The organism is Streptomyces africanus (genome assembly GCF_002150735.1).
GTDB classification, from domain to species: domain Bacteria; phylum Actinomycetota; class Actinomycetes; order Streptomycetales; family Streptomycetaceae; genus Streptomyces; species Streptomyces africanus.
Genome location: NZ_MUKA01000029.1, coordinates 1 through 47,866 on the forward strand (window position 1 = coordinate 1; position 47,866 = coordinate 47,866).

The 47,866-nt window shown below is 68.7% G+C and carries 51 protein-coding genes and 1 pseudogene; 29 read left to right on the plus strand and 23 right to left on the minus strand.

Annotation, left to right across the window (positions count from 1 at the left end):
- Window positions 1-60: 60 nt before the first annotated feature.
- The 3 genes from CCL05_RS04780 to CCL05_RS45890 form a co-directional block, all read right to left on the minus strand.
- Window positions 61-1,152: a C40 family peptidase gene (locus CCL05_RS04780; protein WP_086559229.1), complete on the minus strand. Its 1,092-nt coding sequence runs from the start codon at window positions 1,150-1,152 to the stop codon at window positions 61-63.
- Between the two features lie 218 nt (window positions 1,153-1,370).
- Window positions 1,371-2,192 (minus strand): SAM-dependent methyltransferase, encoded by an 822-nt coding sequence (locus CCL05_RS04785; protein ID WP_086559230.1) that lies wholly within the window; start codon window positions 2,190-2,192, stop codon window positions 1,371-1,373.
- Window positions 2,193-2,552: 360 nt separating this feature from the next.
- A complete protein-coding gene (locus CCL05_RS45890; RefSeq protein WP_244204154.1) occupies window positions 2,553-3,053 on the minus strand; it encodes a calcium-binding protein in 501 nt (166 codons plus the stop codon).
- Window positions 3,054-3,720: 667 nt separating this feature from the next.
- Here CCL05_RS45890 and mshA point away from each other — a divergent pair.
- Complete coding sequence (mshA, locus tag CCL05_RS04795; protein WP_167409510.1) at window positions 3,721-5,058, plus strand: D-inositol-3-phosphate glycosyltransferase; 1,338 nt, start codon at window positions 3,721-3,723, stop codon at window positions 5,056-5,058.
- Window positions 5,051-5,560 (plus strand): type III secretion system chaperone family protein, encoded by a 510-nt coding sequence (locus tag CCL05_RS04800; RefSeq protein ID WP_086559232.1) that lies wholly within the window; start codon window positions 5,051-5,053, stop codon window positions 5,558-5,560. Before mshA ends, CCL05_RS04800 begins: the two co-directional genes overlap by 8 nt.
- On the opposite strand, the gene CCL05_RS04805 is transcribed toward CCL05_RS04800, so the two are convergent.
- Window positions 5,538-6,356, minus strand: coding sequence for a helix-turn-helix domain-containing protein (locus CCL05_RS04805; RefSeq protein ID WP_086559233.1), 819 nt, complete (start codon window positions 6,354-6,356; stop codon window positions 5,538-5,540). The genes CCL05_RS04800 and CCL05_RS04805 overlap by 23 nt on opposite strands.
- A 49-nt stretch (window positions 6,357-6,405) precedes the next feature.
- On the opposite strand from CCL05_RS04805, the gene CCL05_RS04810 reads away from it, so the two are divergent.
- Window positions 6,406-6,849, plus strand: a complete 444-nt coding sequence (locus CCL05_RS04810; RefSeq protein WP_086559267.1) for a DUF2000 domain-containing protein — start codon at window positions 6,406-6,408, stop codon at window positions 6,847-6,849.
- Between the two features lie 69 nt (window positions 6,850-6,918).
- Entirely contained in the window at window positions 6,919-7,650 is a 732-nt protein-coding gene (locus tag CCL05_RS04815; protein ID WP_244204155.1) for a YqeB family protein, read from the plus strand.
- Window positions 7,651-7,652: 2 nt separating this feature from the next.
- Here CCL05_RS04815 and CCL05_RS04820 read toward each other — a convergent pair whose 3' ends face one another.
- The gene (locus tag CCL05_RS04820; RefSeq protein ID WP_086559235.1) at window positions 7,653-8,093 is read right to left on the minus strand and encodes a DUF5707 domain-containing protein; all 441 of its coding nucleotides are present in this window, start codon (window positions 8,091-8,093) and stop codon (window positions 7,653-7,655) included.
- Window positions 8,094-8,293: 200 nt separating this feature from the next.
- Between CCL05_RS04820 and CCL05_RS04825 the strand changes: the two genes are divergently transcribed.
- Genes CCL05_RS04825 through CCL05_RS04835 form a run of 4 tightly spaced genes read left to right on the plus strand, consistent with a single transcriptional unit; the run spans window position 8,294 to window position 11,628 of the window.
- A complete protein-coding gene (locus CCL05_RS04825) occupies window positions 8,294-10,102 on the plus strand; it encodes a sensor histidine kinase (protein WP_244204156.1) in 1,809 nt (602 codons plus the stop codon).
- A complete protein-coding gene (locus CCL05_RS45895) occupies window positions 10,099-10,590 on the plus strand; it encodes a hypothetical protein (protein ID WP_244204157.1) in 492 nt (163 codons plus the stop codon). Before CCL05_RS04825 ends, CCL05_RS45895 begins: the two co-directional genes overlap by 4 nt.
- Window positions 10,587-11,264 carry a response regulator gene (locus CCL05_RS04830; protein ID WP_086559236.1) on the plus strand — a complete coding sequence of 226 codons (678 nt, stop codon included), beginning with the start codon at window positions 10,587-10,589 and terminating at the stop codon, window positions 11,262-11,264. Before CCL05_RS45895 ends, CCL05_RS04830 begins: the two co-directional genes overlap by 4 nt.
- Before the next feature lie 46 nt (window positions 11,265-11,310).
- The gene (locus CCL05_RS04835; protein WP_244204158.1) at window positions 11,311-11,628 is read left to right on the plus strand and encodes an SCO4225 family membrane protein; all 318 of its coding nucleotides are present in this window, start codon (window positions 11,311-11,313) and stop codon (window positions 11,626-11,628) included.
- 134 nt (window positions 11,629-11,762) lie between these two features.
- Here CCL05_RS04835 and CCL05_RS45905 read toward each other — a convergent pair whose 3' ends face one another.
- Together CCL05_RS45905 and CCL05_RS04845 are read right to left on the minus strand one after the other, a co-directional pair.
- Window positions 11,763-12,341, minus strand: coding sequence for a hypothetical protein (locus CCL05_RS45905; RefSeq protein ID WP_244204159.1), 579 nt, complete (start codon window positions 12,339-12,341; stop codon window positions 11,763-11,765).
- 123 nt (window positions 12,342-12,464) lie between these two features.
- Window positions 12,465-12,833 (minus strand): hypothetical protein, encoded by a 369-nt coding sequence (locus tag CCL05_RS04845; protein WP_086559238.1) that lies wholly within the window; start codon window positions 12,831-12,833, stop codon window positions 12,465-12,467.
- Between the two features lie 205 nt (window positions 12,834-13,038).
- On the opposite strand from CCL05_RS04845, the gene CCL05_RS04850 reads away from it, so the two are divergent.
- Window positions 13,039-13,901, plus strand: a protein-coding gene (locus tag CCL05_RS04850; RefSeq protein ID WP_425275889.1) for an IS5 family transposase whose coding sequence is annotated in 2 segments (ribosomal slippage) — window positions 13,039-13,386 and window positions 13,389-13,901 — 861 coding nt in all. Because the reading frame shifts where the segments join, the coding sequence is not laid out codon by codon here.
- Between the two features lie 16 nt (window positions 13,902-13,917).
- Here the strand turns inward: CCL05_RS04850 and CCL05_RS04855 are convergent.
- Together CCL05_RS04855 and CCL05_RS04860 are read right to left on the minus strand one after the other, a co-directional pair.
- Window positions 13,918-14,346, minus strand: coding sequence for a nuclear transport factor 2 family protein (locus CCL05_RS04855; RefSeq protein WP_086559239.1), 429 nt, complete (start codon window positions 14,344-14,346; stop codon window positions 13,918-13,920).
- 80 nt (window positions 14,347-14,426) lie between these two features.
- Window positions 14,427-15,038: a DinB family protein gene (locus tag CCL05_RS04860; protein ID WP_086559240.1), complete on the minus strand. Its 612-nt coding sequence runs from the start codon at window positions 15,036-15,038 to the stop codon at window positions 14,427-14,429.
- A gap of 326 nt (window positions 15,039-15,364) precedes the next feature.
- On the opposite strand from CCL05_RS04860, the gene CCL05_RS44425 reads away from it, so the two are divergent.
- Window positions 15,365-15,955 carry a hypothetical protein gene (locus CCL05_RS44425; RefSeq protein ID WP_143589806.1) on the plus strand — a complete coding sequence of 197 codons (591 nt, stop codon included), beginning with the start codon at window positions 15,365-15,367 and terminating at the stop codon, window positions 15,953-15,955.
- 43 nt (window positions 15,956-15,998) lie between these two features.
- On the opposite strand, the gene cyaB is transcribed toward CCL05_RS44425, so the two are convergent.
- The gene (gene cyaB / locus CCL05_RS04865; RefSeq protein ID WP_086559241.1) at window positions 15,999-16,553 is read right to left on the minus strand and encodes a class IV adenylate cyclase; all 555 of its coding nucleotides are present in this window, start codon (window positions 16,551-16,553) and stop codon (window positions 15,999-16,001) included.
- 18 nt (window positions 16,554-16,571) lie between these two features.
- Window positions 16,572-17,423: a helix-turn-helix domain-containing protein gene (locus CCL05_RS04870; RefSeq protein WP_086559242.1), complete on the minus strand. Its 852-nt coding sequence runs from the start codon at window positions 17,421-17,423 to the stop codon at window positions 16,572-16,574.
- Window positions 17,424-17,820: 397 nt separating this feature from the next.
- Here CCL05_RS04870 and CCL05_RS04875 point away from each other — a divergent pair, with 397 nt between their 5' ends.
- On the plus strand, window positions 17,821-18,123 hold the full coding sequence (locus tag CCL05_RS04875; protein ID WP_244204160.1) for a hypothetical protein: 303 nt from the start codon (window positions 17,821-17,823) through the stop codon (window positions 18,121-18,123).
- Between the two features lie 41 nt (window positions 18,124-18,164).
- The gene (locus tag CCL05_RS45910; RefSeq protein WP_244204163.1) at window positions 18,165-18,515 is read left to right on the plus strand and encodes a DUF6415 family natural product biosynthesis protein; all 351 of its coding nucleotides are present in this window, start codon (window positions 18,165-18,167) and stop codon (window positions 18,513-18,515) included.
- Window positions 18,516-18,979: 464 nt separating this feature from the next.
- On the opposite strand, the gene CCL05_RS47390 is transcribed toward CCL05_RS45910, so the two are convergent.
- Window positions 18,980-19,351 carry a GIY-YIG nuclease family protein gene (locus CCL05_RS47390; RefSeq protein ID WP_244204161.1) on the minus strand — a complete coding sequence of 124 codons (372 nt, stop codon included), beginning with the start codon at window positions 19,349-19,351 and terminating at the stop codon, window positions 18,980-18,982.
- 438 nt (window positions 19,352-19,789) lie between these two features.
- Here CCL05_RS47390 and CCL05_RS04890 point away from each other — a divergent pair, with 438 nt between their 5' ends.
- Together CCL05_RS04890 and CCL05_RS04895 are read left to right on the plus strand one after the other, a co-directional pair.
- Complete coding sequence (locus CCL05_RS04890) at window positions 19,790-20,266, plus strand: hypothetical protein (protein WP_143589807.1); 477 nt, start codon at window positions 19,790-19,792, stop codon at window positions 20,264-20,266.
- A gap of 311 nt (window positions 20,267-20,577) precedes the next feature.
- Window positions 20,578-20,904, plus strand: coding sequence for a hypothetical protein (locus tag CCL05_RS04895; RefSeq protein WP_086559245.1), 327 nt, complete (start codon window positions 20,578-20,580; stop codon window positions 20,902-20,904).
- A 448-nt stretch (window positions 20,905-21,352) separates the two neighbouring features.
- On the opposite strand, the gene CCL05_RS04900 is transcribed toward CCL05_RS04895, so the two are convergent.
- Window positions 21,353-22,450, minus strand: a complete 1,098-nt coding sequence (locus tag CCL05_RS04900; protein ID WP_086559246.1) for a TIR domain-containing protein — start codon at window positions 22,448-22,450, stop codon at window positions 21,353-21,355.
- A gap of 478 nt (window positions 22,451-22,928) precedes the next feature.
- On the opposite strand from CCL05_RS04900, the gene CCL05_RS04905 reads away from it, so the two are divergent.
- Genes CCL05_RS04905 through CCL05_RS04915 form a run of 3 tightly spaced genes read left to right on the plus strand, consistent with a single transcriptional unit; the run spans window position 22,929 to window position 25,859 of the window.
- Window positions 22,929-23,873, plus strand: a complete 945-nt coding sequence (locus CCL05_RS04905; protein ID WP_208641360.1) for an ABC-three component system protein — start codon at window positions 22,929-22,931, stop codon at window positions 23,871-23,873.
- Window positions 23,870-24,139, plus strand: coding sequence for an ABC-three component system middle component 6 (locus CCL05_RS47395; protein ID WP_086559247.1), 270 nt, complete (start codon window positions 23,870-23,872; stop codon window positions 24,137-24,139). Before CCL05_RS04905 ends, CCL05_RS47395 begins: the two co-directional genes overlap by 4 nt.
- A complete protein-coding gene (locus CCL05_RS04915; RefSeq protein ID WP_086559248.1) occupies window positions 24,117-25,859 on the plus strand; it encodes an ABC-three component system protein in 1,743 nt (580 codons plus the stop codon). The genes CCL05_RS47395 and CCL05_RS04915 overlap by 23 nt, the downstream gene beginning before the upstream one ends.
- Window positions 25,860-26,107: 248 nt before the next feature.
- On the opposite strand, the gene CCL05_RS04920 is transcribed toward CCL05_RS04915, so the two are convergent.
- Entirely contained in the window at window positions 26,108-27,310 is a 1,203-nt protein-coding gene (locus tag CCL05_RS04920) for an IS110 family RNA-guided transposase (protein ID WP_086559249.1), read from the minus strand.
- Window positions 27,311-27,760: 450 nt separating this feature from the next.
- On the opposite strand from CCL05_RS04920, the gene CCL05_RS04925 reads away from it, so the two are divergent.
- Both CCL05_RS04925 and CCL05_RS04930 read left to right on the plus strand, forming a co-directional pair.
- Entirely contained in the window at window positions 27,761-27,997 is a 237-nt protein-coding gene (locus CCL05_RS04925) for a helix-turn-helix transcriptional regulator (RefSeq protein ID WP_086559250.1), read from the plus strand.
- Window positions 27,997-29,220 (plus strand): annotated as a pseudogene (locus CCL05_RS04930) (tyrosine-type recombinase/integrase). Before CCL05_RS04925 ends, CCL05_RS04930 begins: the two are co-directional and overlap by 1 nt.
- Window positions 29,221-29,886: 666 nt before the next feature.
- On the opposite strand, the gene CCL05_RS04935 reads toward CCL05_RS04930, so the two are convergent.
- Complete coding sequence (locus tag CCL05_RS04935) at window positions 29,887-30,648, minus strand: phosphoglyceromutase (RefSeq protein ID WP_086559251.1); 762 nt, start codon at window positions 30,646-30,648, stop codon at window positions 29,887-29,889.
- 166 nt (window positions 30,649-30,814) lie between these two features.
- Here CCL05_RS04935 and CCL05_RS04940 point away from each other — a divergent pair, with 166 nt between their 5' ends.
- A complete protein-coding gene (locus CCL05_RS04940; RefSeq protein ID WP_425275890.1) occupies window positions 30,815-32,143 on the plus strand; it encodes an MDR family MFS transporter in 1,329 nt (442 codons plus the stop codon).
- A gap of 42 nt (window positions 32,144-32,185) precedes the next feature.
- Here CCL05_RS04940 and CCL05_RS04945 read toward each other — a convergent pair whose 3' ends face one another.
- The 3 genes from CCL05_RS04945 to phoU all read right to left on the minus strand — a co-directional run bounded on the left by CCL05_RS04945 (window position 32,186) and on the right by phoU (window position 33,580).
- Entirely contained in the window at window positions 32,186-32,437 is a 252-nt protein-coding gene (locus tag CCL05_RS04945) for an SCO4226 family nickel-binding protein (protein WP_086559253.1), read from the minus strand.
- A 169-nt stretch (window positions 32,438-32,606) separates the two neighbouring features.
- Entirely contained in the window at window positions 32,607-32,762 is a 156-nt protein-coding gene (locus CCL05_RS45105) for a hypothetical protein (RefSeq protein ID WP_167409511.1), read from the minus strand.
- 116 nt (window positions 32,763-32,878) lie between these two features.
- Window positions 32,879-33,580 carry a phosphate signaling complex protein PhoU gene (gene phoU / locus CCL05_RS04955; RefSeq protein ID WP_086559255.1) on the minus strand — a complete coding sequence of 234 codons (702 nt, stop codon included), beginning with the start codon at window positions 33,578-33,580 and terminating at the stop codon, window positions 32,879-32,881.
- A 245-nt stretch (window positions 33,581-33,825) separates the two neighbouring features.
- On the opposite strand from phoU, the gene phoR reads away from it, so the two are divergent.
- On the plus strand, window positions 33,826-35,118 hold the full coding sequence (phoR, locus tag CCL05_RS04960; protein WP_086559256.1) for a two-component system sensor histidine kinase PhoR: 1,293 nt from the start codon (window positions 33,826-33,828) through the stop codon (window positions 35,116-35,118).
- Window positions 35,115-35,795, plus strand: a complete 681-nt coding sequence (gene phoP, locus CCL05_RS04965; RefSeq protein ID WP_030243122.1) for a two-component system response regulator PhoP — start codon at window positions 35,115-35,117, stop codon at window positions 35,793-35,795. Before phoR ends, phoP begins: the two co-directional genes overlap by 4 nt.
- 79 nt (window positions 35,796-35,874) lie before the next feature.
- Here the strand turns inward: phoP and CCL05_RS04970 are convergent, their stop codons facing one another.
- Window positions 35,875-36,549: a copper chaperone PCu(A)C domain-containing protein gene (locus CCL05_RS04970; protein ID WP_086559257.1), complete on the minus strand. Its 675-nt coding sequence runs from the start codon at window positions 36,547-36,549 to the stop codon at window positions 35,875-35,877.
- 582 nt (window positions 36,550-37,131) lie between these two features.
- Between CCL05_RS04970 and CCL05_RS04980 the strand changes: the two genes are divergently transcribed.
- From CCL05_RS04980 to CCL05_RS05005, 6 genes are all read left to right on the plus strand, one after another.
- Window positions 37,132-37,614, plus strand: a complete 483-nt coding sequence (locus CCL05_RS04980) for a CarD family transcriptional regulator (protein WP_003953493.1) — start codon at window positions 37,132-37,134, stop codon at window positions 37,612-37,614.
- 286 nt (window positions 37,615-37,900) lie between these two features.
- Window positions 37,901-38,665 (plus strand): 2-C-methyl-D-erythritol 4-phosphate cytidylyltransferase, encoded by a 765-nt coding sequence (ispD, locus tag CCL05_RS04985; protein WP_086559259.1) that lies wholly within the window; start codon window positions 37,901-37,903, stop codon window positions 38,663-38,665.
- Window positions 38,655-39,176, plus strand: coding sequence for a 2-C-methyl-D-erythritol 2,4-cyclodiphosphate synthase (gene ispF, locus CCL05_RS04990; RefSeq protein ID WP_244204162.1), 522 nt, complete (start codon window positions 38,655-38,657; stop codon window positions 39,174-39,176). The genes ispD and ispF overlap by 11 nt, the downstream gene beginning before the upstream one ends.
- 45 nt (window positions 39,177-39,221) lie before the next feature.
- The gene (cysS, locus tag CCL05_RS04995) at window positions 39,222-40,619 is read left to right on the plus strand and encodes a cysteine--tRNA ligase (RefSeq protein WP_086559272.1); all 1,398 of its coding nucleotides are present in this window, start codon (window positions 39,222-39,224) and stop codon (window positions 40,617-40,619) included.
- A gap of 96 nt (window positions 40,620-40,715) precedes the next feature.
- A complete protein-coding gene (gene rlmB, locus CCL05_RS05000) occupies window positions 40,716-41,657 on the plus strand; it encodes a 23S rRNA (guanosine(2251)-2'-O)-methyltransferase RlmB (protein ID WP_086559260.1) in 942 nt (313 codons plus the stop codon).
- A gap of 128 nt (window positions 41,658-41,785) precedes the next feature.
- The gene (locus tag CCL05_RS05005) at window positions 41,786-43,531 is read left to right on the plus strand and encodes a DoxX family protein (protein ID WP_167409512.1); all 1,746 of its coding nucleotides are present in this window, start codon (window positions 41,786-41,788) and stop codon (window positions 43,529-43,531) included.
- A 73-nt stretch (window positions 43,532-43,604) separates the two neighbouring features.
- Here CCL05_RS05005 and CCL05_RS05010 read toward each other — a convergent pair whose 3' ends face one another.
- The 4 genes from CCL05_RS05010 to CCL05_RS05025 form a co-directional block, all read right to left on the minus strand.
- The gene (locus CCL05_RS05010) at window positions 43,605-44,336 is read right to left on the minus strand and encodes a nucleotidyltransferase family protein (protein WP_086559262.1); all 732 of its coding nucleotides are present in this window, start codon (window positions 44,334-44,336) and stop codon (window positions 43,605-43,607) included.
- 106 nt (window positions 44,337-44,442) lie between these two features.
- A complete protein-coding gene (locus CCL05_RS05015) occupies window positions 44,443-44,898 on the minus strand; it encodes a hypothetical protein (protein WP_086559263.1) in 456 nt (151 codons plus the stop codon).
- A 214-nt stretch (window positions 44,899-45,112) separates the two neighbouring features.
- Window positions 45,113-46,201: an ABC transporter ATP-binding protein gene (locus tag CCL05_RS05020; protein WP_086559264.1), complete on the minus strand. Its 1,089-nt coding sequence runs from the start codon at window positions 46,199-46,201 to the stop codon at window positions 45,113-45,115.
- Window positions 46,202-46,409: 208 nt separating this feature from the next.
- Window positions 46,410-47,378: a helix-turn-helix transcriptional regulator gene (locus CCL05_RS05025; RefSeq protein ID WP_208641361.1), complete on the minus strand. Its 969-nt coding sequence runs from the start codon at window positions 47,376-47,378 to the stop codon at window positions 46,410-46,412.
- A gap of 118 nt (window positions 47,379-47,496) precedes the next feature.
- Here CCL05_RS05025 and CCL05_RS05030 point away from each other — a divergent pair.
- On the plus strand, window positions 47,497-47,866 hold a 370-nt coding region (locus tag CCL05_RS05030), incomplete at its 3' end, for a DUF3224 domain-containing protein (protein ID WP_086559266.1).

Sequence of the window (47,866 nt, forward strand, 5' to 3'; positions counted from 1 at the left end):
GGGGTGGGCTGGGTCACGTGGCCCGGGCCGCGTGACCCCTGGGGCGGTGCCTTCCCCCGCTCAGTCGGCGTCGGCGGCGTCCGGTCGTACCACCCCGAGGATGGGCATCGACCCGGCCCCCGCGAGGGTCACCGTCCGCCCGGGCCGCGGGGCGTGCACGATCGCCCCGTCGCCGACGTACATCGCGACATGGCTGGCGTCGTCGAAGTAGATGATGAGGTCGCCGGGCCGCATGTCCTGGATGTCGATGTGCCGCAACTGCTTCCACTGTTCCTGCGAGGTGCGCGGAATGCCGCGGCCGGCGGAGATCCAGGCCTGCGAGGTCAGCCCGGAGCAGTCGTAGGTCTTCGGGCCCTCGGCGCCCCACTGGTACGGCTTGCCGATCTGGGCCGTGGCGTACGCGACGGCCTTCTTGCCCTGCTCGGAGGCCTTTCCGCTGATCTCGTCGAGGATGCCGGAGCCGAGCCAGGCGGTCTGCGCCTTGCCGGCGGCCTCCTTCTCCAGCTCGGCGAGGCGCTCCTGCTCCTCCTTCTGGAGCTCGGACTCGAGCTTCTCCGCTGCCGCGATCTGCTTCTCGACCTTCTTGCGCGCGGCGGCCTTGGCCTTGCGGCCCGCCTCCAGTTTCTTCCACTGCGCGGAGGCGTCCTGCGCGTACCGCTCCAAGTCCTCCTGGGTGCGGGTCAGTTCGCCGATCAGGCCCTTGGCCGCGTGCTGGCCCTGGCGCACCCGGCCCGCCCCGTCGAGGAACTCCTGCGGATCGTCGCTCAGCATCAGATGGGCCTCGGGCGGCAGGCCGCCGCCGCGGTACTGGGCGGCGGCCGAAGCGCCCGCGCGGTCCTTCAGTTTCGCCAGCTTCTCCTGGCCCTTGACGATCTTCTTGGCCAGCTTGACGAGCTCGGCGGACTGCTGGTCCGCCTTCTCCTCGGCGGCGTTGTACTCGTCGGTGGCGCGGGCCGCGGCGCGGTAGAGCTTGTCGAGCTTCTCGCGTACGGCTTCCAGGTCCTTGCCGGGCGCGCGCGTGGCGCCCGCGCTCGGGGTGGGTGCCGGAGTGGGGCTGGGGCTCGCGAACGCCGTGCCCGGTGCCGCCAGCACCGTGAGCGCGCAGACCACGGTCACGGCCGTCGCGATCAGGCCACGCTTGCCCGGTCCCATACCCAAGCCCCCAAACTGATTAACCGTCAGTAACATCCGGTACGCCTGGGGATGCTGCCACGTCGGCGTGCGAAGCGACAGGGGTAGTACTTCCCGCAGTCCCCTCCCCGATATGCCCCCGGCATGACGATCTCCCCGCCTGTGTGACGAACGACTCAAAGAGATCGTTCCCGGCGGGCCGGGCCGGGCCGGTGCGGTCCCGTACGGTCCGGGCGGATTCAGTCCCGGGGTGCCAACGCCTCCCACCGCACCGTCACTTCGCCCTGCCGCCACCGCACCGGCCCGTCCGCCACGGGCCAGTCGGCGGTCAGGTCCCGTACCGCCCGGATCCAGCGCTGGCGGGCGCCGTAGGACGCGTAGGGCGCGGCGGCGGCCCAGGCGCGGTCGAAGTCGCGTAGGAAGGCGTGCACCGGCTCGCCCGGGACGTTGCGGTGGATGAGCGCCTTCGGCAGGCGTTCCGCCAGGTCCGAGGGGCGGTCCAGGGAGCCGAGCCGGGTCGCGAAGGTCACCGTGCGCGGTCCCTCCGGGCCGAGGGCGACCCAGACGTGCCGGCGTCCGATCTCGTCGCAGGTCCCCTCGACCAGCAGCCCGCCGCGCGCACCGGTCGCCGGATCGGCCGGCGCGAGCCGCCCGCACAGCCGCTGCCAGACGGCCTCGACCTCGCCCTCCGCGTACTGCCGCAGCACGTTCGCCGCGCGGACCAGCAGGGGCCGCTGCGGGATCGGGATCTCGAAACCGCCGTGCCGGAAGACGAGCCCCGCCCGCTCGTACGGCAGCGCCGCCGCGACCCGGGCCGGCTCGATCTCGACGCCCACCACGCGCGCGCGTGGCGCGACCGTACGCAGGCGGTGCAGCAGTTCGACGGCCGTCCAGGGGGCGGCGCCGTACCCGAGGTCGACGGCCACGGGGTCGGCGGCACGACGCAGCTCGGCGCCGTGCGTGGCCGCGATCCAGCGGTCCATGCGGCGCAGACGGTTCGGGTTGGTCGTCCCGCGCGTCACCGTGCCCACGGGGCGGCGGGCGGCGGCGCGGGATGTCATGCGTACGAGGTTAAGCGCCTTGCCAGGGGTGAAGCCCACTAGGGATCGGCCGGGGGATCGGCCCGGGGATCGGCCGGGGTCTCGCCCGGGGTCTCGCCCGGCGCCCCGCCCGGGGTCTCGCCCGGGGACCGGCCCGGCGCCCCGCCCGGGATCTCGCCCGAGGACTCGCCCGGCGCCCCGCCCGGGGACCCGCCCGAGGACCGGCCCGGGACCGGCCCGGGACCCGCCCGAGGACCGGCCCGGGACCGGCCCGGGGCCCGCCCGGGACCGGCCCGGGGCCCGCCCGGGGACCGGCTCGGGGATCGGCCGGGGACCCGCACGCCGCCTGGCCGCGCGGCTCCCCGGGGCGGGGAGAAAGCGTCAGTCCTGCCGGACGATGTTCGTGCCCGGTCCGCCGGAGAGCGTGTCCGCTCCGGGACCGCCGTACAGCTCGTCGTCGCCGCTGTTGCCCCATATCCGGTCGGCGCCGCTGTTTCCGTACAGGATGTCGTCGCCCCTGCCGCCGTACAGCTCGTCGTCGCCGGCCCCGCCGTACACCGTGTCGGCCCCGTCGTCGGCTCGCAGGATCTGGTCGCCCGCGCCACCGCGGAGGACGTCGTCGCCCGGGCCGCCGTCCACGATCTCGCCGTCGATGCCGGCGTAGAGGGTGTCGGCGCCGTCACCGCCTCCGGCGTATCCCAGCGCGCCCACCCTGATGATGTCGTCGCCCGCGCCGCCCCGGACGGTACTGCCGTCGACTCGCCGGCCGGTGGCACCGGTCCACTCGTCGTTGCCGTCGCCCAGCTCGACCGTGCTGAAGTAGTAGACCTGGTCGGTGGCGTTGTCGAAGGAGACGGTGTCGTCGCGGTCGGCGAGGTCCATCTCCAGGGAACTGACCGGGGACTGGCTCTCCGGAGCCTCGACCGTGCAGGAGATCTTGGTGTGGTCCGCTGTCGGGGTAGCCGCAGCCGTTCCCGGCGTCGATCGGGACGACGTCGTCGATCACGTAGGTGAACTGGGAGCGGTCGCTGGTGAACGACTGCGTGACGGCCACCTTGTTGGCCTGCCCGGGGGCGGCCGTGTAGGTGAGCTGCCAGCCGTACTCGTTCACCGCGGCGGTGGCCGCCGGCTCCGCCGCACCGGCCGGGCCGGCCAGGGCGATCGGAACGGCCAGGACCATGCCGAGAACCGGCGTCAGAACCGCTGAGGCGCGTAACAGCCGGCGGCTGTCCGGGCGAGAGGACATTGCTCAACCTCCGTGAGGATGTGTGGATCCTTCCGCAGGCTGTGACCGGTCGGGCAGGCGCCGGGTTGTCCGCGGTACCGGCCTCGACATCCCTTCCACGGTCTTTTCATCGCGGGGACAGCGCGAGTGACCTGCGATTTCCGATCGAGTTCAGCTGCCCGCCACCCTCGAACGGTTGAGCGAGAAGCGGTAATGATTCGGTAAAAGTCGCGAATCGGGAAATGGAACCCAACCCTCCGGTGTTGACCGCTGCAGGGCACATGGGCCCTGCGAAGGCATGCCCGAAGCGAGGAGGAACGCCACGTGAGCCAGTACATCGGCAGGCTCGGGCGGCGCTCCGCGTCACCGCCCACGCGCCTGCGGCTGCACCGAAGGCCCCGCCGGGTGGCCATGCTCTCCGTGCACACCTCCCCGCTCCACCAGCCGGGCACCGGCGACGCCGGCGGCATGAACGTCTACATCGTGGAGCTCGCGCAGCGCCTCGCCGCGATCAACATCGAGGTCGAGATCTTCACGCGCGCGACCTCGGCCGCCCTCCCGCCGACCGTCGAGCTCGCCCCCGGCGTCCTCGTCCGGCACGTCGACGCCGGCCCCTACGAGGGCCTCAACAAGGAGGACCTCCCCGCCCAGCTGTGCGCCTTCACGCACGGCGTGATGCAGGCCTGGGCCGGGCATCGCCCCGGCTACTACGACCTGGTCCACTCCCACTACTGGCTCTCCGGCCACGTCGGCTGGCTGGCCGCCCAGCGCTGGGGCGTCCCCCTGGTGCACGCCATGCACACCATGGCCAAGGTCAAGAACGCCAACCTGGCCGACGGCGACACCCCCGAACCGGCCGCCCGCGTCATCGGCGAGACCCAGATCGTCGCCGCCGCCGACCGCCTCATCGCCAACACCACCGAAGAGGCCGACGACCTGGTACGGCACTACGCGGCCGACACCGACAAGGTCGCCGTGGTCCACCCGGGCGTCAACCTCAGCCGCTTCTCGCCCGCCGACGGCCGCGCCGCCGCCCGGGCCCGTCTCGGCCTTCCGAGGGACGCGCTCATCCCGCTCTTCGCGGGCCGCATCCAGCCCCTGAAGGCCCCCGACGTGCTGCTGCGCGCCGTCGCCGTCCTCCTCGACGAGCGCCCCGAGCTGCGCTCGCGCATCCTCGTCCCCGTCGTCGGCGGCCCCAGCGGCAGCGGCCTCGCCAAGCCCGAGGGCCTGCAGAAGCTGGCGGCACGCCTCGGCATCGCGGACGTCGTACGGTTCCACCCGCCGGTCGGCCAGGAGCAGCTCGCGGACTGGTTCCGCGCCGCCTCCGTCCTGGTCATGCCCTCCTACAGCGAGTCGTTCGGCCTGGTCGCCATAGAGGCGCAGGCGGCGGGCACCCCCGTGCTGGCGGCCTCGGTCGGCGGTCTGCCGGTCGCCGTGCGCGACGGCCACACCGGCTTCCTGGTGCGCGGGCACCATCCCGCCGACTACGCGCGCGTGCTGCGCGAGTTCGCCGACGACCCGGAGCTGTCGCCCCGGCTGGGCGGGCAGGCCGCCCGCCACGCCCAGTCCTTCGGCTGGGACACGGCGGCCGCCACCACGGCGGACGTGTACACGGCCGCGATGCAGGCGCACCGCCGTCGCGTACGCTCGCAGCATGGGTGAAACCGATCTGGAACAGCGTGCGGCACAGGTCGTCGAAGGAGTGCTGAAGGACGCCGACCTGGAGTGGGAGAGCCCCCAGCCCGGCACCTACGTGGCCCAGCTCCCCGGCACCCGCAAGCTCAAGACGACGGTCTCCCTGATCGTCGGCCGCCACTCCCTGTCGCTCAACGCCTTCGTCATCCGCCACCCCGACGAGAACGAGCAGGGCGTCCACCGCTGGCTCCTGGAACGCAACCTCAAGCTCTACGGCGTGAGTTACGCCGTCGACCAGCACGGCGACGTCTACGTCACCGGCCGGCTCTCCCTGTCCGCCGTCACCGCCGACGAGATCGACCGCCTGCTCGGCCAGGTCCTCGAGGCATCCGACGGCAGCTTCAACACCCTCCTGGAGCTGGGCTTCGCCTCGGCGATCCGCAAGGAGTACGAGTGGCGGGTGTCCCGCGGGGAGTCGACGCGCAACCTGGACGCGTTCTCCCACCTCACACAACGCCCCGACCGGTAGGCCCTCCCGCCCGGTAACGCCCGGGCGGCACGCCCACCAGCTTGCGGAAGTGCCGGGTGAGGTGCGACTGGTCGTAGAACCCGGTCTCGGCCGCCACCTCTCCCGGTGAGCGCCCTTCGAGCAGCAGCCGCCGGGCGCGGCCCACGCGCAGGGACGTCAGGTACTGGTGCGGGGCGATGCCGTAGGCGGCGCTGAACGCCCGTACGAGATGGGCGGGATGGGCCCCGACGAGCCCGGCCGCCTCCCGCAGCCCGACGCCCTCCACGACCCGCTCGTCCAGCAACTCCCGCAGCCGCCGCGCGAGAACGGGATCCGCGGGACGGGGCGTGTCGCTCTCGCCCCGCAGATGGCCGCGCAGCCGCTCCCCGACGAACAGCAGCCTGCTCTCGGCCTCCAGTTCCTCGCCGGGGCGCAGCAGCGCGCCGTGCACCTGCCCCACCCGCTTCCGCAGCAGCGGATCGCGCAGGTCCGGCCGGTCGACGGCGGCCCCGATCAACTCGTCCCCGAGATAGGTCCCGTCGAGATACAGCACCCGCTTGCGGAAGCCCTCCGGGGTGACGGGGGAGCCGTTGTGCGGCACGTGCGGCGGCAGCAGCGACACGGTGTCGTGCGGGGTGCCGTGCTCGTGCCGGTCGAGGTCGTACCGCACGGCGCCCGTGTCGACGATCAGCAGCGTCCAGGCGTCGTGGACGTGCATCGGGTACGCGTACTCGGTGAAGCGGGCGTGGAAGACCTCGACGACACCGGGCACGGCGGGCCGCCAGGCGGAGACGCTCCGGGCGGGCTGGGAAGCCATGCAAAAAACGTACAAGACCCCGGCGGGTGCCGCCGGGCACGCTCGCATCATGAACACGCACACCGAACCGGCCCCGGAGCCGATCCGCTTCGACACGAAGATCGCCGTACTGCTGCGCGCCGACCTGGAGCCCTGGCAGCGTCTCAACGTCACGTCGTTCCTGGTCAGCGGCTTGGGTACGCAGGTCCCCGAGGTGGTCGGCGAGCCGTACGAGGACGCGGACGGCGTGCCCTACCTGGCGATGTTCCGCCAGCCGGTCCTGGTCTTCGAGGCCACGAAGGAGATCCTGACCACGGCCCACACCCGCGCCCTGTCCCGCTCCCTGCCCCGCGCGATCTTCACCTCGGACCTGTTCTCCACGGGCAACGACCGCGACAACCGCGCGGCCGTACGGTCGGTGCCGACGGCGGACCTGGATCTGGTCGGCCTCGCGGTCTACGGCCCGAAGAACGCGGTGGACAAGGTGGTGAAGGGGGCGCGGATGCACCCGTGAGACCAAAGTCGGAGGCCCGTAGACCAACGGCTGATGACAGCACACCCGGCACTTCCAGAGACTCGTTCCATGGAGGAAGCCAGGAAGGTGCACATGGGGAAGCGGCCTGTTCCGTCGCCGGAGGAGTCCACGGAACTCGCGGAGTCGGCATGGGCCATCGTGCTCTTCTGCGTCGGCTGCGGTGCCGCCGCCGGCGTGCTGCTCCCGCTCCTCGCCCGCCTGCTGCTGAAGCTGCCGTGGGCACCGCTGGAGGGCCCGGCCGAACTGCTGACCTCGATCCCGGAACCGGCCCTCACCCTCGGCACGGTCGCGGTGGGCGCACTCGGCGGCCTGCTGCTGGGTCTCGCCGCCGCGCACGAGTCGCTGTCGGTCCGCGTCCGCGACACGCACCTGGCCCTGACGATCAGGGACAGCACGCGGGAGTTCACCCGCGAGGAGATCGCGGTGCTGTGCAGGGACGGCAAGCAACTCGTGGTGCTGGCCCCCGACGGCATGGAACTGGCCCGGGAGGAGTGCGGCCTGCCCTGGCCCCGCCTGGCCGACGCCCTCGCCGGGCACGGCTACCGCTGGGCGCAGGAGGACCCGTACCGCGCCGAGTTCCGCCGCTGGGTCCCCGGCACCCCCGGTCTCCCCGAGGGCGCGGACGCCCTCCTGCGGGCCCGCGCCCAGGCCCGCAAGAGCGACGACGACGCCGAGGACGCCCGTGAACTGCGCCGCGAACTGCTGCGGCTGGGCGTGGTCGTACGGGACGAGGGGAAGCGGCAGTACTGGCGGCTCGTCAGCGGTGACGTCAGCGGGTGACGTCAGCGGGTGACCTCGAACGCGGCGGCCTGGGGCACGAACGTCGTGTCGCCGTCCTCGCCCGTCGCCAGCGCCGAGACGTACCAGGTGCCGGTGGCCAGCTCGGCCGCCTCCTCCTTCGTGGCCCGCACCGTGTACGTGCAGCGGGACGTCTCGGCGTCGGTGCTCCGGCACGTGGCGCTCTCCGCGGAGCGCAGCTCCGCCTCGGTGGGGTCGAGCTTCGAACTGGCGGGCCAGGCGAGGACCTTGAGGCTCCGGACGCCCGAGTCGTCGCTCACCTCCGTCGTGAAGGTGAGCGTGCCGGTACCGCCGTAGCGGGCCGAAGTGTTCGCCAGGGACGGGCCGGTGGAGGCGGAGGCGGCCGTAACGGCGAGGCCGCCGGCCGTGATTCCGCCGATGGTGACGATGCCGACGAGCGACGCGACGAGAGTGCGCTTGGACATGGGAAATCCTCCAGGATCGGCCGGAACGCGACGTTTCCCGATGCGGGATGTCGATGTGATCGAGCGTAGGGACGGCACGTCGCCCGGGCCTCACGCTGCGGAACGGTCGTCCCCGCGACGTCTGTAACCCAGGTAAGAGACCGAAATCCGCCCGCAGCCGGAGAGGCGCCCCTGGCCTGCGGCCCTAGCCTGGTCGGGTCATGAATCGAACCGACGATCGACTTCTCCCGGTCGCGCTGATCTGCGCCCAGGCCGCGGTCTGGCCCGGCGCGGCGCTGCTGCGCGGGACCGTGCCGCCCGCCTTCGACCTGCTCGTGGCGGCCCTGGCCGGCGGCCTGGCGACGGCCGTGCTCGCCCTGCGCCGTACCCGCCCGGTGACGACCCTGGTCGTGATCGCCGCCGCCCTGGCCCTGGGCGCCGGCCCGCTGCCCACGGGTGCGGTCGCGGTACTCGGCACGGCAGGGGTCGGACTGGCCCTGTTCAGCGTGGCGACGGAACGCGACACGTACACCGCCGTCCTGTCCGTCGTCACGCTCGCCGCCTGGCAGTCACTGCACGGCCTCACCCTGCACGGCCTGAGCGCCCCGGACGGACTGGACCTGGTCCTGACCGCTCTGCTCTACGCCGCCGCGTGCGGCTCCGGCCTGCTGGTACGGCGTACCCGGCGCGCTCGGCAGGCCGCCGAGCACCTGCTGAAGCGGGCCGAGGCCGAGCGCCACCGCCTCCCGGAGGCCGAACGGCGCCGTATGGAACGGGAACTGCATGACGTGAGCGCCCATCACCTGACCGCCGTGGTCGTCACGGCCGGGGCAGCCCTCGGGCTGCGCGACCGACGCCCCGAACTGGCCGCCGAGGCCCTCGCATTCGCGACCGAGACGGGCCGCGAGGTCACCCGGGCGCTCGGAGCGGTCCGTGCACCGGCACCCTCACAGGAGGAACTGCCGTCTGCGGACGAACGGTTGCGGGCTCTCGTCGCCGGGTTCCGCCGCCTCGGCCAGCAGGTGGACTGCGAGATCGACCCGCTCCCGGACGGCACCGTCGCGGACGCCGCGTACGGCATCGTCCGCGAGGCCCTGACCAACGTGACACGGCACGCGCCCGGCGCGCACACGACGGTCCTGTGCCGGTACGGCGACACGCGCACGGAGGTGGCGGTCAGGAGCGCGGCGCCACCGGCCGGCTCACCCGCCCACGGCACAGGCCTCGGCTCGGGCCGGGGCCAGGGTTTCCTGCGGTCCCGGGCGAGGGAGGCGGGGGGCACGCTGACGAGCGGCCCGACAGCGGAAGGGGGCTGGGAGGTCAGGGCGGTCCTGCCGGGCCGGAACGCCGGTTCGGTCGAGCGAACCGTTCCCCGGACCTACCGCCTGGCACAGCTGACGGCCGCCGCCGGTCTGGCCGGGCAGCCACTGCTCCCGGTGCTGGTGATCCGGTCCTCCGAAACCACGCCTGGGTCCCAGGTGTCCGCCGGAGTCCTCTTCGCGCTGCTGGCCGCCGCGCAGGCGGTGGCACTGCTGTGGCTGGCGCGAGCGCCCAGGGCTGCCTACGGGGCCCTGCTCGGGCTCGTGTTGCTGTGGCCGCCGGCGATGGAGGCGGGCGGCTACACCGGGCCGGTGCTCCTTCCGCCGCTGCTGAGCATGATCGCGACCTGTACGGCGCTCGTGGTGAGGGCGGCGCGAGGGGCCGCAGCGCCGACGCCCGGCCGCTTCCCGAGCGTGCTGGTGGCAGTGCCGGTGCACACGCGGTCGCCGCGACGGCCGCCGTCCTGGACCGGGGTACGACGCTCCCCGTCTGGGCGGTCGGAGCGAGCGCGACGGCCGGAGCGGCTCTGGCTGCCGGCACGGCTCACTGGTACGGAACCATGCGCGGCCGGCACGACGCGGCCGACCGCGGTAGTCGGGACGAACGCCTGGCCACCTGGACCGAAGAGGCCGTCCGAGAAGCATGGGCCGAACGCCGCCGGATCGCCACCGGCCTGGAGACCACCGTCCTGGCACGCACCGCCGACATGATCGCGGAGGCGGAGGCGGGGCACCTCGACGCGACAGCGGACCGCGCTCGCGAGGCCCTGGCAGCGATGCGAGCCCTGCTGGACACGGTGAGGGAGGGCGATCCGGCCCCCGACCTACGACCGCAGCCCACCCTCCAGGCCCTCGACCTGCTGGCCCACCAGTGCCGGGCGACGGGCCGGGACGTGGAGATACGTCTGACGGACCGCGTGCCCGAGCGTCTGCCGACGGCGGTGGACCTGGCCGCCTACCACGCGGCCGAGACGCTGCTGGCGGCCGGCGGCACACGGCCGGCCCTGCTCGAACTCGACGCGGACGGCGATACGTTGACCCTCACGGCCACCGGGGTGACCGCCGCAGCCGAGCCGGACGTCCGCCGGCGCCTGGAAACCCGCATCAAGGCACTCGACGGCACTCTCACCACCGGCCCGGGAGGCGGCACACTCCGCATCGGCCTGCCCCTGTCCGCGGAAGAGGAGACCGAGCGATGAGCCTCAGAGTGCTGGTCGTCGACGACCAGGGCATCGTACGAGCGGGCTTCGCGGCGGTGATCGACGCCGAGGACGACATGACGGTCGTGGGCGAAGCCGCCGACGGCGTGGCAGCGGTACGACTCGCCGAAGACCTCTCGCCCGACGTCGTCCTCATGGACGTACGCATGCCCGAACTGGACGGCATCGCCGCCACCCGCATCATCACCGCCCGGGAGAACGCCCCCCGGGTCCTGGTCCTGACCACCTTCGACCTCGACGCCTACGTCTTCGACGCCCTGCGCGCCGGTGCCTCCGGCTTCCTCCTCAAGGACGTCCACGCCTTCGAACTCCTGCAGGGGATCAGGGTGGTGGCCACGGGCGAGTCGGTCCTGGCCCCGTCGGCGACCCGACGCCTGATCTCCCACTACGCGTCCGGCCCGGGCCCTCGCACCGCCGGCGGCCCCCGCGAACTGCAGACCCTGACCACGAGCCAGCGGAACGTGCTGGGCCTGGTCGCGGCGGGCCTCAACAACGCGGAGATCGCGGACACCTTGGGCATCACCGTCGGCACGGTGAAGTCCCACGTGAACGCGCTCCTGCGCAAACTCGGCCTACGAGACCGGGTCCAGGCCACGATCCTCGCGTACGACCTGGGCCTGGCCCGCCCGAACCAACCTGGCACGCACCTCTGACCCCCCGATGACATCCCGATGACCTTCCTGACGGAGGAGTCCCACCGTGACCGCTGCACCTCCAGGCCGCTCGCTCTCCCGCAAGGCGGCCCACGCCCTGCGCCATCCCGCCGCTCTCGTCTACCTCGCCGTCTGCGCGATCCTGCTGGTCTGGGCGCTGGCGGTGACGCTGGCCGACGGTTCGGACGAGTCGATGGCGGGGGTGATCCCGCTCCTGGCGACGGCCCCCGTGAGCCTGGTCCTGCTGATGCTTCCCGACCACGGCTCGATGCTGGTCGTCGCCGTCCTGCTCGGGGCGCTGGTGAACGCCCTGATCATCGGCATGTGCGCCCGGGCGCTGCGCAAGGGCTACAGCGCGAACTAGGGTCCGTCTTCAAAGGGATCTTGCCCAGAGCAGGAACGATGCGAGGGTGACCGCCGCTTCGTAGGAAGTGGCGGTCTTTTCGCATCTGGTGGCGATACCGCGGAAGCCCTTGAGCCGGTTGAAGCAGCGCTCAATCATGTTGCGTCGCCGGTAGGTCTCCCGAAAGTGCCGCTGCGGCCCGGGGCGAGGCGGCCGGCGATCTGCTTGGAGTCGGCCTCGATATACAGGAACTCTGTCTCGCCACCCGTGGTGGCGCCCTGTGCGTCGTAACCGAAGCTGTCCAGGTCGTACGGCGTCTTCGTGCCGTTGGTGATGGTGAAGGTGACGCGCAACGGAATCATGTCGGCGTCGGGCTTGGTGTCGTACTCGCCCCAGCGAGTGATGGTGCGGATGCTGTCGACCTTGACCTTCAGGCAGTCGGTGTAGGCGAAGGTGTCGCCCACGGCCAGCTCCGTGTCCGGCTGCTCGTCAGCGGTCGGGCTGTCGCTGGCGCACTGCTCCAGCCAGTCCGCCTGGGAGAGGTCGGAGTCGGGACCGCAGTCGGGTGCGCTGGAGGCCAGCGAACTGACTGCGGCGGTGGCGCGCTCGGCTTTGCCCTGCGAGGGTTCGTCGCTGCTACAGGCAGTGAGGGTGGGGCGAGGATGGCGACGGTGGCGAGCGCGGCTCTTCTGGCGTGCATGGTCCCCCCATGGACGCTGCTGACTGCCCGTCATCGTGGGGGTGCTGTGCACCTTGTGGTGACGTGAGCACGGTTCGTGGCAGGGCTGTGACATGAGCGAGCCCCGCCACCGCTGGTGACGTGGGCCCGCCCGCCCAGATGCTCTGATGCGATGAACCTACGGGTACACGATGTAGGCGTAGCAGTCAGCGCAGCCCTTGATGTACGCCCAGCGGAACTTGCCCTTGGGGCTGGTCCGAGTGATCGACCTCGGGTCGTTGCTCCACTCGCCCAAGCTGTCGCCCATCATGCGGAGCCAGACGTGGCCAGCGCAGTGGCCAGACAAGCTGTCCTTGCCGGCCACCGCCTTCGTAGAGGAGATAGTCAGGCTGTAGTAGGTCTCGCACGAACGCTCGTAGAAGAAGTGGCCAGGCTTGTCGTCGTAGATCGTGTCGCCCGGGCCGATGTCACGCGCGGAAGCGGGCGTTATGGCGAGCATGAAGGCCGTCGCGAGAATGCCGAGGACGGTGACGACGCGTTTACCCATGAGGGTCCTCCCCCTGTTTCTGTTGCCCGTGGTCGGTGCGGTCTGACAACCGCGGCCAACGTAGTGAGCCTGCCGCAGAGGAGGTACCTATAACTCTTCAGGGTGCACCGGGAGTTCGCATGGGTCGGCCCGGGGCGCTGTGGTGGCGTCCCGGGCCGTTCTAGGGTCCGTCTTCAAGATCATCCGGGTGGTAGATCATGGTGTCGTGGTACGACGTCATGAACTCATCGACCTGGAGTGGGACTTACTCGCTCCGCTGATACCCCGAGCCGCGACGGGGCGGCCACGCGTGGAGGACCGGCAGGTCATAAACGGGATGGTCTACAAGATCCGCACCGGGATCTCCTGGCGTGACCTGCCGGAGCGCTACGGGCCGTGGAAGACCGTGTACACCCGCTTCCGCCGCTACGCCCTCGCCGGAGTGTTCACTCAAGCCCTCCAGCAGACCCAAGCCCGTGCCGACGCGGCCGGAGACATCGACTGGCTGGTGCAGATCGACTCCACCGTCGTCCGCGCTCACCAACCCGCCGCCGCTACCGGCCGAAAAGGGGGCGGCATCGCCAGGACGAACCGGATGATCACGCCCTCGGCCGATCCCGAGGCGGACTGACCGCCAAAGTCCACCTCGCCTGCGACGGCAAGGGCCGCCCGCTCGCGATCCTGGTGACGCCCGGCCAACGCCACGACAGTGTCTGCGCACGCCCTCTGCTGGAACGGATCCGTGTTCCCCGCACGGGCCCGGGCCGACCTCGGTGCAGGCCCGACCAGGTCATCGCAGACAAGGCCTACAGCTCCCGCGGCTTCCGCGCCTACCTGCGAAAACGCGGCATTGCGCACACCATCCCCGAGAAGACCGACCAGCGACGGCACCGGCTGAGGCGCGCTGGCCACGGCGGCCGACCGCCAGGGTTCGACCGGGAGACCTACCGGCGACGCAACATGATCGAGCGCTGCTTCAACCGGCTCAAGGGCTTCCGCGGTATCGCCACCAGATACGAAAAGACCGCCTCTTCCTACGAAGCGGCGGTCACCCTTGCATCGTTCCTGCTCTGGGCAAGATCCCTTTGAAGACGGACCCTAGATCTCAGGGCGTGCACGCCGCGGCGATCGACGCGCTGTTCTCGTAAAGATGGTGCCGGGTGATCCGCCCGCCCTCGACGGTGAGCCGCAGCGCGAAGGGCCCCGAGAAGGACTTGCCGGTCGCACGGACGGTCCCGGAGAGGTGCCCCATCAGAACGGCGTCGGCACCGTCGACGAGGATCGTGTCGATGGACGCGCGGGCGTCTTCCGGCACGGTGTACTCGGCCAACTCATGGGCCTGTGCGGCACATTCGGCGGCCGTGGACCGAGGCCGTATCCAGGGAACGCCGGGGTTCTCGGCCAGCATCCAGTCGACCTGTTCCGCGAAGAGCCCGGTGAGCCCTTCGGTGTCGCCGGCGAGCCGGAGTTCGAGGAACTTCTGGACGGTGGCGCGGGTGGTGTTGGCGGCGGCCGCGGTGCTGGTGGCTGTCATGGGAGAGAGCTTGCCGGGATGCCGAAGACCGGTCGATTACGCCGGAGGTAAGGACGCGGCCAAGGCGCGCCCTCGTGCGATCACTGCCCGACCCGTCCGTCGATCAGCTCACGCAGCAGGTCGGCGTGGCCGCAGTGACGCGCGTACTCCCCGATCTGCGCCACCAGAACGTCACGCAACTGAAGCTGCCCACCGGGCTCGGCCCCGAGGTCGGAGTACCCGGCGTTCTGCGTGCCGAGGTCGCTGACACCGGCCAGATACCGATTGTTGAGCTCCACCTCGGTCCGCCACTGCCGCCACGCCTCCTCCACGATCACCGGGTCCGCGACCGCCCCGTTGAAGTCACCGTCCCGGTCCTCCTCGGTCCGGTACAGCTTCGGCGCGTCGTCCCCGGCCATCACCCGCCGGAAGTGCCGCTCCTCCTCGGCCAGATGCCGCACCAGCCCCAGCAACGACATGGTGGACGGCGGCGCGGACCGCCGAGCCATCTGCTCCGCGTCCAGCCCCGCGCACTTCATCTCCAGGGTGAGGCGATAGTGCCGCAGGTTCTCCAGCAACGCCCCACGCTCATCGACGATCTCCACCTCGGTCTCGCGCGGGTCGTCGTCCGGATCCACCCACATATCGGGATAGACGCTCGCCCGCGTCCACCGAGTCACCGCTGGGTCACTGACGTGCTCGTTGGAGACCATGGGGGGATGGTGGACGGTGCGGGGAGGGTTCCGCCACTGAATATCGAGCTCGGCGCTGCCGTTGGACTTATCTCGTGGCTGCGGGCCGCGGTGAGACCTGCATGAGCCGGGTGGTCGGATGCCAACTAGTGTCAAGCTTCAGTATCTTGACATCGTGTGCAACGCCCTTGATCAGACAATGCTGCCCCTTTGCACCTGCGGCGAGGGAGCTCTGCCCACGGCCTGGGACTGAGGAGGGCGGTGATATCAGCACGTTATGAGACGAGTGGGGGAAGCTCGACTTGGGGCGACGTGAACGCCTAACGCAGATCGCTGCGAGGCGGAGAGTGGAAAAGGAAGAGGCTCAAGTTCGCGCCCGCCTTGTCGATTGGGCTCAAGTTGCCGCAGTCGGCATCGCCGGGTTTGGCCTGATCCTGAGCGGCTGCAGCGGGGTGCTTCAGTCTGCAGCCACGCAAGACCAGCTCAGGCAGAGTCGGGAGGAAGAGAAGCTCCGAATTGAAGAGCAAGCTGCGCTTTTCGACTCAAGGCTGGTGGTGAATAAGGACAGTCACGCGATCGAGCTGGCAAATTATTCTCGCAGAAGTGTACGTAACGCGGTTGTCTTCGTTACAGACGGGGACAACGCGAAGCGGGTCTACACCTTCCCGAGCGTGGCGCCGTGCACCAGAGTGAGTCTCGACATGGTCGATGTTGTGGAGGCGAAGGGGAGCCTCGTCAAGTCCAAGTGGTTGAAAAGAATCGACGTGACAGCCTTCATCGATTGGCGAGGTAGGCCTTGGAGGGTGGAAAAGGGAGGGCCTCTGCAGCAGAAGTACGTCACTCGTTCACCAGACGGCAAGGGAGATGGGTGGCGAGCGGGCATCACTTACTTTGACATGGCGACGCTTCCTAGGCAGAGTCACCTTCCCGATTGTTGATAATTTCTACCCAATCACCGCGGTGATCCATAAAGACGTGTCGTCAGCGGCGCCGCGCGGCGACCGCGCCCGTGTACGTCTCGAGTGTCAGGTCCTCCGGACCGATGCCGAGGTCGGCGAGGACGGTGCGGATGTTGTCCAGGGCTGCCATCACGTCGGCCTCGGGGACGAGTGTCTCGACCTCGAGGAACGTGCCGTCGATTTCGGGGACGCGTACGAGGGTTGCGAGCATCTTCCGGCCATGCGCTTCGAAGTCGTAGTTCCGGCAGTGCTTTTCGAAGGTGATGAACGGTACGTGGCCGAGTCCGCGCAGGATGGCGTGTGCAGCCTCGGGGTTGTCGACGCGGGTTTCATGCTCGGGCTTGGACCCGGAGTCCTCATCGACTGCGGCACCCTTGTACGTGAGGACCGTACGAGTTCCGTCCGTGCCGTGAACGGTGCGTACCCGTAGTTCTTCGCCGGCCTTGTCCAGGGACCCGTCGGGCCGGTCGTAGTAGGTGTCCTGGTAGACCTCGACGCGTGCCGTCGCCAGCTTGTCGAGCTGTCGCTCGACCGCTTCGGGTGAGTGCACGCGGGCCTTCAACTCCGCCTCGATCACGAGCGGTTCTCCTTTCCCTCACACCGTGCGCGTTGCGCTGTCGATGACGGCCTCGAACATCCTGCGGAAGCCCCGGAACAGGGGACCGTGCGGGGTTTCCATCACCTTGTACGTGGCCGACTCGTGGCCTTCCCACCCTGCGTCGAAGGCGCCGACGAACAGAGTGGAGTCCATGCGGATGAGACGCCAGGTGGGCAGCATTCCGTACCGCCATACGCTGATCTCGCATGTGTCTGCCAGCTCTCGCAGCCGCGCCTCCGCGAGTCTTACTCCGCCCGCGAGGGACTCGGCGGACTCGCCGATCTCCGCTGCCCGTTGAGCGAGGGCAGGGCTGTCCGGATCGAGAAGTGCCACTCGTACGCGGAATCGGCCACCGTCCCGCTCGCGCGGCAGACAAGCGCGCAGGAGACTGTCGTTCAGTCCGATCAGGCCGAGTCCGCGCACGGCGAGGATGTCCAGCTCTCTCACTTCGCGTGCCTGTTGCTGGATCTCCTGGGCTGCGGAGTTCTGGGTGGCGTACACACGGACGACTTCGGGGAAAGCTGCGAGGTCGAAGGCGACACCACCCGGCCGCTTCTCACGACTTGCGGCCAACCCGAGCAGGTGACGGGCGTCGTCGGGCATGTGAAGGCCGTCGGCGATCCGCTCGTACACGTCCAGCCGTGAGACTTCGCGGCGTCCGTTGATGATCTCGTTGACGCGAGCCTGCGTCATCCCCGCGGCAGTGGCAATGCGGGCCTGGCTGGCTCCGGCGTACCGCTGTACGTGCCGGAACACGGCCCCGATGTCCCGCGCGCGCAGGGCCTGGCGTACCTCGGCGCGCTCCCAAGCCCAGTCAGGCAGCTCGATCGGCTCCAGCGCGGTCCCCATGCACGGCCCCCGGTATCCACGAACGGGATGGAAAGTCATCCCACCGTGAGATTGCCGGTGAGGGATCGAGTCGACACAGAGCGTCACAAGATCCTGGCCATGCCTCCCGGGCCTCGCCGGCCGGGTGAACGGCTTGGGCATGGCCGACATCAGAGAGCAGGTCGACATGGCAGAGATTACGGTCCGCAGAGCAGGCCGCGTGTCCCTGGTAAGTCCGTTCTCTTGCGGGACGGTTGAGGAATGGCTGGCATCCGCCCACCCGTCACCGGACGTGGCCCGCGGCGAGTGGATCAGCCCCGCGAAGCTTGCGCTGATCCCGTTGGGGAGAGCCTTCGAGGCGGTTCGGCTGCCCGAGCGGATCGTGCATCGGGCTGTCGCATGCGCTGATCCATACGGGGTGAGCGATCGGCTCGCCCGGTGCCTCGGCGGTGGTCCGGTCATCCACGACCGGGGGTTCCGCCGTTACTACGCCCTCGTACCGCCGGGCAGCGCACGGGCCTGGTGCGAGCCGACAGCGGAGTGCCTGACCGAAGGAACCTACCTCGGTGTGCCCCGCGTCGACCGCACCGAGCTCGACGAGTGGACGCAAGCCTCGTACTGGGCTGTGCGCGTGGCCCGGCCTGGCCACCTGTGCACGGCAGCCGACGTGCTGGCGCTCGTCATGGCGGGCCGCGGACCCACCGACGAGGACGAGGCGTGACCGGTCCCGCGACGAGCGCTACCCCGCTGGCCCTTGAGACCATGCGCGCCTGCGCTGACCGCCTGCTCGCACCTCACGCCGAGTCGCCGTCCCCTGAGAAGCTGGAGACGCTCACCCTCCAACTCCGCGGACACATCATGCTGACCCTTCCCGAGGTCGAGGCGGTCACGACGGCACTGCCCGCGGCCGACGTGGCGCGGGCCTGCGCGTTGTTCTGCGCCGCGGAAGCCCGCCTGCCGGCTGAATGCGGAGCCCGACCGCAGCCTGTCCGCCCGGATCGCGCACGCGCAACGCCTCGCTCGGTCCCTCCACGTGCTGTGCGACCACTACGAGAACAGGGACCACAAGTGCCCGAAGGCGCCCGAGCGAGCCGCGTACCTGCGCATGCTTGAGCACTACCCCGCATGCCCCGCGTGCCGGGCAGTGGATGACAGTGGCGAGACCATCGGCAGGTGCGAAGCCGGCGACCGGCTCTATGGGGAGTACCGGCGGGCACGACGCGGCTCTGCAGCCCCGCCGGAAACCTCCCAGGAGGAGAATGGGAACCGCCGCCTGGCGTGAAGGGCAGCCGACGGTCACCGGAGCAACCGGTAAGGGGAGGCCCACGGACGACCTGAAGGCGGCCCCATCACAGCGAGAAGCCGCCTGCCTGCGGGAAAGCCGCAGACACGGGGGCTCGGCCAAGACCGCTTACTTCTTCTTCCCCTGGGTGTTGCCGGGGATCTTGGTGAGCTGGGTTTTTGCTGGTCAGGGTGGTGTTCATGAGCGTCCGAGCGGTCGGCATTGGTCGTCGTTGGCCACTGTTGAGCGACCTCGGACGGCCCAGGGACGGCCCAGACAACGGCCCGGCGGCGGCCTACGAGCTGATGGGCAACTCCCGCGCTCGCTGGCGCGCTTGAGCCCGTAGCTCCGTAAGGCGACTGTGAAACGCGTTGTGGCGGTTCTGGTCGAGGTTCAGCGGGAGGTCGAGTTGGGAGATGAGCTGTGACTCCGAGGTCCACGGTTCGTCTTGCTCGACCCAGAACACCCGCGCGTTGTCCGCCATCCACTGGCTGAGGGCGGCTTCGCCAGCCTTGCCGAACGTCATGCGCTTGCCTTTGCCCACGCGGCGCAGCTCAAGTCCGAGCAGGCACCCAAGGGTGAGCCGCAGGGTTGAGCCAGCCGCGTTGCCCCGGTAGTGGTAGCGCACCCGCTTGCGCAGGTTCTGGGTGCTGGTCCGGTTGGCCATGTACCGCGGGGCTATTCCGACGTAGAGCAGGCGTCGGGCGTCCAGATCCGGATGAGGCGGTTGCTCGAAGTGCCACCCGTACACCCCTGCCACCGCCGGGACAGGGCTCGTGCGCACCAAGACCTCCTGCGCTGACCACAGTCGGTTTGGACTGACGAGAGCGGTAGCGTCCACGAAGCCTCCAGGCGTGCTACGGCTGATCATCGCAGGCTACCTGTCGACGCTGACAAGGTCCCTGGCCTGCGCAGCTGCGTGACATCAGCTTGGGAAGCTGCGAGCATTTTGCGGGCGGTTCGGGCGCTGACCTGCGCTGATGGTTGACCTGCTCCCTCGCCGGTGCCGCTGGCTTTCACTTTGATTCCCCGCTGTTCCCCGCTCGATCTGGTGCGCTTGTGGTGCGGGGCCGACGGGCAGCGTGGCAGTGGCTACAGTCGGTTTATGCAGTGGATCACCTTGATCAGCACCATAGTTGGCGCGGTGATCGCCACAGGAGCCGCCATGCTTCTAGACCGTCAACGGTGGAAGCGGGAGCGCTTGGATCGCGAGACGCAAACGCGTCGCACTCTGTATGGGGACTACCTGGCCGGCCTGTCTGAAGCCCGTCACGCCTGCGGCAACGTGGCTCGGGACGCGGATATGGAACCCTCGACGCGCCGCATGATGGCCCGCGAAGCGTTCGGGCCGTGCATCGGCTTGAGGTACCAGATGACCATCAGTGCGCCTGGTCGCGTCGTAGAGGCTTCAGAGGATGCCTTCCGCCGTCTGCGTGACCTTCGGGATCGGGTGATGGAAGGAGTTCTGGTCACCGATCCCGTGTACCTGGAGGGGCGTCGAACTTACGACGATGCCCTCGCTGTGCTTCGAGCACGTATGCGAGAGGACCTGGATGTCAGTCAAGACGGCACTGCGCCCTGAGCTTGGGAAGCTCGGGTTCTTTGGCAACAGTCGCTGCACTGACCTGTGGCGAAGCAGTGTCGAGGACCGGGGTTCAGCCACGGCCAGTCCCCCGCTGATCCCCGTCGTTCCCCCCACGGTCTGGCACGCGTATGGCACGGCCTCTCTGTCCACGACCTCGATGGTCTGGGCAGACCAACAGCGGCTCATCCGGCTGGTCAGCCCACGGCCACCAGACGGCCCGTCAGGGGCTCTCGGACGGAGCTGACCAAGTAGCTGCCGGAAGCACGCGGCTGTGACAGTCTCGTCTCCCTGGGGGAGAGGATTGGCCAGTGACCGATTACCAATGCGGGTCGTGCTCCTATGAGAGCGACGATCTCAATGACCTACGACAGCACTCGATCCAGACGGGTCACGTCTCCGCCGAGCCAACCGAACGCAAGTCCGGCAAAGGCAGGGTCGCGGCCGGGATTGGCGTCGGCCTTCTAACCGTCGCCACTGGGGTCTTCGCCTGGAACTACAAGACACTCCAGTACAAGGCACTCCAGTCTCTGGCTGCCGGACTGGTGGTACAGGTAGCGGAGTTGGCAGCGGAGAACGAGTATCTAAAGTCTGCCACCGGCGCAGGGAAGACGCTTTACAGCTATCGCAAAGGCTGAGTGAGAGTTGAAGCGAGACAGTACCCCGGCGGCCAACAACTTCCAGTGCGACATCCGGATCTGATCGGGCGTCCTCAGCTACCACCCTCTCAGCCAAGGCTCTCAGAGAGGGTGGTCACCACCAACCACAACATTCGAGTAACTGGATCGGTCGCGAGGCTGAGCCTTACTGCCGTTCGGTGTCGCCGTAGCCGTTTGACTTCCTCTGAGCGAGGGTTGCACTCCGATGGTTCCGGGCTCCGCCTTCCACTTCGACCAATCCGCTGGCTTCACGCCCTCGTCCGCAGAGTGAAAGAAGGAGAGTGGCAACACGCCCAGTAGGCCGAAGAGGAGTAGCCGCGTGAAGAGGTGCAGCGGGAAGGCGACGGAGACTCCTGGCAAGCTCCGTCCGCTCGATCGCTCGATGTCGCACCCATCGTCTGCATGGATGCATCGACACGTGGCGTTGCTACCTTGCAGGCAGGAAAGGATAGGATTTCAGCTCCTGCAGTAGATTCTCTTTCTGTGCGGGCGTGAGGCCGTCAGTGGGCAGAGGAGTGTTCTTAACCCGATTCAATATCTTCCTCTGGCGCGCCGCATAAGCTAGGGACAAATCGTTCTTCTTCCCGGCAGGTAGAGCGGCTTTAATCGGACCCATTTCGGCCGACAAGATATCAGAGCTCATGCCTTCGAGTGCTTTTGCAGCGCGCAGACGGGCCACCAAATTAGAAGAGTAAGCGATATGGTAAATCAGGGCCCGAATCGCGTATTCGTTATTTTCATTCTTTCGTATCCAGTAACTCAAATCCTTTCGGCCGTGATGCACTGCTGACACGAGCGCGTAGCCGTGCATCCTCCGATCCTCTTCGGAATCCAGCGGTATGCCCGCTTTCCGGAACTGAGAGAGCTGCTCGGGGCGCAACAAGTGCTCATCGCGACGCTCCTCTTCTCTCCAGGCGCGATAAGAAACATCGAATCGCTCCGAAAACTCCCCTACCGCCTCCCACCCGTCCTGAGGGTACACCCGGCAGAGTTCAGCCAGTTGCGCTTTCAGCCCCGCCTTTCCAGAATCGCTCGCTAGGCTTATACGGTTAATACCTTCGAGATCCGTGAATACCCTGCCTGAACGGGTCTCCACGATTACTGTACGATCCTTGTAAATCCCCAAAGCTAGGCCAGCTTCGAAAATTACATTTGGCCTCGGCTGCTCGGCCGGCAACGTTTCACCTTCCGACTCGGCAAACTCATTCTTTAGCTCAACCGTTTCGTCAGGCGTCATCAGCACGAGTATGACCTTGCATTGGTCCATACCCGTTTCAATTATCTGAAGGGTGCTGGGAGCCCCAGCACCGACTTTCCTGGTCGCCTGCGTACGCGCGTCCTCCCACGTAAGAACATGCAGTCCAAGTGCCTGTACGAATTTTGTTAGCTCATCCCGCGTCCGGTGGTCACGGCCGTGAACTATGAAGACCCGCTTGTGATAGGAGTCGTCCATCGCTACGCCCTTTCGGGAGACCCGGACCGTGCAGCTAGCTCCTACACTCCAGGCTACGAGCCACCAACACATGCCGCACCCCAGGCAGTCTGGCCTTGCAGAACGCCGCTGGCGCCTTCGATCAGAGCAATCCGCAAGGAGCCGGCCTTAGACGACGATGCCGGAGCCCTCTACCGGGGAAGTGCGAGCATTCGCGGCCGGTCTGGGTGCTTACATGGGCGAGCGGCTGCGACGCAGTCTCGTACGACCCTCGCTTTCACCGTGGTTCCCCGCTCGTTGGTGCGCTTGCGGTGTGGCTGCCGTACCGCCTGCTAGATAGGAGCATCACCTTAGAGCGCACAACACCATGTGCCCGGGCCACAGCGGGCTGGAGTCTCCAGTAGCCCCCGGGAGCGGTCCAACACGCTCCCACTGATGGTGCCTTGACAGGTGGAGACCAGCCGGGGACGCAGTCGACCGAGGTGACCTCAACCCGTGACAAGTTGTGCCCAGCTGGTTCCAGCGGGTATCACGAGGGGATACCGTTACGTGTAGGGGTGAGGGGGGCTGTATGAGGATGAGCCACGAGCAACGGCTGTTCGCGCGTATCCGCTTCCTCGAACGCATGAGCGAGCTGACTGGGTCCGCCTTCGAGGAATTCTTCCATGATTTGATGTGCGCACGCTCTCCCGATTTTATCGACGTACGCACCCACGGAAATCTTGGAGATCAGGGGGCAGACGGGCTAACACTTCACGACAGGAAGTTGTACGCCAGTTATGCACCTCATGCCTTCAATGCGGCTGACGTCAAGTCTAAGTTCAGCTCAGACTTGAAGAAAGCCAAAGAAAAGCGGTCAGGTCAATTTGACGCCTTTGTCTTCGTTCATAACGATCGCAGGGGCATGCATCCGGAGATCGCGACACTCCTGGCTGATGCGAAGGCCGCAAATCCTGCTTTATCGTTCGAACAAATGGGGATTCGGCATCTCTGGCAAGAGTGTATGCGACTGGACCTTGAGTCCGCAGAAGATGTCCTTGACTGCGAGATACCTGTGCGCCCGGTCGTGTATGGCATTGGAATGGACGACCTTGCCCCCTTGTTGAAGCATCTGAGGGAGCTTAGGACGAGATCTGACCCCTTGATGCCTCTGGACGATGTGCCGCCTACCAAGATGGATTATAACCGTCTGGACGAAGAGGCCCGCGAGGACTTGCAGAAAGGTAGACGGCAGGCCCACCTAGTCGATGCCTTTTATTCTGGGTCACTGCGCGAGATCGAACATGATGAGGTTGCAGAGGGCTTCCGGGTCTATTATGAGCAGCTGAAAGCGGAGTGGGAAGAGCCCGAAGAAGTCCTTTGGCAACTGGAAATGTATGTCCTCGGGAACGAGCGGCAGCATCCCAAGGTACACCGCGCAGCGTGGGTAGTTCTAGCCCATTTCTTCGACCGGTGTGACATTTTTGAAGTCCCGCCACCGGGATGGACTTCGCACACCCTTGAGGTATCTGCATGATTACTCCCACGAAGGGAATTTCCCCAGACCGGTGCCTCTTGGCTGTCGGTGCACAGATCCTCATGCAACTTGAAGAGCCGCGCACTGTGAGTCAGGCCTGGGCGCGACTCAAAGCGTGGCGAGTTAAGAATGAACACTTTTCCCCGGTTTCATTCGAGTGGTTCGTCCTAGCGCTGGATATGCTGTACAGCTTGGGCGCCGTGGAGCTTCGCCAGGACTTGCTTGTAGCGAGGAGGAGGATCCATGCTGCATCAGCTCAGCGCTGATGACCCGCGGTTCAAAACCGCATCATTCACCAGCGGGATGAACTTGATCGTGGCGGAGAAGAGGACTTCCTCCACCGAGACTGACAGTCGAAATAGCGCAGGTAAGTCAAGTCTTATTGAGCTTATTCATTTCCTGCTAGGTGCACGGGTAGATAAGCGTTCGCTAGTAAGCGATAAACAGCTTCGGAATGTAAATTTCCATCTGAAGCTGGATTGGCCCAGTACTGGCCTTCTGACTGTGGGGCGCCGGGCCAGTCGACCGAATGCAGTACAGCTTGATCCCGACATTCGTCCTGACAGACAAGACGAGATGTTCCCGGTAGGGGGGCCAGCGGAAGTTTCGCTTGATGAGTGGAACAAGCTAATCGAGAAGGGGCTTTTTGGCGTTCGCGCAGATGCCTCTGGTGTGAGCGGTCGCACCATGCTGTCCTTCTTGGTGAGGCGGGCGTCCGCACACGGATTCAATCAAGCAACGGAGAGTTTTTCCAAGCAGCGGAAAGCCGACGCCGCAACTAACCTGGCATACCTCCTGGGCCTGGATTATGAACTTGCGGATAGATACCGCAAACTTGCCGCGCAAAAGGCTACCCGTACACAGTTGCGTAAGGCAGTAAATGATCCGGTGTGGGGTCGGATTGTCGGTTCGACCGCAGACCTGCGAGGTCAGATCGCCCTCGCTGAAGCGCAATTGCGACGCCTAGAAGATCAGATCTCCAATTTTCAAGTGGTTCCAGAGTATGAGCGGGTTAAAGAGGAAGCGGACGCACTAGCTCGACGAATCAAGCAGCTTGCGCAGGAAGACATCATTGACCAAAGTAACCTCGAAGAGCTGCAGCAGGCTGTCACCGAAGCCAGTGATGTCGCGGTGGATTACCTGGAGTCGGCCTACCGTGAACTGGGTATCTTGCTGGGAGATCAGGTCCGGCGACGGTTTGACGATGTTCAAACCTTTCATCAATCCGTGGTGCGGAACCGTCGAGCATTCCTTGAAGCTGAAATCGAGACCCTAACAAGTCGATTGGCTGAGCGGCGGGCTGAGCGAGCTAGGCTCGGTGAGCAGCAGGCCCAGCTTCTGCGCATGCTGAATGAAGGTGGTGCTCTCGAAGCTCTGACGGCTCTTCAGCAAGCTTTGGCTCGCGAGCGGGCGAACGTTGAGGCATTGCGACACAGATATGAGGCGGCTCAAGCACTCGAAGCGAGCGCGCGGCAAATCACGACCCAACGTTTGCAGCAACAACAAGCTGTTGCAACTGACCTTAATGAGCGACGTGAGCAGCAAGCAGAGGCAACGCTTCTATTTTCGCGCTTTGCGCGAGAGTTGTATGGCGAGCGTGAGGCCTACCTGCGTATTGAGGCCGGCCGTGAGAATCTACAGATCACGCCATACATTCGCAGCGACAACAGTCGTGGGATCGGAAACATGGTGATCTTCTGTTTCGATCTAGCGATTTCTATTCTGGCGCATCGGCACGGCCGTGGCCCGGACTTCCTTGTGCACGATAGTCATCTCTTTGATGGTGTTGATGAGCGGCAACTAGCTAAAGCCTTCGCGCTAGCTGCCGAGGTGAGTGCAGAAGAGGGTATGCAGTACATTGCGACGATCAACTCTGACGACCTGGCTAAGGCCGTTCGTCTGGGGTTCGATGATTCTGCGTTTGTGCGCGAACCACGTCTGACAGATGACTTGGAAGACGGGGGTCTTTTCGGATTCCGCTTCTAAGCATATACGGCAGTCGATTGCCCACGGAGGTCGGTGGAGCGGCTTTGGGCTGGAGTTTCAATGACCGGGTCAAGGTTGTGGCCGCCCTCCACCGGTGAGGAGTGCACCTCATCCCGGAGCTTGTCTGTGCCTCAGCCGAGGAAAGTCAGCCACGACGGTGGGCAAGCCGACCGATCAGGTGCGCGTATGTCTCGCTGTAGCCCCGCCGGCCTCAACCACGCCTGATGGGTTGGTTGCCTCGGGCCGAGTCAAGCTGTCTGAGTCATGGGCGGGGTAGGAGTGAAGGCTCGGTCGTCGTGTCGGAGGGCCCACAACACACTGGTGCGGCGTCGTGCGAGTGCGATGACGGCTTGGACGTGTTTGCAGCCCTCGCCCCGCTTCTTGAGGTAGTACTCGTGGTACGGGCCGTCGCGGATGATGCTGGTCTGCGCGGAGAGGTAGAAGACTCTGCGCAGGCGGCGGCTGTAGCGCTTGGGACGGTGCAGGTTGCCGGTGCGGCGGCCGGAATCGCGTGGGACAGGGACCAGTCCGGCGGCTGAGGCCAGGTGCCCGGCATCGACGTAGGCGGTCAGGTCGCCTGCCGCGACGACGAACTCGGCTCCGAGGATGGGGCCCATGCCGGGCAGCGACTCGATGACCTCGGCCTGTGGGTGTGTGCGGAAGGCGTCGCGGATCTGCCGGTCGATGCGCTTGATCCGGTCGTCCAGGGCCAGGATCTGAGTGGCTAGGTCGGCGACGATCTGTGCGGCGGCGTCTTCGCCGGGCAGTGCGGTCTGCTGGGCCTGGGCGGCTTCCACGGCTGCGGCGGCCACGCTGTCCGCGTCGCGGACGCCTCGATTGACCAGCCAAGAGGCCAGGCGGGACAGGCCGCGTCGGCGCAGGGCGGCTGGGGTCTGGTAGCCGGTCAGCAGCACCAGTGCGCCTTTGCGGGCTGAGTAGTCGAAGGCGCGCTCCAGGGCGGGGAACATGCCGGTGAGCACGTCGCGGAGCCGGTTGAGCGTCCGCACCCGGTCGGTGATCAGGTCGGTGCGGTGGGCGGTCAGGAGCGCGAGATCGGCGGCCAGCTGCGCGGGCACATTGAGGGTGGCGAAGTCCCGCCGGTGGCGGGCGGTTTCGGCGATGACGTAGGCGTCGCGGGCATCGGTTTTGGCCTCGCCCCGGTAGGCGCCGGCCATGCGGTTGACGGTGCGGCCGGGCACGTAGACGGCCCGTTGGCCGTGGGCGGCCAGCAGCGCCAGCAACAGGGCGGAGGACCTGCTGGAGATGTCCGCCGCCCAGTGCACCTCATTGGCCAGGTCCAGGATCTCGCCGAGCGCGGTAAGGATCGCCGACTCGTCGTTGTCGATCTTCTTCGACCACAGGGTCGCGCCGGTCTCGTCGACCACTGCGGCCCAGTGATGGCCCTTGCCCGCGTCGATACCGACCCATATCCGGGCCCGCTGTTTGTTCACGCGTCCCTCCCGCAGCCGAGTTCCTTCCGTCGGCCCGTAGGACACCCCGTCGACAGCTCCGTAAACAGCGACGCTTTCCGCGTATTTCAATCAGCGACCAGGGCGCCCCGGAGGGCCGGACGGCCACTCCAGCCGAGCCACGGTCGGCAAGCTGCTTTGAAGCCACATCCGGCCCTCCCGGGCCACTGAACAACTTACGGAGCTGCTTTGGGGCGAGTGATCATGGCCCCGTAAGCTTCCGGCGCGTCGGGCAGTCTGTGGACCTGCCCGGTAAAGCACGACGTTGGGGCCATGATCTTCGAGGCTCGCGCCAAAGTGGCTCCGTAAAGCCGTGGAGCCGACCGCCCCAGCCACGACGTACCCCTTCTCTGGCATCAGGCGGCTGATTGCTCTGAGCGCGACACGGGCGCCGGCCGGGCTGGAGCGGGGCGGAGACAGGAGAACCAACCCGTGGCTAACCGACGCCTCACCCTGGCGGACGTGGCTGCCGAGCCGCGCCCTCTGCCTTCCCGGTACCTGACGCCCGAAGACCTGGTCGAGATGTTCGACCTGCCCAGCGTCGAGACGGTCTACCAGTGGCGCAGGAAGCGCACCGGCCCCAGAGGGTTCCGTGTCGGCCGGCACCTGCGCTTCGACCCGATCGACGTACGGGCCTGGGTGGATGCCCGGCTTGGGGAAGCTGCCTGATGGCCGGGCACATCCAGGACCGTTGGTACAAGACCGAGGTTGGCCCGGACGGCAAGACCAGCAAGGTCAAGACCGAGCGGTACGGCTCGGGCATGCGGTACCGCGCCCGGTACGTCGGCCCGGACGGCACGGAGAAGTCGAAGAGCTTTCCTGACCGGCAGAAGCGGCTTGCCGAGCAGTGGTTGACCCAGACGGAGGCCGACATGGCGCGCGGGCAGTACATCGACCCGCGCGCGGCACGGATCACGTTCCAGCAGTACGCCGAGAACTGGGTGACTCACGCACCCGATCCGAACACCCAGGCGTCGATGGAGTCGCAGCTTCGGCTGCACGCGTTCCCGTACTTGGGGTCGCGTCCTCTCGGCTCCTTCCAGCCCGCTCACATCCGTGACTGAGTGAGGCAGCTCCAGGAGAACGGCGTCCGTGGCTCGTACGCTCGGACGATCTACTCCAACGTGCGGGCGGCTCTGAGCGCTGCCGTGGACGATGGGCATCTTCCCCGGAACCCGTGTGCTGCTCGCTCGGTCCGGCCGCCGACCGTGGACAGCAAGCGAGTCGTCCCATGGACGGCAGAGCGGGTCTTCGCCGTCCGGGCCGGCATGCCCGAGCGGTACCAAGCCATGGTCGATCTGGGCGGCGGCTGCGGTCTCCGCCAGGGGGAGATCCTTGGTATCGCCGTCGACGCGATCGACTTTGCGGCGGGCATGCTCCACGTGGTCCAGCAGCTCAAGCTGAGCCGCAGCAAGCCCGTGTTCGCCCCGCCCAAGGGTGGCAAGCTGCGGGACGTGCCGCTGCCCGGTCCGGTCGCGGATGCCCTCCGGGACCACATGAAGCGGTTCCCCCCGGTGGAGATCACCTTGCCGTGGATGGCGGCGGACGGGCCTCCGGTGACCAAGCAGCTGATCTTCACCGGCCCGCGTGGCGGTCATGTCTGGCGGACGTCCCTCAACGAGGAAGTGTGGAAGCGGGCGCTCGCCTCGGTCGGAGTGATCCCCGAGCGGAAGCCGGGTGAGTCCTACGTCGAGTCCCGCGAGAACGGCATGCACGCCCTCCGGCACTTCTACGCCTCGGTGCTCTTGGACGCTGGGGAGAACATCAAGGCCCTCGCCGAGTACCTCGGCCACTCGGACCCCGGCTTGACGCTCCGCGTGTACGCACACCTGATGCCCTCCAGCCAGGAGCGCACCCGCAAGGCCCTGGCGTCCCTCTTCGAGCGCCAGTGACGAGCCTCATCAGTACCCAACGTGAACAAGTTCTGTGATGCTAAAGGGCAGCAGTCTCGGCGAGTGGATTCACCAAAGTTGATTCCGTTAGCAGCGTCGTGGGAGATTGGGATGCAAGCTCCTAGATGGCTCGCATAGGTTCTAGGAGACAGAACGACCGAGGACCTGGATCCGGCTGCAACCAGATCCAGGCCCTCATGCAGTCAACGAGCCCGGTCGCTCAGCAGCAGACCGGGCTCGCTGCATGTGCAGCTGCTCCCGGTCGCGACCGTCCTCGCGCGTGACCCGCTCATCGAGCGAACTGCATCACGCCGGTAGCGATGGCCACCAAGAGACCGGCTCCCGTAAGCCAGACCTGCCACCTCTCGGCACTGGTCCACCTACGGGGCTCGTCCTTCTCAAGGCTCACCTCTACTGCCTCCCTTCCTCCTTCAACCGGCCCGCTTCTCGGGCCGGTGCCTTGGAACTCCCGCACCAGTGGGCGGAGTTCAGGGAAGGATCAGGTGAGGCGCGACCAGCATACCGGTCATGTTGTTATTCACCGAGGGACGACAGAAGGCTTGACAGCGGCCCCAAATCCCTTTCATGGCCCAGCGACGGGCCCACTGCAGCAACAAGGCCCCTGCCAGCGGAGAAACCGCAGGCAGGGGCCTTGATCAGTTCGGCTTACTTCTTCTTCCCCTGATTCTTGACCGCCTCAATAGCCGCCGCAGCCGCGTCAGGGTCCAGGTACGTCCCGCCCGGGTTCACCGGCTTGAAGTCGGTGTCGAGTTCGTAGGACAGCGGGATGCCCGTCGGGATGTTGAGGCCCGCGATGTCCGCGTCGGAGATGCCGTCCAGGTGCTTGACCAGGGCGCGCAGGCTGTTGCCGTGGGCGGCGACCAGGACCGTGCGGCCGGTCAGCAGGTCGGGGACGATCGCGTCGAACCAGTACGGGAGCATGCGGACGACGACGTCCTTGAGGCACTCCGTCTGCGGACGCAGCTCCGGCGGGAGGGTCGCGTAGCGCGGGTCGGAGAACTGGGAGTACTCGGCGTCACGGTCCAGCGCCGGCGGCGGGGTGTCGTAGGAGCGGCGCCACAGCATGAACTGCTCCTCGCCGAACTCGGCGAGCGTCTGGGCCTTGTCCTTGCCCTGGAGGGCGCCGTAGTGGCGCTCGTTCAGGCGCCAGCTGCGGTGGACCGGGATCCAGAGGCGGTCGGCGGACTCCAGGGCGAGCTGCGCGGTGCGGATGGCGCGCTTCTGGAGGGACGTGTGGACGACGTCGGGGAGCAGGCCGGCGTCCTTGAGCAGCTCGCCGCCGCGCGTCGCCTCCTTCTCGCCCTTCGCGGTCAGGTTGACGTCCACCCAGCCGGTGAACAGGTTCTTCTCGTTCCACTCGCTCTCGCCGTGGCGGAGGAGGATCAGCTTGTACGGTGCGTCGGCCATGCCCCAGAGCGTAATCCACGCATTCGCCCGTTCGCGTGGCTGCCCGGCAGGCGGACGTTTGACGGGTTCTGTTAATTGAGTGGCCTCCGTCAAGCGCGGATTTGTAACGTGTGAGCCCTACGTGCGCCGCTTACATTCATGCGTCCCGGGGGAGCCCATGTCGTCCATGCCGTACGCCCTGCGTGCCAGACGTGCCGTCCGGGAGAGCGTCTCCGGAATGCCCCGCGAGTTCTGGTGGCTGTGGACCAGCACCCTCGTCAACCGGCTCGGTGCCTTCGTCGCGACCTTCATGGCGCTGTACCTCACGCTCGACCGCGGCTACTCCGCCACGTACGCCGGTCTCGTCGCCGCCCTGCACGGGCTCGGCGGGGTGGTCTCCTCACTCGGCGGCGGCGTGATGACCGACCGGCTGGGGCGGCGGCCGACCCTGCTGATCGCGCAGGCCTCGACCGCCGTCTCCGTCGCGCTGCTCGGGTTCGTGCACCACCCGGTCGCGATCGCCGGCGTCGCGTTCCTCGTCGGCATGGCCAGCAACGCGTCCCGGCCCGCCGTGCAGGCGATGATGGCCGACATCGTCCGGCCCGAGGACCGGATCCGCGCCTTCTCCCTCAACTACTGGGCCATCAACCTCGGCTTCGCCGTGTCCTCCATGGCCGCCGGGTTCATCGCCGAGGTCAGCTATCTCGCCGGGTTCCTGATCGAGGCGGGGATGACGATGGCCTGCGCGGTCCTGGTCTTCCTGAAGCTGCCCGAGTCCAAGCCCGCCGCGACGGTGAAGACGGCCGCCGCCTCCGGTGAACCCGACAGAACCGACGGCTCCGTCAGCCTCGGGACCGTACTGCGCGACGGGCGCTTCATGGGCGTCGTCGGGCTGTCCTTCCTGGTCGCGCTGATCTTCCAGCAGGCCTCGGTGGGGCTGCCGGTGGCGATGGGCCAGGCCGGGTTCACGTCCGCCGAGTACGGCATGGCGATTGCCGTCAACGGCGTCCTGATCGTCGTGCTCCAGCTCCCGGTCACGCGGTTCATCGAACACCGGGACCCGCGCCGGCTGCTCGTGGTCTCCTCCGTCCTCGCGGGCTACGGCTTCGGACTCACCGCGTTCGCCGGGTCGGTCGGCGTCATCGCCCTCACGGTGTGCGTGTGGACGCTGGCCGAGATCGTCAACGCCCCGACCCAGACGGGCCTGGTCGTCCGGCTGTCCCCGCTCCACGGACGCGGGCGCTACCAGGGGATGTACAGCATGTCCTGGTCCGTCGCCGCGCTCGTTGCCCCGCTGATGTCCGGGTTCGTCATCGACCGGTTCGGGGCGGAGTGGCTGTGGGGGCTGTGCGCGGTGGTGGGGACGGTGGCCGGGCTGGGGTACGGGGTGCTGATGCGTCGGGTGCCGGAGGAGGAGCAGCCGGTCGAGGCGGTTGAGCCCGAGCCTGCCGAGTCGGCTGAGCCCGAGCCTGCCGAGTCGGCTGAGCCTACTGCCGGCGCCCTGCGAGCTCCCTGAGACCGGCCGACCGCACCTTCAGTTCACTTCACTCAGTTCACTTCACTGGGCCGTCAACGGCACCGGGTGGATCTCGTCCGCCTTGTGCCCCGCGCGTTCGTGGACGCGCTGGACCGCTTCCGCGGAGGGTGCTTCCGAGAGGCAGTAGACGAGGCCGGACTCCGGGTCCGCCCAGGCCCTCTCGAAGTGCACGCTCTCGTCCCCTTCTATGGCGAGGTCCGCGTTGTGGGCCTCGAGCAGCTGCTCTTCCGTGATGCCCTTCATGCTGTGGTGGACATCCATGAACTTGGCCATGACGTCACGCCTCCTTCCCAGTACCCGGCGGCACGCCGATACAGCGGGCGTACCCCCATGGTCCGCCCGTATCGGTACGAAGGCACCACGACGTCCGAAACCTTCACAACGCCGCAGGGCCCCGGCGGCTGACCGCCGGGGCCCTGCGGGTCGTACGAGAACGCCGGCGTCAGCCGCACTGGCAGGGGCTGCCCGACTGGCAGCCGCAGCCGCAGCCCGAGCCGCAGCCGCAGGCGGCGACCAGGGGCAGGTTCCTGATCTCGGCGGGCTGCTCGGTCTCGCGCTGCTGCGTGGGGTCGGGCGTGGTACTGGGGGATTCGGTCATGGGTCCCTCCTCGAGGCTGGTGCCTGTGCCCATTGGACGCCCGTCCCGCTGGGCGCATCAACGGCGCACAGAGGCGCCTGCGCGCCCCAGCCGATCCCCGACCGGAAAACCGAGGGTCAGGCGCTCTCCGCCCCCGTCACCGCCTGGATCTCCGGCTGCACATCCGTCTGGAGCTCGTCCGCGTGCTCACCCGTCACCAGGTACACCACCCGCTTGGCGACCGAGACCGCGTGGTCGGCGAACCGCTCGTAGTAGCGGCCGAGCAGCGTCACGTCCACGGCCGTCTCGATGCCGTGCTTCCAGCGGTCGTCCATCAGGTGCTGGAAGAGCGTGCGGTGCAGCAGGTCCATCTCGTCGTCGTCCTGCTCCAGCTGGAGCGCCAGGTCGACGTCCTTGGTGATGATCACCTCGGCGGCCTTGGCCATCAGGCGCTGGGCGAGCTGGCCCATCTCCAGGATGGTGGCGTGCAGGTCGCTCGGGACCGCGCGGTCCGGGTAGCGCAGGCGCGCGAGCTTCGCCACGTGCTGGGCGAGGTCGCCCGAGCGCTCCAGGTCGGCCGACATACGCAGCGACGTGACGACGATGCGCAGGTCCGTCGCCACCGGCTGCTGCCGCGCCAGCAGGGCTATGGCCCGGGCCTCCAGGTCGTGCTGGAGCTCGTCGACCTTCTGGTCGGCCTCGATGACGTTCTCGGCCAGCTTCAGGTCGGAGTCGAGCATGGCGGTGGTGGCGCGCCCGATCGCCGAGCCGACCAGCCGGGCCATCTCCACCAGACCGTCGCCGATCGAGTCCAGTTCCTCGTGGTACGCGTCCCGCATCAGGCTTCCCTCTCGTGCGTCTGTGTCGGGGGTTCAAGGGCCGGGGCCCACCGAACAACCGGCGGTACGACCGTCGTACAACCAACGGTCCGAACCCCACGCTCCCACGTTGCGGCCCGTACGCGTCCGTTTCCGTCATCCCAAATGAACCAATACTGGCTCCAAGGTGAACTCTGGGCGACGAGTGTTCGAGCTCGCAGTCCGACGGCTGTGGCCCGTGCCCGACCCATGCCTAACCTGGGTGCATGGACGTGAACGCGGCGGTCGCCGCAGTGGCAGCGATCGCCGGGGTGCTCACCGGCGTCATCGCCATGCTGGCGTTCCGCTGGAGTGAGCGTGAACAGAAGCGCCCCACCCGCAGCTCCCTCCACACGGACGCGGTGCTCCCGCCGGGCGTGGACACCGTCCTGTCGGTCCTCAGGTCCTCCGCCGTCGTGCTCGACGAGGCGGACGCGGTGGTCAAGGCCAGCTCGGCGGCGTACGCCCTCGGCCTGGTCCGCGGCGGCAAGCTCGCCGTCGAGCCGATGCTGCAGATGGCCCGCGACACCCGGCGCGACGGCGAGATACGCCAGGTCGAACTGGACCTGCCACGGCGCGGCACCGGACGCGGGGAGGCCCTGGCCGTCTCCGCGCGGGTCGCGCCGCTCGGCTCCCGGCTGGTGCTGCTGCTCGTGGAGGACCTCACCGAGGCCCGCCGGATCGAGGCGGTGCGGCGCGACTTCGTAGCCAACGTGAGCCACGAGCTGAAGACGCCCGTCGGCGCCCTGTCCCTGCTGTCCGAGGCCGTGATGGACGCCTCCGACGATCCCGAGGCCGTCGAGCGGTTCGCCGGGCGCATGCAGATCGAGGCCACCCGGCTCACCAGCCTGGTCCAGGAGCTCATCGACCTCTCCCGGGTGCAGAACGACGACCCGCTGGAGGACGCCGAGCCGGTCCGCGTCGACGAGCTCGTCGCCGAGGCCATCGACCGCTGCCGGCACCAGGCCGGCGCGAAACAGATCACCATGGCCGCGGGCGGCACCGCCGACCTGCATGTGTGGGGCAACCGCGGCCAGCTCGCCGCCGCCCTCGGCAACCTCGTCGAGAACGCGGTCAACTACTCGCCCGCCCGCACCCGCGTCGGCATAGCGGCCCGCAGGGTGAACGCGCCCGGCGGGGAGCACATCGAGATCGCCGTCACCGACCAGGGCATCGGCATCTCCGACAAGGACAAGGAGCGCATCTTCGAGCGCTTCTACCGCGTCGACCCGGCCCGCTCCCGTGCCACCGGCGGTACGGGACTGGGGCTGGCGATCGTGAAGCACGTGGCCGCCTCGCACGGCGGGGAGGTCACGGTGTGGAGCGCCGAAGGCCAGGGCTCCACCTTCACCCTGCGGCTGCCGGAGGCCGGTGCGGCCCGCGACCGCGCACATCAGCAGCCCGCCCGACAGATACGCGCAGGAGGCGCGGGCCTCGACGACGAGGCCGGGCGGTCCACCCCCACATCCCCCGAATCAACCGCGTACGAAACGCTTCCTGCCCCGGAGGTCCTTCCGTGACCCGAGTGCTCGTCGTCGAGGACGAGGAGTCCTTCTCCGACGCCCTGTCGTACATGCTCCGCAAGGAGGGCTTCGAGGTCGCCGTCGCGACCACCGGGCCCGACGGACTCGACGAGTTCGAGCGCAACGGCGCCGACCTCGTCCTCCTCGACCTGATGCTGCCCGGCCTGCCGGGCACCGAGGTCTGCCGCCAGCTGCGCGGCCGCTCCAACGTCCCCGTCATCATGGTGACCGCCAAGGACAGCGAGATCGACAAGGTCGTCGGCCTGGAGATAGGAGCCGACGACTACGTCACCAAGCCCTTCTCCTCGCGCGAACTGGTCGCCCGCATCCGCGCCGTGCTGCGCCGCAGAGGCGAGCCGGAGGAGGTCACCCCGGCCGCGCTGGAGGCCGGCCCGGTCCGGATGGACGTCGACCGGCACGTGGTCACCGTCGGCGGCACCAAGATCGACCTCCCGCTGAAGGAGTTCGACCTGCTGGAGATGCTGCTGCGCAACGCCGGCCGCGTGCTCACGCGCATGCAGCTCATCGACCGTGTCTGGGGCGCCGACTACGTCGGTGACACCAAGACCCTCGACGTCCACGTCAAGCGCCTGCGCGCCAAGATCGAGCCGGACCCGGGAGCCCCGCGCTACCTGGTGACGGTCCGCGGCCTGGGCTACAAGTTCGAGCCGTAAGCCGACTGACGGCGGCACACACGACAGGGGCGGGACCTCCCGGAGGTCCCGCCCCTGCCGTTCGTGTCGCTACGGCTGCTCAGTGCCCGGCGCTCGCCGAGGCCGCGTCGGTCGGCGTGGCCGGCGACTCGTGGCCGCCCGGCGTCTCGCCCGCGGCGGGGCTCTCGGTGCCGGCCGGCGAACCGGAGGGGCTCCCCGACGGCGAACCGGACGGGGACGCGGAGGCGCCCGGCGCGGCCGGCACCTCGGTCGGGCCCCACTCCTTGAAGTAGTGCTCGGCGGGGACGACGAACGCGCGCAGGCTGACGTCACCGGTCTTGCTGAAGGTGAAGGTGACCTTCTGGGCGTTGCCGTCCTGGACGGCCTCGCGGCTGCTCGGCAGCACGGCGATGGCGTTGTCCTTGCCGCCCAGGACCAGCGAGCCGTGCGCCGGGATGCTCAGGCTGCCGCCCTTGGCGGGCTTGAGCTCGGCCTTCTTGCCGGTGCCGGGCAGGGTGATGGACTCCAGCGTCTCGGCGGTGCTGCCGGAGTTGAAGAAGGTGGCGGAGATCGCGGCCGGGCCGGTCGACTCGAGGTCGGGCTGCGTGATCACGATCGCGTTCTGGACCTTGATGTTGCCGACGCTCGTCGCCGCGTTGTCCGGCTTGATCTCGAGGGTCTGAGCGTCGCTGCCGGCGCCGCACGCGGCGAGCGAGGAGACGGAGAACGCGATGGCGGCCGCGGCGAGGACGCCGCGTCGAAGGCTGCTGCTCACGGCGGCGGCAACTCCTTGACTCGAGCGGAGCGGCCGATAAAGCCGCCCTAAGTGTCTGTCAGCAGGCCTCAGGTTACCGAGCCGTTCCCGCCCGGCCGCACCCGACCCCCCGGCACCTGCGGTCCCACCTGAGTCACAAGTGACACCCAGGTCACATTGGCGGGTGCTCGTCCGGCATTCACATAAGAGCCTCGGGCGGCAGCGCAGATTTTCCGTGAAGGAATGCGCGGACCCCCCTCGGAATTGATCACCGGCGGCTCGCCCGGACGCCCGGTGATCAATTCCGGATTCGACCGGAACCCGGCTCGGGCCTCCGAACGGAGTAGCGGAAGTCGATCATACGGAACCGGACATATGGGGATGTTCGGCCGGTTGGAGGGGGGTCCGGATGTGTGTAACGTACGCGTTTCGCTCGGCCTGGAGAGCCGCTCCGACCTGCGAATACCTTCTTCCATCCCCTGTCCGAAGCACGTTCCTGTTGGACTTGTCAAGCCCCGAGATATGCCCTGACCTGCGAAAACGCCATTCAGAACCCGCAGTTTCCGTGTTACCCTGGATAGCCACGGAAGGGGTACCTGTCACATGACGTTCAAGGTTGGCGACACCGTGGTCTATCCCCATCACGGGGCCGCGCTGATCGAGGCTATCGAAACTCGCCAGATCAAAGGCGTGGACAAGACCTACTTGGTGCTGAAGGTCGCCCAGGGTGACCTGACAGTGCGTGTGCCAGCGGACAATGCGGAGTTCGTCGGCGTGCGTGATGTGGTCGGTCAGGATGGGCTGGACCGGGTCTTCGAGGTGCTGCGCGCGCCGTACGCCGAGGAGCCCACGAACTGGTCCCGTCGTTACAAGGCAAACCTGGAGAAGCTCGCTTCGGGCGATGTCATCAAGGTCGCGGAAGTGGTGCGTGACCTGTGGCGTCGTGAGCGCGAGCGCGGACTCTCCGCCGGCGAGAAGCGCATGCTCGCCAAGGCCCGCCAGATTCTGGTGAGCGAGCTCGCCCTCGCGGAGAACACCAACGAGGACAAGGCCGAGGCCCTGCTCGACGAGGTTCTCGCCTCCTGAGGCGAAGCCTGTCGCTCAGCACTCTGCTGATCAATCCTGCACATCGAAATGCCGCGGTGCCCGATGACGATTCTCCAGTCGCCGGGCGCTGCGGCATGTTCGCATTCGCACGCCGAATGCGCCGTCATCGCCGGATGTGTTATCACTCACGATCCGGTGCTTGGCGTGCCGGGCCCGGGCAGCCGGCTCGACCAGCGTCACGGAAGGGTCCGGTCGAGCGCGTCGCGCCCGGCACTCCTCCAGGCCATACCCACGCCAGGGCAACACACAAACCTGACAGGAACCGATGTCTGACGATTCGCGTCCCTCGCCGTCGGCCGCCCCTTCGGCAGGCCGTACGGCGGCCGTGATCCCGGCCGCCGGCCGTGGTGTACGGCTCGGCCCGGGCGCCCCCAAGGCGCTCCGCGCGCTGGGCGGCACCCCCATGCTCATCCACGCGGTCCGCGCGATGGCCGCCTCCCGCGCCGTCTCGCTGGTCGTCGTCGTGGCCCCGCCCGACGGTGCCGCCGAGGTCAAGTCGCTGCTCGACGCGCACGCGCTGCCCGAGCGGACCGACTTCCTCGTCGTACCCGGCGGGCAGAGCCGCCAGGAGTCCGTGAAGCTCGGCCTGGACGCGCTGCCCCCCGGCCACGACATCGTGCTGGTGCACGACGCGGCCCGGCCGCTGGTGCCGGTGGACACGGTCGACGCCGTGATCGAGGCCGTACGCGAGGGCGCCCCGGCCGTGGTCCCGGCGCTGCCGCTCGCCGACACCGTCAAGCAGGTCGAGCCCGCCGGGGCGCCCGGCGAGCCGGAGCCGGTCGTCGCCACGCCGGAGCGCGCGCGGCTGCGGGCGGTGCAGACGCCGCAGGGCTTCGACCGGACGACGCTGGTACGGGCGCACGAGACGGTCACCGGGGACGTCACCGACGACGCCGGCATGGTCGAGCAGCTCGGTCTCACGGTCGTGGCGGTGCCCGGCCACGAGGAGGCGTTCAAGGTCACCCGGCCCCTGGACCTGGTGCTCGCGGAGGCGGTCCTGGCCCGCAGGAGGCTCAACGATGGCTTCTGACGAGACCGCCGCGAGGGACGAGACGCCCGCGATGCCGCTGCCCCAGGTCGGCATCGGTACCGACATCCACGCCTTCGAGGAGGGCCGCGAGCTGTGGTGCGCCGGCCTGAAGTGGGAGGGCGAGGGTCCGGGACTGGCCGGCCACTCCGACGCGGACGTCGTCGCGCACGCCGCGTGCAACGCGCTGTTCTCGGCGGCCGGCCTCGGCGACCTGGGACAGCACTTCGGCACGGGCCGCCCCGAGTGGTCGGGCGCGTCCGGCATCACGCTCCTGACGGAGGCGGCCCGGATCGTCCGCGCGGCCGGCTTCCGCATCGGCAACATCGCCGTACAGGTCGTGGGCCCGAGGCCGAAGATCGGCAAGCGCAGGGACGAAGCCCAGAAGCTGCTGTCGGAGGCGGCCGGAGCACCGGTTTCCGTATCGGGCGCGACCACGGACGGACTGGGCTTCCCCGGACGTGACGAGGGCCTGATGGCGGTGGCGACGGCGCTGGTCGTACGCGCCGGGTGAACGGCTCTGCCCCACACACCCCCGATGGCCTACTACCCTGGTCCCGTGACTATTCGCCTGTACGACACCAGCGCCCGGCAGATCCGTGACTTCTCCCCGCTCAAGCCGGGTTGTGTCTCGATCTACCTGTGCGGTGCCACCGTGCAGGCCGCACCCCACATCGGGCACATCCGGTCGGGTCTGAACTTCGACATCATGCGCCGCTGGTTCGAGTACCGCGGCTACGACGTCACGTTCGTGCGGAACGTGACCGACATCGACGACAAGATCATCTCCAAGGCGGACGAGCAGAACCGCCCGTGGTGGGCCATCGGCTACGAGAACGAGCGCGCCTTCAACGACGGCTACACCGTGCTGGGTTGCCTGCCGCCCACCTACGAGCCCCGCGCCACCGGCCACATCACCGAGATGGTCGAGATGATGCGTGACCTCATCGACCGAGGGCACGCCTACGAGGCCGACGGCAGCGTCTACTTCGACGTCCGCTCCTGGCCTTCCTACCTGGAGCTGTCCCGGCAGGACCTCGACGAGATGCGCCAGCCCGCCGAGGAGGGCATCACCGGCAAGCGCGATCCGCGGGACTTCGCCATGTGGAAGGCGGCGAAGCCGGGGGAGCCCAGCTGGGAGACGCCGTGGGGCCGCGGCCGCCCGGGCTGGCACCTGGAGTGCTCGGCGATGGCGCACAAGTACCTCGGCACCGCCTTCGACATCCACGGCGGCGGCCTCGACCTGGTCTTCCCGCACCACGAGAACGAGATCGCCCAGGCCAAGGCCTCCGGCGACGACTTCGCCCAGTACTGGGTGCACAACGCCTGGGTCACCATGAGCGGCGAGAAGATGTCCAAGTCGCTCGGCAACTCGGTCCTGGTCAGCGAGATGGTCAAGCGCTGGCGGCCCATCGTGCTGCGCTACTACCTCGGCACCCCGCACTACCGCTCGACGATCGAGTACAGCGAGGAGGCGCTGCGCGAGGCCGAGTCGGCGTTCGCGCGGATCGAGGGCTTCGTGCAGCGCGTGGTGGAGAAGGCCGGTGCCGTCGAGCCGGCCGCCGAGGTGCCGCTGGCCTTCGCCGAGGCGATGGACGACGACCTCGGCGTGCCGCAGGCGCTCGCCGTGGTGCACACCACGGTCCGGCAGGGCAACAGCGCGCTGTCCGCCGACGACAAGGAAGCGGCGGTGGCCCGGCTCGCCGAGGTCCGCGCCATGCTCGGCGTCCTCGGACTCGACCCGCTCGACGCCCTCTGGGCGGGGGAGAGCGACCGCGGCGCCGACCTGCACGGCGTGGTCGACACGCTCGTCCGCATGGTCCTCGACCAGCGCGAGGCCGCCCGGGCCCGCAAGGACTGGCCCACCGCGGACGCCATCCGCGACCAGCTCGGCCAGTCCGGCCTGGTCATCGAGGACAGCCCGCAGGGGCCCCGCTGGAGCCTCGGACCGCGCTGACCCGACCGCGATCCGGAAGATCGATTGTGCCGTCCGGGCCTCCGGGCGGCACACTTCAGACGTACGTACGTACCGCACCCCACAGACAGGTAGGTCATGGCAGCCAACAACCGCCGCATGTCCGGCAAGAAGGGCGCGCAGGTCGGCAGTGGCGGCCAGCGACGCAAGGGCTTGGAGGGCAAGGGCCCCACTCCGCCCGCCGAGATGCGCAAGGGACACAAGAAGAACCGTGTCGCCGGCGCCAAGGCGCGGCAGACGGCGCGCCGTCCCGCGGCCCGGGGCCGCGGCGGCAAGTCCACGTCCGAGCTGGTCGTCGGCCGCAACCCGGTCTTCGAGGCGCTGCGCGACGGCGTGCCGGCGTCGACGCTGTACGTCCAGCAGTTCATCGACAACGACGAGCGCGTCCGTGAGGCCCTCCAGCTCGCCGCCGAGCGCGGTGGGATCAACCTCATGGAGGCCCCCCGCCCCGAGCTCGACCGGATGACGAACGGGCTCAACCACCAGGGCCTGGTGCTCCAGGTCCCGCCGTACGAGTACGCGCACCCCGAGGACCTCGTCGACGCCGCCGCCGACGCGGGTGAGGACCCGCTGATCGTCGCGCTCGACGGGGTGACCGACCCGCGCAACCTCGGCGCGGTCGTCCGCTCCGTCTCCGCCTTCCGCGGGCACGGCGTCGTCGTACCCGAGCGGCGGGCCGCCGGGATGACGGCCGGTGCCTGGAAGACGTCCGCCGGTGCGGCCGCCCGTACGCCCGTCGCCCGCGCCACCAACCTGACGCGCGCGCTGGAGGCGTACAAGAAGGCCGGCATCGTGGTCGTCGGACTCGCCGCCGACGGCGAGGTCGAACTCGGTGACCTTCAGGCCCTCGGCGGGCCCGTCGCCATCGTCGTCGGCAGCGAGGGCAAGGGCCTGTCCCGGCTGGTCGGGGAGACCTGCGACTTCCGCGTGCGGATCCCGATGCCGGGCGGCGCCGAGTCGCTCAACGCCGGTGTGGCGGCAGGGATCGTGCTGTACGAGGCGGCCCGCCGGCGCGGCTGAACAGGCGTCCGCCACTTCACCCGTACGGTGTAATTCCGGTGACGTCGGGGCGACAAGGACAAGCTTGACGGGGTCCGGACAGATCCGGCGAGTCAAAGCAGTGTCCTATCCCGACGTCACTCGGTTAGATGAGTGTGGACACGAGAACACCCCGCACACCCACGGGGGAACGCTCGTCGGGACTCGACGACGCTCCCGCGCTGAGCATGGTGAAGGTGCCGAGCGACCCGGCGCAGGTCATCGTCAATCACGCGAGTTTCCGCGTGCAGTTGGGCGTCTCGACGCGTCGCGTCCAGTCCCCCCGGGTCGCACGGCATCTGAGCGCCGGCGAGGACACCGCCCGCATCCCCGTCGTCACCCCCAGGGGCGCGGCGGACGGGGCCGTCACACGCCGCCGGCCCGTCGTCTGGAGCGGCAAGTCCGCGCCCGACGACACCGGCGCCCACCGGCTCCTCCAGGCCGTCCGGCACGAGAGCATCCGCCACCCCGACGAGTCCGCCACGGACGCCGGGGCCACCCAGGTCATCTCCCGCGTGGGCACCGCCCCGCAGGCCCCGGGATACGGCGCCGGGTACCAGGACGGCGGCTACGGCACCGGCTACGAGGGCGACGGCTACCAGGACGAGCTCACCCAGACCGTCGAGACCCCCGTCGTCGGCCCGCAGCGCACCCACGCGCCCGCCGACGGCACCCGGCTGCTGCCGCCCATGCGCACGGTCGGCAGCGCCTACGACGAACCGGCCTACGACGCACCGTTCTACGACGACCCGGCCTACGCGGAAGGGGAGTTCGAGGACGCCGCCGACGAGGCGGACGGCACCGGGCGGCCCGTCAAACGCCACAGCGACGACCCGGCCCGGCACGCCTACTACCCGGGCCGCCGGATGAACCTCGGCGTCGTCCTGCTCCCGCTGCGCGTCTTCCTCGGCTTCATCTCCGTCTACGCCGGCATGGGCAAGCTGTGCGACCCCGTCTACTTCGACGGCGGCAAGCGCGGCACCATGGTGAAGTGGCTGAACACGCTGCACCCCTGGGAAGTCGCCGAGCCGCTGCGGCAGTTCGCCTTCGAGCACCCGGTCGGGTCCGGACTGGCCATCGCCTTCGCCCAGGTCATCGTCGGCGTCCTGACGGTCCTCGGCTGCTGGCAGCGCGTCGCCGCCTGCTTCGGCGCCCTGCTCTCGGCCGCGCTGCTGGTCACCGTCAGCTGGAAGAGCGTCCCCGTCTACGAGACCCCTGACATCATCTACCTCGCCGCCTGGTCCCCGCTGATCATCGCCGGCGCCCCCGTCTACTCCGTCGACGGCCGCCTGGCCGGCAGTGCCTGGCGCCGCCTCGGACCCCGCGCCGACATCTGGGACCTGCGCCGCTACGTGCTGCGCCGCGGCGCCCTCGTCACCGCCGTCGCCACCGGTCTCACGCTGCTCGTCGGCTCGCTGCTCGGCGGCGCCGTCCGCGACTCCGACCGGGTCGTCGTCCCCGGACCCGGCGAGGCCCCGCGCAACGAACTGCCCGGTGCCCCGCTCCCGGACGCCCCTGGCAAGCGGCAGGACAAGCGGACCCCGTCGGCCTCCACCTCACCCACCCAGGGCGCCACGGCCGGTTCGGCCAGCCCCAGCGCGGGCACCACGGCCAGGCCGGGCGCCACCCGGGACGCCGGCACGGTCACCGGCGGCTCGCCCAGCCAGACCCAGGGCAGCGCGGGCCAGGCCCCGCCCCAGCAGTCCTCCCCGGCCGGCCAGGCCCCGAGCACCACGTCCGGCCCCACCTCCGGCGGCACGGGCTCGAGCGGCGGCTCGGGCTCGAGCGGCGGCTCGGGCGACGATGACTCCTCTTCCACGGGCCGGCCGGGCCTGGTGGGCGGCTTGCTGGGGTAGCCGGCCGGCCGGCACAAACAGGAAGGGGCCCCACACCTCGGGTGTGGGGCCCCTTCCTGTGGAAGGCGAGCTCTCAGCGCCCCGACGCCGCCAGTTCCTTCGCGGCCTCCGTCAGGTCCTTGGCCGTGTCGATGGCACGCCAGTACGACCCCTGAGGGATCGTGAACCCGGCCAGCTTCCGCTCGCGGGCCAGCCGGGGAAACGTCGTGCGCTCGTGATCCCCGCGGTCCGGCAGCAGCCCCGCGAACCCGGGGGAGAAGACGTACACACCCGCGTTGATCTCGAAGGTCGACGGCGGGGCCTCGATGAAGTCCGTGATGCGGCCGAAGCCGTCCGTCTTCACCGCACCCCACGGCAGCCGCGGCCGGGCCAGGGCCAGCGTCGCGACGGCGTCCCGCTCGGTGTGGAAGTCCGCCATGTCACGCAGCGAGAACCGGGTCCAGATGTCGCCGTTCGTGGCGTACCAGGGCTGGTCCGGGTGGGGCAGATGCGCGGCGGCGTACTTGAGGCCGCCGCCGCGGCCGAGGGGCTCCGACTCCACGACCGTGGTGACGGAGACGGGCAGATCGGCCCTCTCCAGCCACTTCTGGAGCACCTCGGCGAGGTGGCCGCAGGAGACCACCACGTCCGTCACGCCCTCCTCCGCGAGCCAGGACAGCTGATGGCCGATGATCGGTGTCCCCGTCCCGGGGATCTCGACCATCGGCTTGGGCCGGTCGTCGGTGTACGGGCGTAGCCGGGAGCCCTGGCCACCGGCCAGAACGACGGCTTGAACGGGGCGGGACGCGGCGCTCGGATCGCTCATGAGACCGAACTGTACGTGGCGTCCCGCCCGGGGCCGCGGCGGACAAAAATTCTCGCGTCAGCCGCTGCCGGCTTCTCACCTCTCGTCCGGCGGCAGGGCGGGGTGCTCAGGTGTGCGCGGCCGCGACGCCCGTGGCGAAGGCGGTGTCGCAGACCGGGCGGGCGTAGGACTGAGCGCGCGTCGGGCCGTAGACCCGGACGGCGGCCTGTCCGAGGGCGCGGGCGATGGACGTGCAGTGCTTCGCCAGCGACGGGCGGCCGTTGACGGCCTGCTGGAGATGGGTGAGGGCGACGCCGGGGTTCTCCTCCTGGAGTTCGGTGAGCAGTTTGTCGCGCAGGACGTCCTGCGGGGCGCGCTTGACCGCCCGCGGGGTGCCGGCGGACGTGCTGGTGTCCGCGGCGGTGAGCACCGGGTCGGAGGTGCTCCCCGACCAGTTGACTCGGGTGACCGCGAGGGTCCCGGAGAGCACCAGGACGACGGGCAGGACGAAAGCGAGGGAGCGGCCGATCCGGCGGGCGGGGCCCCGGCCGCGTCGCGTCTGTTGGTTAGTGGAGTGCTTCACGCGTGTGAGGGTAGCGCGGGGTAATGGTTTGTAGACATTTAGTCACCGGTTCGGGGGATGAGAGAGTGCTCATTTTTGGGTAAGGCGTTGACGCACACCGCTCGAAACGTCCGGTGTGCCGGGGTATTTGTCGACAACGAGAAGGGCCCCGCAGCACGCTGCGGGGCCCTCTTCGTCAACCTGGGTGATTCACCCGGGTTGTGTGTTTGGTGGGTCAGTCGGACAGGCGCTCGCCCGTGGAGGTCGAGAACACGTGGGTCTCGCCGGAGCGGGGCACGATGTGCAGCTGGCTGCCCTTCTCCGGGACGTCACGGCCGCTGACACGGACCACGAGGTCCTTGGACTCGTCGCCGACCTTCGCGGTGCCGTAGACGTAGGCGTCGGCGCCGAGTTCCTCGACGACGTTCACGGTGACCGCGAGGCCCTGCTCGACGTCCGGGCCGGCCACGTCGAAGTGCTCGGGGCGGACACCGACCGTGACGGTCTTGTCGGTGGCGGCGGCGATCGCGTCGCGCTGCACCGGCACGACCGACTTGCCGAACTTCACGCCGCCGTCGGTGATCGGCACCTCGACCAGGTTCATCGCCGGGGAGCCGATGAAGCCGGCCACGAAGAGGTTGGCGGGCTTGTCGTACATGTTGCGCGGGGTGTCGATCTGCTGGAGCAGACCGTCCTTGAGGACCGCCACGCGGTCGCCCATCGTCATGGCCTCGACCTGGTCGTGGGTGACGTAGACGGTGGTGATGCCCAGGCGGCGCTGGAGCGAGGCGATCTGCGTACGCGTGGACACACGGAGCTTGGCGTCCAGGTTGGACAGCGGCTCGTCCATGAGGAACACCTGCGGCTCACGCACGATGGCGCGGCCCATGGCGACACGCTGGCGCTGACCACCGGAGAGCGCCTTCGGCTTGCGGTCCAGGTACTCGGTGAGGTCGAGGATCTTCGCGGCCTCCTCGACCTTCTGCCGGATCTCCGCCTTGTTGACGCCGGCGATCTTGAGCGCGAAGCCCATGTTGTCGGCGACGGTCATGTGCGGGTAGAGCGCGTAGTTCTGGAACACCATGGCGATGTCCCGGTCCTTCGGCGGCAGGTGGGTGACGTCGCGGTCGCCGATGCGGATGGCGCCGGCGTTGACGTCCTCGAGCCCCGCGAGCATGCGGAGCGAGGTGGACTTGCCGCAGCCGGACGGGCCGACGAGGACGAGGAACTCGCCGTCCTCGATGTCGATGTCGAGCGCGTCAACAGCGGGCTTGGTGGAACCCGGGTAGACCCGGGTCGCCTTGTCGAACGAGACAGTGGCCATGGTGAGTGAACCCCTTCTACCGGCAGGAACGTGCCGGACGATCCGAGTAGGAAGGCGGTGCCACGACGGGTGTTCCGTTGTGGTGTAGTCCACACGTGTGAACTGGCTCAGGACGGTACCTGGCGTTCACGTGGTCTGTCAGTACCTCCGGCCCTGTGAACTTCGTGGAAATTTTCGAAGACGCCTCACGGCCGCCGGTACCGGTCCGTCACGGCTGCCGGTACCGGTCCGCCAGCGCCGCCACCGCCCGCGCCACGGCCTGCCGCAGCCCGGGCGGCCCGAGGACCTCCGCCTCCGGACCCAGCCGGAGCAGATCCCCGACGGCCACGGCCTCTGTCTCCACGGGCAGTTCCACCTCCACCCAGCCGTCCGCGTCCGGCGCACCCGCGCTCCGCAGGGCCCGTGCACCCGCCGCCCCGAACTGCATCGGCAGCAGCCGCTGCCCCCGAGGTGAGAGGCGCAACCGGGCGACACCCTGCTGCAGGGCGGCCTCCAGCCGCCGGGACGACTCCTCCCAGTAGGCGGCCAGGTCGAAGCCGGCCGGACGCTCGAAGAGCTCCCCGGTCTCCTCCACGGTCAGCAGGCGGGACACCCGGTACGTCCGTACGGACTCCTCCGCCAGGGCGACCAGGTACCAGATGCCGCCCTTGAGGACGAGGCCCAGCGGCCGCACCTCCCGGCGCACCTCGCCCCGCCACCGCCGGTAGTGCACGCGCAGCACCCGCCGCTCCCACACGGCCGCGGCCACCGGTTCCAGACACGGCACCGGATCGGCCTCCCGGAACCACGCCGGCGCGTCCAGATGGAACCGTTCCTGCACCCGCCGCGCCTGCCCGGCCAGCTCCGCCGGAAGCGCGGCCTGCACCTTCAGCTGGGCACTGGCCAGCACCGCCCCCAGCCCCAGATCCCGTGCCGGACCGGGCATCCCGGCGAGGAACAACGACCCGGCCTCGGCGTCGGTCAGACCGGTCAGCCGGGTCCGGTAGCCGTCCATCAGCCGGTAGCCGCCCTCCGGCCCCCGGTCCGCGCACACCGGCACACCCGCCGCGCCCAGCGCCTCGACGTCCCGGTAGACCGTGCGCACCGACACCTCCAGCTCGGCGGCGAGCTCGGGCGCGGTCATCCGCCCGCGGTTCTGGAGCAGCAGGAGCAGGGAGAGGAGCCGGTCGGCACGCATGGGAGCCATTGTCCGGCGTACGCGCCGGTACCTGACAGGAGATGTCAGGTACGGGGACCAGAGTGGTGCTCCCAGACGGCCCGCACGGCCGCCTGCCGATCTTCGAAAGGACCCACCCATGCCCGGCACGCGCACCACCACCGGACACTTCACCTTCGCCGACTGGCAGGAGCGAGTGATCGGCCCGGGGGAGGACGCGAACCCCCGGCTCGCCCACGCCTCCGTCCGGAACACCTTCAGCGGCGGCATCGAGGCGGACGGGACGATCTGCGAGTACTCCATCGTCTACGTCACCCAGAAGACCGGCTCCTTCACCGGCATGGAACTGATCACGGGCCGGCTCGACGGGCGGGAGGGGAGCTTCGCCGTGGAGGAGCGGGGGTGGTTCGGCGAGGACGGGACGGTGCACTGCACGTTCGAGGTGGTGCGGGGGTCCGGGAGCGGGGAGCTGGCCGGACTGCGGGGGACGGGCGGCCTCGCCGCGCGCC

Coding starts and splice junctions, on each gene's coding strand:
- CCL05_RS04935 (WP_086559251.1), bottom strand. CDS start 30,648: ATGGCCGACGCACCGTACAAGCTGATCCTCCTCCGCCACGGCGAGAGC.
- phoU (WP_086559255.1), bottom strand. CDS start 33,580: ATGCGGGACGCGTACCACGAGGAACTGGACTCGATCGGCGACGGTCTG.
- CCL05_RS04870 (WP_086559242.1), bottom strand. CDS start 17,423: ATGGGGACCGCGCTGGAGCCGATCGAGCTGCCTGACTGGGCTTGGGAG.
- CCL05_RS04915 (WP_086559248.1), top strand. CDS start 24,117: ATGCTGCATCAGCTCAGCGCTGATGACCCGCGGTTCAAAACCGCATCA.
- CCL05_RS04810 (WP_086559267.1), top strand. CDS start 6,406: ATGAACACGCACACCGAACCGGCCCCGGAGCCGATCCGCTTCGACACG.
- CCL05_RS04800 (WP_086559232.1), top strand. CDS start 5,051: ATGGGTGAAACCGATCTGGAACAGCGTGCGGCACAGGTCGTCGAAGGA.
- CCL05_RS04820 (WP_086559235.1), bottom strand. CDS start 8,093: ATGTCCAAGCGCACTCTCGTCGCGTCGCTCGTCGGCATCGTCACCATC.
- CCL05_RS04830 (WP_086559236.1), top strand. CDS start 10,587: ATGAGCCTCAGAGTGCTGGTCGTCGACGACCAGGGCATCGTACGAGCG.
- CCL05_RS04805 (WP_086559233.1), bottom strand. CDS start 6,356: ATGGCTTCCCAGCCCGCCCGGAGCGTCTCCGCCTGGCGGCCCGCCGTG.
- CCL05_RS05025 (WP_208641361.1), bottom strand. CDS start 47,378: ATGCGTGCCGACCGGCTCCTCTCCCTGCTCCTGCTGCTCCAGAACCGC.
- CCL05_RS45910 (WP_244204163.1), top strand. CDS start 18,165: ATGCGCGCCTGCGCTGACCGCCTGCTCGCACCTCACGCCGAGTCGCCG.
- CCL05_RS45105 (WP_167409511.1), bottom strand. CDS start 32,762: ATGACCGAATCCCCCAGTACCACGCCCGACCCCACGCAGCAGCGCGAG.
- CCL05_RS04825 (WP_244204156.1), top strand. CDS start 8,294: ATGAATCGAACCGACGATCGACTTCTCCCGGTCGCGCTGATCTGCGCC.
- CCL05_RS04780 (WP_086559229.1), bottom strand. CDS start 1,152: ATGGGACCGGGCAAGCGTGGCCTGATCGCGACGGCCGTGACCGTGGTC.
- CCL05_RS45905 (WP_244204159.1), bottom strand. CDS start 12,341: ATGACGGGCAGTCAGCAGCGTCCATGGGGGGACCATGCACGCCAGAAG.
- CCL05_RS04815 (WP_244204155.1), top strand. CDS start 6,919: ATGGAGGAAGCCAGGAAGGTGCACATGGGGAAGCGGCCTGTTCCGTCG.
- CCL05_RS04945 (WP_086559253.1), bottom strand. CDS start 32,437: ATGGCCAAGTTCATGGATGTCCACCACAGCATGAAGGGCATCACGGAA.
- CCL05_RS04905 (WP_208641360.1), top strand. CDS start 22,929: ATGAGGATGAGCCACGAGCAACGGCTGTTCGCGCGTATCCGCTTCCTC.
- CCL05_RS04940 (WP_425275890.1), top strand. CDS start 30,815: ATGCCGTACGCCCTGCGTGCCAGACGTGCCGTCCGGGAGAGCGTCTCC.
- CCL05_RS04785 (WP_086559230.1), bottom strand. CDS start 2,192: ATGACATCCCGCGCCGCCGCCCGCCGCCCCGTGGGCACGGTGACGCGC.
- phoR (WP_086559256.1), top strand. CDS start 33,826: ATGGACGTGAACGCGGCGGTCGCCGCAGTGGCAGCGATCGCCGGGGTG.
- CCL05_RS04980 (WP_003953493.1), top strand. CDS start 37,132: ATGACGTTCAAGGTTGGCGACACCGTGGTCTATCCCCATCACGGGGCC.
- CCL05_RS04890 (WP_143589807.1), top strand. CDS start 19,790: ATGCAGTGGATCACCTTGATCAGCACCATAGTTGGCGCGGTGATCGCC.
- CCL05_RS45890 (WP_244204154.1), bottom strand. CDS start 3,053: ATGGACCTCGCCGACCGCGACGACACCGTCTCCTTCGACAACGCCACC.
- CCL05_RS04860 (WP_086559240.1), bottom strand. CDS start 15,038: ATGGTCTCCAACGAGCACGTCAGTGACCCAGCGGTGACTCGGTGGACG.
- ispD (WP_086559259.1), top strand. CDS start 37,901: ATGTCTGACGATTCGCGTCCCTCGCCGTCGGCCGCCCCTTCGGCAGGC.
- rlmB (WP_086559260.1), top strand. CDS start 40,716: ATGGCAGCCAACAACCGCCGCATGTCCGGCAAGAAGGGCGCGCAGGTC.
- CCL05_RS47390 (WP_244204161.1), bottom strand. CDS start 19,351: ATGGCCAACCGGACCAGCACCCAGAACCTGCGCAAGCGGGTGCGCTAC.
- CCL05_RS04900 (WP_086559246.1), bottom strand. CDS start 22,450: ATGTGTTGGTGGCTCGTAGCCTGGAGTGTAGGAGCTAGCTGCACGGTC.
- CCL05_RS05010 (WP_086559262.1), bottom strand. CDS start 44,336: ATGAGCGATCCGAGCGCCGCGTCCCGCCCCGTTCAAGCCGTCGTTCTG.
- CCL05_RS45895 (WP_244204157.1), top strand. CDS start 10,099: ATGATCGCGGAGGCGGAGGCGGGGCACCTCGACGCGACAGCGGACCGC.
- CCL05_RS05020 (WP_086559264.1), bottom strand. CDS start 46,201: ATGGCCACTGTCTCGTTCGACAAGGCGACCCGGGTCTACCCGGGTTCC.
- CCL05_RS05005 (WP_167409512.1), top strand. CDS start 41,786: ATGAGTGTGGACACGAGAACACCCCGCACACCCACGGGGGAACGCTCG.
- CCL05_RS04855 (WP_086559239.1), bottom strand. CDS start 14,346: ATGACAGCCACCAGCACCGCGGCCGCCGCCAACACCACCCGCGCCACC.
- ispF (WP_244204162.1), top strand. CDS start 38,655: ATGGCTTCTGACGAGACCGCCGCGAGGGACGAGACGCCCGCGATGCCG.
- CCL05_RS04845 (WP_086559238.1), bottom strand. CDS start 12,833: ATGGGTAAACGCGTCGTCACCGTCCTCGGCATTCTCGCGACGGCCTTC.
- CCL05_RS47395 (WP_086559247.1), top strand. CDS start 23,870: ATGATTACTCCCACGAAGGGAATTTCCCCAGACCGGTGCCTCTTGGCT.